Below are 57671 nucleotides of genomic sequence, written 5' to 3'. Positions count from 1 at the left end.
TGACGGTGTTTACCCGACGTTTGCAGTGCAATATGCGGTTGGAGCGAGTTGCAGTAAAATCATTGCAAGCAAGAAGAAAGGACTTTGCATGCAAGATTCAGAAGAAATGGGCGTGAGCAGCAGTGCGCCGGCACTGCCCCGGCTGGAGCGCCAGCGCCTGCATGACACCGTGGTCGAGCACCTGCGCAAGTTCATCGTGGAAGGCGTGCTGGCGCCGGGCATGCGCCTGAACGAGCGCGAACTGTGCGAGACGCTGGGCATCTCGCGTACGCCACTGCGCGAGGCATTCAAGGTGCTGGCGGCCGAGGGGCTGCTCGTGCTGTCGCCCAACCGCGGCGCGAGCGTCTACCGCATGAGCGAATCGGAGATCCGCGAGACATTTGAATTGATGTCGGGGCTGGAGGCGTTTTCCGGTGAGCTGGCCTGCGAGCGCATCACCCCCGTGGAGCTGGCCGAGATCAAGGCGCTGCACTACGCCATGCTGGCCTGCCGCGCGCAGAACGACCTGCCGGGCTACTACAGCCGCAACCAGGAAATCCACAACCGCATCAACGAGGCGGCGCGCAACTCGGCGCTGCGCAACACGTATGACGCGATCAACCGCCGCATCATGTCGATGCGCTTTCGCTCCAACCAGCACGTCGATAAGTGGGACCGCGCCGTGCACGATCACGAAGAGATGATCAAGGCGCTGGAAGCGCGCGACGGCAAGGCACTGGCGGGCATCCTGCGCCGCCACCTGCTGGAAAAGCGCGATGCCGTGCTGCAGATGTATCTGGAAGCGGAGCACGCACAAGGCGCGCGCAAGCTGGCATAGCCCGCAAGCCACAAACGGCCGGCACATGAATGCCGGCCGTCTTCACGCTGAACTGCTGATCAGGTACCGGTCTTCTGCACGACCTGCGCAACCTTGGCGCCGATCACCGTCCAGCGGCCATAGCGCTGCACCGCCGCCTCGTCAAAGTTGAAGCCGAGCCCTGCGCCGGTATGCAGCATGACGCGGCCCTGCTTGTGCTCCAGTTGCCGATCCACCAGGCGGCGGAAATTCAGTACCTGGTCATCCCAGAAGAATTCGACATAGCGCGCGTTGGGCGTGGCCGCCACCAGCGGTGCGTGCACATCGTGAAACCAATGCGGGCACATGACCACGCCGTAGCTGGCCGCCGTGGCCGCAATGCGTCGCCATTCGGTAATGCCGCCGCACACCACCGCATCGGTCTGCAGGATGGCTGCACCGCCCTTGTCCAGCAGCTCCTTGTGATACCAGCGGCCGTAGCCGATCTCTCCGGTGGCCACCGGCACGCGCGTCAGCTTGGCCAGGCGCGCGTGGTTGTCAATGTCGTCGGGCGAGAACGGCTCTTCCACAAAGTACGGGTCGTATTGCTCGATGCGGCGCAGGTGCTGCAGCGCCTGCGTGGTGTCTTGCCAGCCGTTGTTGATGTCGAGCATCAGCTCAACGTCCGGGCCGATGGCTTCACGCGCGGCTCGCACGCGCTTCTCTTCTTCCACGGGGCTCAGGCGGCCGGCCTTCATCTTCACGGCCTTGAAGCCCATGGCCACGTACGAGGCCATTTCCTCGCCCAGCATTTCAGGCGTCTTGCCATCCAGGTAGTAGCCGCCGCTGGCGTAGGCCGGCACGCTCTCCAGCTCGACCGCGCCCAGGTATTTGTGCAGCGGCACGCCGTGCGAGCGCGCGTTGAGATCCCACAGCGCGGTGTCCAGAATACTGAGCGCGCGCATAACGCAGCCGGCGCGGCCGTGCAGCAGCGCCTCCTGATACATCGTCTGCCACAAACCCTCGACGGCGTAGCTGTCCTTGCCGATCAGCACCGGCGCCAGCAGTTGCTCGACCGCCGCGCGCAGCACATCGCCACCCGCGTGGCCGACATAGCAAAAACCGATGCCTTCCACGCCGTCGGTCGACCTGACCTTGACCAGGCCGTACTGACGCTGCGCCACCGTGCGCGTGGCAAACGACGTCACACGATCCAACGGCACGCTGGCTACGCAGACCGAAACGGACTCAATTGTTGGCATTGCACTCTCCTCCAGTTAGCCGGCCACGACTGCAGCCGATGCGGGAAAGTGTGGAGTTTCAAGTCCGTCAGAAACAGTATCCTTTGCCTTCTTGAAACGATAGAAATTTTATCGATGGACTCCCGATACCTGCAGAGCTTTGTCCACGTGATTGAACTCGGGTCCATTGCGGAGGCGGCCCGGCGGCTCGACCTGACACCGGCTGCCGTGTCCCAGCGCATCAAGATGCTGGAGGACGAACTAGGCGTGCCGCTCGTGCGCCGCTCGGGCCGCACCGTTGCCGCCACGGAGGCGGGCGAACGCATTCTGGAGCGCGCGCGCGGCGTGCTACGCGGCATCCGGGATCTGCAATCCGATCTGTCCGATGCAACGGCGCTGACCGGGCAACTGCGGCTGGGCGGCACGCCCACCATGATGACGAGCCTGATCCCCGATGTGCTGGCCAAGCTGCTGGCCGCGCATCCGCAGATCGACCTCTACCTGGAGCCCGGCAACTCCAATGATCTCTACCGCAAAGTCGTCGACGGCGACCTCGATGCCGCGCTGCTGGTGCAGCCGCTATTTGATCTGCCCAAGAGTTGTGGATGGCAGACCTTGCGTGAGGAACCGCTGGTGCTGCTGACCACCGCCGCCATGCACGTCGATGATCCGCACACCGTGCTGCAAACCCAACCCTTCATCCGCTATGACCGCAGTGCTGTCGGCGGGCAGCTTGCCGATGGCTATCTGCGCCAGCACGGCATCAAGCCGCATCAGCGGTGCGAGCTGGACGGGCTCGATTCCATTGCCGTGCTGGTGGACCGCGGGCTGGGTGTGTCGCTCGTGCCCGATTGGCTGATGACGCGGTTTGCGGGGCTGTCGCTGGCTAGGTGGCCCATGCCTCATCCGTTCCCGAAGCGGGTGGTCGGCATGCTGTGGGGGCGCACGTCGGTGCGCATCCGCCTGGTGCAGGCCTTCCTGCAGACCGCGCTGACGCTGCCCCACTAGCGCCCAACCCGCGCCCGCCGAACATCAAAATTTCTACTGTCTGAAGCAAGGAGACCGTGCTTCTTCATGGCGTTTGGGCACGCAATACTGCCCAAAACCCAAGCGGCCATCGGCGTTCATCAGCAACGACCAGCCGCTGCCTGAAGGAGACATCACGATGACTGTGCCCTCCGCCGCGCTGCGCGGCGTGCTCTCGCCTGTGCTAACGCCGTTCCTGGCGGACGGCTCACCCTCCCTTGAACACCTGGTCCGACATTGCCGCTGGTTGCTGGCGCGCGATGTGGGGTTGGCGCTGTTCGGTACGAACTCTGAGGCGAATTCCCTCTCATGCGCAGAGAAGCGCGACCTGCTGGATGGGCTGATCGACGCCGGCCTGCCGCCCGCCCGCATGCTGCCCGGCACGGGCGCATGTGCCCTGCCCGACGCCATCGCCCTGACCCGCCACGCCGTGACGCGCGGATGCGCCGGCGTGCTGATGCTGCCGCCGTTCTTCTACAAAGGCGTGAGCGATGAAGGCCTGTTCCGCGGCTTCGCGCAGGTGATCGAAGCCGTGGCCGATGCGCGACTGCGCGTGGTTCTGTATCACATCCCCCTGGTGGCGCAGGTCGGCATCAGCATGGCGCTGATTGAGCGGTTGCTCAACGCTTTTCCCGGCACGATTGCAGGCATCAAGGACAGCGGCGGTGATTGGGATCACACCGCACGCTTGATCGAGACATTCCAGTCCGATGCGTTCTCCGTATTCGCGGGCAATGAAACCGTGCTGCTGCGCACGCTGCAGCACGGCGGCGCGGGTTGCATCACGGCCACCGGCAACATCAACCCCGACGCGATCATGCGGCTCGTGCGCGAATGGCAACTGCCCGATGCGCAGGCCCAGCAGCACGCGCTCAATGCCACGCGGGCAATCTTCCAGCAGTACCCGATCATCCCAGCGATGAAGGCAGCCATGGCGTGGCAATCCGCCGACGAGACCTGGACACGCGTGCGCCCGCCGCTGGTTGAACTGGACACGCGGCAACGCCTGGATCTGGAGGACCACCTGGCGCGCGCCGGCTTCGTCATCCCCGACGCGCATGCACTGGCCTGCGAGCCGGCATGCGCTGACAGTCAATAAGCAACAAGCACCACACACAACAAACGACTCGCGCAGCGGAACCGACTGCGCGGGCACATCAGGAGACCACCATGTTCATGCGCACTTCCATGCCGCCGCTGGCCATTGCCAGCCCGGCCGACACCGCCTTCCGGCGTGTGGCATTCCGCCTCATGCCGCTGCTATTCCTCGGGTATGTCGTTGCCTACCTCGACCGCGTCAACGTGGGCTTTGCCAAGCTGCAGATGCTCAGCAGCCTGCACCTGAGCGAAGCCGCCTACGGGCTGGGCGCAGGGCTGTTCTTCCTGGGCTACTTCTTCTTCGAGGTGCCGAGCAACCTGATGCTGCACCGCGTGGGCGCACGCCGCTGGATCGCGCGGATCATGGTCACCTGGGGCGTGCTGTCGCTCATGACCGCATGGGTGCAGACGCCCACACAGTTCTATGTGCTGCGCTTCCTGCTGGGCGTGGCCGAAGCCGGGTTCTTTCCGGGAATGATTCTGTACCTCACGTACTGGTTTCCGTCGCACCGGCGCGGGCGCATGACGGCGCTGCTGATGGCGGGCAACCCCGTCGCAGGGCTGGTTGGCGGGCCGGTATCGGGCAGCATCATGTCGGCCATGCATGACGTGTCGGGCATGGCCGGCTGGCAGTGGCTGTTCATCCTGGAGGCACTGCCCTCCATCGTGCTGGGCGCGGTCATCTTCTTCCTGCTGGATGACCGCGTGGCCGATGCACGCTGGCTGAGCGCCGACGAGAAGCAACTGGTGCAAGCCGAAATCGATGCAGACGGCCCCACGCGCACGCACGGCACGGTGCGCGCCGTGTTCCTCTCGGGCCGTGTATGGCTGCTGTGCCTGATCCTGTTCGGCATCGTCATGGGCTCCTACGCCATCGGCTTCTGGCAGCCGAGCGTGATCCGCAGCAGTGGTGTCGACGAGCCCTGGGTAATCGGCCTGCTGACGATGATTCCGTACTCGGCCGCCGTGCTCGCCATGATCGTCACCAGCCGCCATGCGGATCGCACACGTGAACGCCGCTGGCATGTGGCCTGCCCGGCGTGGATCGCCAGCGTGGGGTTCCTGGTTTGTGCCACCAACGGCAACGATGCGGTGTTGTCGATGGTCGGGCTCACGCTGGCGGCGGTGGGCGTCATCACTGCACTGCCGATGTTCTGGGCGCTGCCCACATCCTTCCTGGGCGGTGCCGGTGCGGCGGCGGGCATTGCGCTCATCAACTGCGTCGGCAACCTCGCGGGCTTCGTCAGCCCGGTGGTGATCGGCTGGCTGAAGACCGTAACGCACACGCTGTCTTCGGGGCTGCTGATCGTGGCGGCTACGCTGGCGTTGTCCGGGCTGCTGGTGGTGCTGTGCGTGCCAGCCCGCGTGGTCAATCGCTAGTCAGGCGTCAGTCATGGCGCGAGCGGTGGAGCGAGCCTCAACGCTGCGCGCCCGCCCAGGCGCCTTCCTTGCTGAACCACTCCGTCAGAAAGTCAATGAACGCGCTCACCTTGGCCGACAGATTGGCGCGCTCCGGGTACACCGCAAAGATGTCGGCCACGGGCAGTGCCCAGTCGGCCAGCACCGGGACCAGGCGTCCTGCGCGCACGTGCTCGTGGATGTCCCACTCCGAGCGCATCAGGATTCCATAGCCGGCCAGTGCCCACAGCACGCCGGTCTCGCCGTCGTTGGTGCTCAGTACGCCGCGCACCTTGATGGTCTCCTGCTTGGTGGCGCGCGTGAGGTACCACGTGCCGTAGGCGGCATCGCTTTCGCGCAGCACGATGCACTGGTGCGATTGCAGATCACGTGGCACCTGCGGCACGCCCGCGCGCTTCAAATACTCGGGCGACGCGCACAGCAGCCGGCGGTTGCTGACGATCTTGCGCGCCACCATGCGTGAATCCGGCACCGTGCCGAACCAGATGCCGATGTCGAACGCCTTGTCGGCCAGGTTGACGGAGCGGTCGGTCAGCTCAAGCTGCAGCTCCACCTCGGGATAGCGCCGCGCAAACGCCACCACGGCCGGCGCGATATGCCGGCGCCCGAAGCCGAACGTCGCATTCACCCGCAGCAGCCCTTTGGGCGTGCCCCGGCTGCTGGAGACGGTCTGCTCCAGCTCCTGCAGCTCTTCGAGCAGCCGCGCGCCAGTGGCCAGATAGATCTCCCCTTCATGGGTGACGCTCAGCCGACGTGTGGTGCGGTTGAGCAATCGCACCCCCAAGCGCTTCTCAAGCTGCGCCAACCGCGCGGTGATGGCAGGCGGCGTCACGCCGAGCTCGCGCGCCAGCGCCGCCAGCGAGCCTTGCTTGACCAGTTGGGTGAAAAACTCCAGATCCGATACGCGATCCATTATTCAATTTATATGAAGAATAGATAAATTTATCGGCTAATTATAAAACCGTTCTGCATGTCTACACTCCAGTTCGCCAGTGGTCCCGGCTCAATACCAATAGGCCCGGCTGACCACCCGAATTGGAGGAAGCATGGCAAAGACGCTGTATCAAAAGCTGGTGGAGTCACACACCGTTGCCCAGCTCGATGCGCAGAACGTGCTGCTCTACGCAGACCTGCACATCATGAACGAGTACACCAGCCCGCAAGCCTTTGCTGGGCTGGAGGAGGCAGGCCGGCCCGTGGCCGTGCCGGGCCAGCAGATGGCCGTGGTCGACCACATCATCCCCACGCACCCGGTGCGTGTGCGCGTCATCCAGGACCCGGCCTCTGCGCTGCAGGCGTCCAACCTGGCGAAGAACTGCAGCGAGCACGGCATCGTCCTGTTCGACACGAACGACGCGCTGCAAGGCATCGAGCACGTGATCGCGCCGGAGTTGGGCATGATCCGCCCCGGCATGGTGGTGCTCTGCGGAGACAGCCACACCACCACCTACGGCGCATTCGGCGCGCTGGGGTTCGGGATCGGCACGTCGGAGGTCGAGCACGTGCTGGCCACGCAAACGCTGGTCTACCGGCTGGCGCAGGACATGCGCATCCACGTGGATGGCGAATTGCACAACGGCGCCACTGCCAAAGATCTGATCCTGCACATCATCAGCCGCATCGGTGCGCAGGGTGCGCGCGGTTACGTGGTCGAGTTCACGGGCAGCGCCATTGCCGCGCTCTCCATGGAAGCCCGCATGACCCTGTGCAACATGGCCGTGGAAGCCGGTGCGCGCGGGGCGCTCATTGCACCCGATGCCAAGGCCACGCGCTACGTGCTGGAACATGCGCGCGACGTGGCCAACACGCATGTAAGCGCAGCGCTTGCCGACTGGCGCCAATTGTTCAGTGATGCCGACGCGCACTTCGATGCCGAACACCGCTTCGACGCCCGCGACGTTGCGCCGTACGTGACTTGGGGCACCAGCCCCGATCAGGCCATTCCCGTGACGGGCACGATCCCGCAGCCAGACGCGGCATCCGCCCAGGCCCTGCGCTACACGGGCCTGCAGGCCGGTACGGCCATCGAAGGTGTGCCCGTGCAACGCGTGTTTATCGGATCGTGTACGAACGCGCGCATCGAAGACCTGCGTGCCGTCGCGGCCATCGTGCGCGGCCGCCACGTGGCGCCAGGCGTGCGTGCGATGGTCGTGCCTGGCTCGGGCGCGGTGCGCCGCCAGGCTGAGCAGGAAGGGATTGCCGATGTGCTGAAAGCCAGCGGCTTTGAATGGCGCCAGCCGGGCTGCTCAATGTGCCTGGCCATGAACGATGACTTTCTCGCCCCCGGCGAGCGCTGCGCCTCCACCACCAACCGCAACTTTGAAGGGCGCCAGGGGCGCGGCGGCATCACGCACCTGATGAGCCCCGCCATGGCGGCCGCCGCGGCCATCACCGGCCGTATCACCGACGTCCGCCAACTGCAGGCACAGCAAGCCGAGGCCGCCCATGTCTGACACCCAACGCATCGAAGGCATCGCCGCGCCGCTGCCCACACCCAACCTCGACACCGATCAGATCATGCCCAAGCAGTTCCTGCGCGGCATCGACAAGGCCGGTCTAGACAAGGGCCTGCTCTACGACCTGCGCTACGACGCCGATCACCAGCCGCGCAGCACGTTCGTCCTCAACCAGCCGGCCTATCAAGGGGCCTCCATGCTGGTGGGCGGCAGCAATTTCGGTTGCGGCTCCAGCCGCGAGCACGCCGTGTGGGGCCTGCAGCAGTTCGGCATCCGGGCCGTCATCGCCCCGAGCTTTGGCGAGATCTTCTACAGCAACGCGATGAACAACCGCCTGCTGCTGGTGATGCTCGATGCGGCAGTGGTCGAACGCATCCTGGCCGACGTATCCAACCCCGCCACCAGCCACATCGCCATTGATGTGGAAACGATGACCGTGCGCAGCCACAGCGTCGAGGCAACGTTCTCATTGTCCGACCGCCATCGCCACATGTTCCTGCATGGCCTGGACATGATCGGCGCCACGCTGGCCCGCTGGGCCGAGATCGACGCCTTCCAGCAGACGCACTGGAAAACGCGCCCCTGGCTGCGCGACGTTGCGGCCACCACGCGCGCACGCCTCGCGGCAATGGCACCGGGCAGCAGCCTCTGAGGCTGGCCCAGCCCGTTCTCAACACGCACCGACAGCACCGGCGCTTCACCACCTCGCTCAAGACGAGGCGCGCCGTGCGTCAAACCAGGAGACAACCATGCAAGTATCCATCCAGGCACAAGACACGCGTGCCGGCCTGTGGCGCGCGTTGATCGACTACAGGATCGGCCCGCTGCCGCTGCCCGTGTACGTGACGATCGCTGTCATCACCGTACTGGCGGCACTCAACAAGAAGCTGCCCAATGACATGATCGGCGGCTTTGCCGTGCTGATGCTGCTCGGCTTCCTGCTGGGCGAAATCGGTGCGCGGCTGCCGGTGTTCAAGCACATTGGCGGCGCGGCCATCCTGTGCCTGTTCGTGCCGTCCGCGCTGGTCGGCTACAAGGTGATCGACCCGGAGATGATGAAGGCGCTGACCACCACCATGAAGACGGCCAACCTGCAGTATCTGTACATCGCGTGCCTGGTGGCCGGCAGCATCCTGGGCATGAGCCACCGCGTGCTGGTGCAGGGGTTCATGCGCATGTTCATCCCACTGCTGGTGGGTACGCTGGCGGGCATCGTGGCGGGCATCACCGTCGGATTGTTCTTCGGTTATGACCCGAAGCACACGTTCTTCTTCATTGTTGTCCCCATCGTTGGAGGCGGCATTGGTGAAGGCATCCTGCCGCTGTCGATCGGTTACGCAGAGATCCTGGGCCGGCCGCAGGCGGAACTGATTGCCATGCTGGTGCCGGCTGCATTGCTCGGCAACGTGGTCGCCATCCTATCCAGCGGTGTGCTCAAAACCCTGGGCGAGAAGCGGCCACACCTCAGCGGCAACGGCGATCTGGTCAAGTCCGGCAAAGACGCCGACCTGCTCACCAACAGCCACACCGATGTGCCCATCAACCTGAGCCTCATGGGCGCCGGCCTGATGATCAGTTGCGCGTTCTTCATCTTCGGCGCGCTGCTCGCAAAGTTCACGGGCATTCCGGGGCCGATCCTGATGATCATCAGCGCGGCGCTGCTGAAGGTGTCGAAGGTGCTGCCGCAGAAGATGGAGCTGGGCGCTTACCAGATGTACCGATTCGTCTCGACCAACCTGACGTTCGCCATCCTGGTCGGCCTGGGCGCGCTGTTTGTCTCGTGGAAGGAGCTGGTGGCCGCCTTCACACCGGGCTACTTCGCGATCTGCGCGGCGACGGTGCTGGCGCTGGTGGGCTCGGGCTTCTTCGTCGGCAAATGGTTGGGGTTGTATCCGGTGGAATCGGGCATCGTCACCGCGTGCCACAGCGGGCTGGGCGGCACCGGGGATGTTGCGATCCTCTCCGCCTCGAACCGCATGGGCTTGATGCCGTTTGCGCAGATCTCGACGCGCATTGGCGGGGCCGCCATGGTGGTGTGTGCAACGATTCTGCTCAAGTTCTTTCACTAAGCAACATGGCCAGCCCACCAGGACTGGCCAATCGCGAATCAATGGAGCCTGAGATCACCCCAGATCCAGCGGCACGAAAATCTTCGTATCATCCCGCTGCACCAGCAGCGCGACGTGTTTGCCGGCGCGGTCTACCAGCGTGCGCAGCTCCTGCGCCGACGACACCGGCGTACCGTTGAGCGACAGGATCACGTCCCCCGGCTGAATGCCGACCTTGGCAGCGGGGCCTGTCGCATCCATCACCACCAGCCCACCGGGCAGACCGCTCTGCCGCTTCTCTTCCGGTTGCAGCGGCCGCACGGCCAAACCCAGGCGCCCCTGATCCGGCGCGGCTTTCTCATTGGCAGCCACCTTCGTATCCTTGGCGGCGCCCACTGTTACCGACAACGTGGTCGGCTTGCCCTGGCGGATGATCTGCATCGGCACCGTGGTGCCCGGCTTGATCTCGGCCACCTGTTCTGGCAGGTCGCCCGAGTGGTCAATGCGGGCACCGTTGATCTGCAGGATCACGTCGCCAGCCTGCAGGCCAGCCTTGGCAGCGGGGCCATCGGCCTCCACCGAGTTGACAAGCGCGCCTTCAGGCTTGGGCAGCTTGAAGGAATCGGCCAGCGACTGGTCGACTTCCTGCACCGCAATGCCAAGGCGGCCGCGCGTGACCTTGCCGGTGGACACGAGCTGCTGCTCCACCTTCATCGCCACATCGATCGGGATGGCAAACGACAAGCCCTGGTAGCCGCCGGTCTGGCTGTAGATCTGCGAGTTGATGCCGATCACCTCACCACGCACGTTGAACAGCGGGCCACCCGAGTTGCCGGGGTTCACGGCCACATCGGTCTGGATGAAAGGCACATACGTGTCGTCTGGCAATGAACGCGACTTGGCGCTCACGATGCCCGCGGTGACCGTGTTATCAAAACCATACGGCGAGCCGATGGCCGCCACCGGCTCACCCACCTTGGTATTGGCCGGGTTGCCGATCTGCACGACAGGCAGGTTGCTGGCCGAGATGCGTAGCACGGCCACGTCGGATTGTTTGTCGACGCCCAGCACCTTGGCCTTGAACTCGCGGCGGTCAGTCAGCTTGACGTTGACCTCCTGCGCGCCATCCACCACGTGCGCGTTGGTCAGGATCAGCCCATCGGCCGAGACGATGAAGCCCGAGCCCAGCCCGCGCACGATCTGGTCGCCACGCTGCTGCGGCATCTGCGGCATGAAGCGCTTGAAGAATTCGGCAAACGGATCGTCCGGGCTCATGCCGGGCGGCAGGCCTTGCATGCTGGTGCGTTGCGCATGCGCGGTGGTGCTGATGTTGACCACTGCCGGGCCATAGCGCTCAACGATGCCGGAGAAGTCCATCGGCGCGGCCACGGCCATCGGGGCACCCACCTCAGCCGGCGCAGCCACCGGCGCCAGCGGTGCTGCCACCGCGTGCGAGATCATGTCCTTCTGCAGATAGGCGTAACCGCCTGCAACGGCCATCACAGCGGCCAGCGCAGCCGCGCTGCGTGTCAGGGTTTGACGCGTCATTGTCGTGTCCTCTCGTGCTGGGTACGCGGGCCACGACTGACAAGGTCGCCTGTCGTGCCCATCGATTGCCAACATCGTAGGCACGCAAACTTAATCGAGACTTAAATGCTCGGGCGTCACATGCAACAAAGTATTTCTGCGGAGTGACGGCTATGCGTCTGCCCTGAATGGAAAGCGCAGCACCACGCGCAAACCCCCGCCCTCTCGTTCCTCAAGTGCCAACGTGGCATCGTGCCCCTGTGCAATCTCGCGCACGATCGCCAGGCCCAGGCCGCTGCCGCCAGTAGGCGCCTGTGCGGGGCGGTAGAAGCGGTCGAGCACGCGCTCGCGCTCTTCAGCCGGAATGCCGGGGCCGTTGTCTTCCACCACCAATTGCACGCCACCGCCAGGCGTATGCCCCGTTGATACATCCACACGCGCGCCGCGCGGGCAATAGTTGAGTGCGTTGTCGACCAGGTTGACCAGCAGCACGCGCAGCGCATCGCCGTTGCCCGTCACAGAAGCGGGCTGGGACTCCATGGCAATGCCCAGGTCGATACCCTTGTGCATGGCCGCCGGTGACAGCTCGGCCACCACGTCGGCCGCCACTGCATCGAGTGCAACCGGCGTGCGCCGTGTATCTGCCGCGCCCGGCTCCTGCCGTGCGAGCGTCAGCAACTGGCCGACAAGGCGGATCATCCGTTCCACACCGCGATGCAGATCAGCGTGCGCAGCGCGGCGTTCGTCTTCGCTCTGCGCGCGGTCGGCCACCTGCAACTGCAGCTTGAGCGCGGCCAGCGGGGTACGCAGTGCATGCGCCGCATCGGCAACGAAGGCACGCTGATGCGCGAGTGCCGCACCCAGACGGGCTAGCAGATCATTCAGCGCGCTGGTAAGCGGGCGAATCTCATCCGGCAAACCTTGCGTGGGCAGCGGCGACAGCGCAGCGGCATCACGCGCCTGCACTTGCCTGGCGACCGAGCCCAGCGGCGCCAGCCCGCGCCCCACCGCCAGCCACACAATCCACCCCAGCAACGGCAGCAGAATCAACAACGGCGCCACCGTGCGCAGCGCCATGCGGGCGGCCACTTCGTGCCGTGCACTGTACGGCTGGGCGATCTGCACGACCGCCGGTCCATAGGCCACGCTGTAGACGCGCCATGGGCCCTCGGGCGTGCGCACATCCGAGAAGCCGAGTGCGGCGCGCTCGGGCAGGTCTGGGCGCGCGTGCGAAAGGTAGAGGCTACGGCCAGTGTCGTCCCAGATGCGGATCACCACGTCGTCATCCCCCGCAATGGCGGCCAGCGCGGGCGGCGGCGGATCGATCCACTGGCTCGGCAGCGCGGCGGCCACCTGCTGCATCTGGTAATCGAACAGCGCATTGGCTTCCTGGCGCGCCTGCGCGTAGATCAGGCCGGTCGCCACAACGATGGCCGCCAGCAGACCGCCGGCCAGCCACCACCGCAGGGTTTTTCGAATCGATTGCATCGCTATTGGTGGTCTTTGCTGCCGGCAGGTTCCGCAGGCGACGCAAGCGTCTCGCGCGGAATCACATACCCCACGCCACGGATGTTCTGGATGAAGTGGCTGCCGAGTTTCTTGCGCAACGCGTGGATGTAGACCTCCACCGTGTTGCTGCCAACCTCTTCATCCCAGCCATAGAGGTTGTCCTGCAACTGCGCGATCGACCACACCTTGCCCGGCCGCGCGAGCAGCGCATGCAGCACCGCAAATTCGCGCCCCGACAGCTTGACCGGCACGCCCGCGCGCAGCACCTCGCGCGTGACGGGGTTGAGCAGCACGTCGCCGTGGCGCATAAGGGGATCGGCGCGGCCGCCCTGACGGCGCAGCAGCGCATGCATGCGTGCGGCCAGCTCCTGCAGGTCGAACGGTTTGACGAGGTAGTCATCCGCTCCCGCATTGAGGCCAGCCACGCGGTCGGCCACCGCATCGCGCGCGGTCAGGATCAGGATGGGGATAGCGATGCCGCGTTGACGCACCTCGCGCACCACCTCCAGCCCGTCGCGCTTGGGCAGGCCGAGGTCAAGCAGCATCAGATCGAACATGGAGGTGCCGGGGTCAGCGCCGGCGGCGCTGGGGGCGCCGGGCGTGATCACGGCCTGCACGGCGGCTTCGCCGTCGCGCACCCAATCGATGGCGAAACCGTCGTGGCGCAAACCCTTGCGCACGCTGTCGCCAATCATGTCGTCGTCTTCTACGAGCAGTACGCGCATGACGAAAAAAATGAGCCGGGGAAGGCTCATTGTAGAACTGCTACGCGGGCAGCTCACGCATTGCGCAAAACTGCCCGCGATCTTAGCGTCGCATCAGAACCCGCCCGACTGGATAAGCTGGTTCAGCGCACCGATGTTCAGGCTGCCCCAGCCCGTGGGGTAATCCCAGCCCTGGGCTGCGTTGTAGCCGTAGCCCTGGTAGCCGTTGTTGCCCGACACCACGTCGTAACGCAGTAGCGAAGCATTGGCCGGAATGGCGCTGTACAGCCGCGCTGCGGGGAAGCCGAGGTTGCCGTTGGCCGCGATCAACCGCGCCCAGAAACCAACGAAGATCGGCGACGACAGGCTGGTGCCGCCAATCTGCTGCAGCTGCCCGTAGTTGTAGATATAGGCGCCGGTACTTTGTGCAGCATCGAACGACACGTCGGGCAGCAGGCGGGCATTGCCGCCCTGCCAGCTCGGCGCCGGCAGGATCTGGCTGACCCCACCACCGGTGGCCCACAGCTTACCGTTGCCGTCCAAGCCTTCGTTCCACACGGTTTCGCTGGCGAAGCTCGAACCGCTGGTGTAGAGCGTCGTACCGCCAATGGCCAGCACGTGCGGCGACGATGCCGGCCACGACACGCTGTAGTTGCCGCCATCCGGATAGCCGCGGTTGTTGCACTCGTACACGCCCTCGTCACCGGAAGACACGGAAAAGGTCTGACCCTGCGCGGCGGCCGTGGTGAAGATGGCCTCTTCGGCGTTGAGCGTGCCGTCGGCGTTGGCGTCGTTCTCGCACCAGCCGAGCGATACGTTGATGATCTTGGCCGTGTTGTCCGACACCGCCTTGTTGAAGGCCTTGGTCAGGCCCGTGTTGCCCGGCGCGTTGAGGTCAGCCATGTAGAAGGCCAGCTTGCCGACCGCGCCACCAGCCGCCCCCACGATGGATTGGCTGTCGAGGTTCCACTCGCCCTGGCCGTCCTGGTCATCGGCGTAGTTGCCGCTGGTGCCGTTGGTCTTGATGGTTTGCGTGGAAACGGTGGCATAGCCATTGTTGCTGGTGAAGGTGCGCAGGTCACGCAGCGTTTGCGACACACCGCCAATGGTGATGATGCCGATGGTGGTGCCGCTGGCCGTCGGCACGCCGGTAGCGCCGTACAAGGCCGGGAATTCCTTCGGATAGTGGCCAGTGGCGGTGCCCGCAGCCAGCGTGCGCGCCTCCGCCACCTCACCCACGCGCAGCAGCGGGCGGGCTCGGGTCACGTTCTGCAGGCCCAGCACGGAGCCCACGATGCCGCCCAGCGCGCGCGGCACCTGGGCGCGGCCGCTGTTGGCAAAGCCGCTGCGGCCGGCAAACTGGTAGTGCACCAGCGGCGTATTGAACGCGGCCTTGACCGTGCCTGCGGTACCGCGTGCCGACACCAGCAGCCGGTTGGGCGCGACATCAATGTCGATAAAGCCGTTCTGGCGCAGATAGCTCACCACGGCATCGACCTGCGCCTGGGTGGGCGCATGATCGGCCAGGAACTGCGCGCTCGTGAGGTACTGGCGATAGTGCGCGCTGCGCGGGTCGTTCACGTCATGCGCGAGCGCCTTGAGCTTGGCTTCGTTGCGCGGTGTGAGGCTGATCAGCACATCGGTGGTCTGGCCAGGTGCGACCTCATTGGCGGCGCCGCGCGCCATGAGCTGGGGACCCGTGACAAAGGCCTTGGTGTGAGTGTCGACCCAATCCGTGGCGGCATGCACGGAACCCGCCGCCAGCACCAGCGGCCATGCGCTGGCCAGGTGACGGCATAGGGAGGAAAGATGCTGCATGGAGGTGGCAGTACGGTTCATCGGATGTCCCTTTTAGGAGTACGACGTTGTGGAGCCACCGCGCTTGTGGCGCCCGTGGCGTCGTTCACCGTATTCACCACCTCGCCCCCGCAACAGTGCAAAAACATACAGTTGCAGGCGGAGCCATCCGCACCTAAGCAGGCGGTTGCACAAGGCAACGCAAGCCTTTATCGTGACGCGATCAACCACCCGAGACCCGCGCGCAGATGAGCGCCTTGCCAGCCACTCCCCCCGCTCCCGCCAACGCGTCGACCGACCTGCGCGAGCGCATCCGCACCGCGCGTGCATCACTGTCGCCAGCGGAGCGCCAAGTGGCCGATTGGGTGCTGCGCCAGCCGGGCACGGTGCTGAGCCTGCCCGTGGCGGCCATTGCGCGTGAGGCTGGTGTCAGTCAGCCAACCGTGATCCGCTTCTGCCGCTCGATGGGCTGTCACGGCCTGTCGGATTTCAAGCTGCGGTTGGCGCAGGGCAATGTGGTGCACGACGGCGCACGCGATGCCGCGCCTGAACGCGCCGCACCGCCGCCGGGCACACGCGTGCTGCAGAACACCATCGACGCACTCGCCGCGTTGCAGGATCGGCTTGACCCGCGCGCGCTGGAAGCCGCCGTCGCACTGGTCGACGCCGCACATCGCATCGACCTGTACGGCTTCGGCAGCTCCGGCGTGGTGGCGGCCGATGCGCAGACCAAGTTCTTCCGCTACGGCATTCCCGCCAATGCGTACAGCGACCCGTACCTCGTGTCGATGTCGTTGAACGTGTTGCAGGCAGGCGATGTGGTGATCGCCATTTCCAAATCGGGCGCACTTCCCGAATTGCAGACGGCCGTGGAGCGTGTGCGTGAACTGGGCGTGCGTGTGATTGCCGTGACGGCACCCGACAGCGCACTGGCCGCGCTGGCCGATGTGGTGCTACCCGCCGACATGGATGCCAACGTGGCCGACCGCTCCATGGTGGCGCGGCTGCTGCACCTGGCGCTGCTCGATGCGCTGGTGCTGGAAGTGGCGCTGCGCAAGGGCAGTGCCATCCCGCAGGACCGTCAGTTGCCCGAGTAGATCGGGCTGCGCTCAATCAACACGTAGACCTGCGCACCGCCGGGCATGGCGGGCAACAGTTCGCTGAGCGCCACCGTTGTATTGTCAGCGCGCGGCGTGAAATTCCATGCGCCGATACGCGTGCCGCTGCTGAACGCCACCGTCTCCCCCGATGACACACGCACGACATTCTGGCCGCGCAGTTCGATCGTGCGCGTGGCCGTCTTCGCATCGGCAGGCGTGCCGAACAGGTGGGAATAGGCGCTCGGCCGGGCAGCCTCCTGCACGGTCATCTGCGTGACAGCCAACGCCGGACTGGCACTGAAAAACGCCGCAAGCGAGAATGCCGCAGGCAATACATAGGAAGCAGAGAAGGTCATCGCAAACTCCTGTCGTCGTAGAAGAGACAGGGTCAGCGTAGAAGGTGGCCCCCAACGCGAACGTGGCGCGCGGATGACAAACGCATTATCTGCCGCATCCACATACGGGCGCGATCAATGCCCTTGTGCGACCGCGTGGTCCATCGCAGCACACAGGCCGATGAGCGCGGGGTACGGCGAGTGAATCACATACACCGGCATCGATGCCACATAGGCCGAAAAGCGGCCCTTGTCTTCAAAACGCCGGCGGAAGGGCGAGTTGGCAAAGATCGGCCCCAAGCGCGGCACAATGCCGCCGCCGATGTACACGCCACCCCGTGCACCGAGCGTGACCGCCAGATTGGCCGCGATGGTACCCAGGAACGCGCAAAACGTGTCAACTGCATAACGGCAGCGTGCGTGGTCACCCAGGTTGTCTTCCATCTCGCCAAGGGCAATGGCGGTGATGTCTGCGGCGCGGCGCACGGCGGGGCCTTGCTGCCACAGGTCAAAGCGGGCACCCAGCGCTTCGTAGATCAGCTCCAGCCCCATGCCTGAAATCAACCGCTCGGCCGACACGTGACCAAAGCGGTCGCGAGCGAAACTCCAGATCGCGACTTCCTCGTCGTTCATCGGCGGAAAGGCGACATGGCCGCCCTCACCCGCCACGGCGATGAAGCGGCCGTCCGGCGTGGGCAGCAATGACGCCACGCCCAGGCCCGTGCCCGCGCCAAGCAGCGCGCGCGGCGCATCGGTCAGGCTGCCGCCACCGCCCACCTGCTCCAGCTCATCGGCAGGCAAGTACGGCAGCGCATGCGCCAGCGCGGCAAAGTCATTGAGCACGACAAAGGTGTCGAAACCCAGTGACTGCCGCATCGCCTCAATGGAAAACGCCCAGTCGCGATTGGTCATGCGAATCTGGTCGCCCAGCACCGGGTTGGCGATGCCGATAGCAGCGTGTCGTACACCGGCGGCCGCAATCTCGCGCGGCAGCGCTGCAAGGTACGCGCGCATGGCCGCCTCAAGGGAGGGGTAGTCATCACCGGCCAACACGCCGATGTGAGCGAGGCGCATGGGCGCCATCTCCAGCGCGAAGCGCACGTTGGTGCCACCCACGTCAGCCACCAGGCGCGGGTAGGCCGACACGTCGGCCGCGGTGCCCGTGCTCACCTCATGCAGTCCAATAGACATCGAGCGGTACCTCCCGCTGATGAATGATGTAGCTCACCGGCAGCGCGCGCTGCGCCACGCCCTGCGCAGCCTCGTCGAATACCGTGCGCTTGACCGGCCCCGTAATCGACAGGAACAACTGGCGCGCCGCGCACAGCGCCGACAGGTTCAGGCTGATCCGCCGATGCGGCGCCACACCTGGGCGCACCGGCAAATACGCGGGCGCATGCTTGCGGTCAATGCCGTCGTCCAGTTCTGCCGCATCGGGAAACAGCGATGCCGTATGCCCGTCGTCCCCCATGCCGAGGATCACTACGTCGGGTTGTTGAAACGGATCGTTGGCGGTGGCCACACACGCATCCACATCCACGGAATCACCATGCACGTGTGCGGGCAGCACCAGCGGAAAGAAACGCGCGGCAGCAGCACCGTCCTGCAGTAGATGCTCGCGCACAAGGCGCGCGTTGCTGTCGGCATGCTCGGGCGGCACGGCGCGCTCGTCGACCAGCGTGATCGACACCTCCGCCCAGCGCAACGGCAGAACGCGCAGCGCGGCAAACAAGGCGATGGGCGAGCGCCCGCCCGACACAGCCAGGCACGCGCTGCCCTGTTCATCGATCTGACGCGTGAGCGCGCCGGCAATGGCATCCGCCAAGGCTGCCGTTTGCGCTGACGTGTCAGACAGGGCGTGCCACTGCATCGTCATCACATTTCCTCGTGCCAGGCCGCAGCATCGCGCGAGAGCAGCGCACTCGATGCAGCCGGGCCCCAGCTACCGGCCGTGTAGCCCTTGGGCGGCGTGCGCGCTTCATTCCACGCCTCGATGATCGGCTCGACCCAGCGCCAGGCCTCGGCTTGCTCATCGCGGCGCACGAACAGGCCCAGCTTGCCGTTGACGGCATCCATCAACAGACGCTCATACGCGCCGGCATGGCGTACACCTCCGTGATTGGTGAAGTCCAGGTCCAGCGTGGAAGGCTGCAGGCCCAGCGCCGCACCCGGCGTCTTGGTCAGGAATTGCAGGCGGATGCTTTCCTCCGGCTGCAAGCGAATGACGAGCCGGTTCTCGGGAAACTGGATGAGCGGCTTGGGAAACAACGCATGCGGTACGTCGTGAAAGCGCACCACGATCTCCGCCAGCCGCTGCGGCATGCGCTTGCCGGTGCGCAGATAGAACGGCACGCCGGCCCAGCGCCAGTTGGCAATCTCGGCCTTGATGGCGACAAACGTTTCGGTGCGGCTGTCGGGCGGAATGCCCTGCTCGTGCAGATAGCCCTGCACCGGCTGCCCGGCAATGGCGCCTTCCAGATACTGGCCGCGCACGGTCTTCTCGGGCACCTCCTGCAGCGGAATCGGCTTGAGCGCCTTGAGAATCTTGAGCTTCTCGTCGCGGATGGCATCTTGCGACAGGCTCGACGGCGGCTCCATGGCAACGATACACAGCAGTTGCAGCAAGTGGTTCTGCACCATGTCGCGCAGCGCGCCGACGCCGTCGTAGAAATCGCCGCGCTTTTCCACGCCAAGCTGCTCGGCAATGGTGATCTGCACGTCCTTGATCCACTCGCGGCGCCACAGCGGCTCGAACAGCGCGTTGCCAAAGCGGATGGCCATCAGGTTCTGGACAGACTCCTTCCCGAGGTAGTGGTCGATGCGGTAGATCTGCTCTTCCGCAAAGAACTCGGCCACGGCGGAGTTGATGCGCTCGTTGGACGCGAGATCGGTGCCCAGCGGCTTCTCCAGCACGAGCCGCACGTTGGGCGTATTCAGGCCAACGCGGGCGAGCTGCGCGCAGATGTCGATGAAAATGCCGGGCGCAGTGGCCAGGTAGCACACGGTCACCGGTGCACGGTCCTCACCCAGCGCAGCGGCCAGCCCATCGAAATGCTCCGGTTTGCGGGCATCGACCTGCTGATAAACGATGCGCTTGGCAAACGACTCCCAGGCGTCGTCCGACACGGGTGCGCCGGAGTAGAGGCGCATGGTCGGCCGCGTTTCGCGCTCCAGCAAGGCCAGGTAGCCCGCGGTTTCCAGCGGCTGCGTGCCGATGGCGAAGATCCGCCCGCGCGCGTGCAGCTCGCCGCCCTGATGCGCATCGAACAAGGCCGGAATCAGCTTGCGGCGAGCCAGATCGCCCGTACCGCCAAACAACACCATGTCGAATGCGGGCACCGACATCGTCATCTCCTGTGTGTGAGCCTTCGATTAGGCTAGCCTAGAAAACCTGCACCAATCGCGCAGGAACCGCGCCAAATCATTGTGAGCGCGTTTTGTGGCGGCTAGCGATACAACGTGCTTTTCTCGCCCATTCTGTAGTATTACTACATCACAGGCAAGGCGTTGTTGCGGCCGCCCAGGCAATGTTTTCCGATCGACCGGGCTATGCTGAAAATGCCGCACAGCGAGAACGTTGGCGCCTCTTCTGGCACGCAATTCGCGTGCTCAGCCGTTAGAACACAACCGGCACCTGTGGAAAACCCTGCACCACGAGCGGCCCGTTTGTAGGAAAATTACAGCATTCCGTCCCACCCCGGACCCCCACCAGGAGAACCCGTATGGCCCTGCACCGCCTGCACAACGTTGTGGCCGACGTCACCCAGCGCATCATCGACCGCAGCCGCGGCCCCCGTCAGGCCTATCTGGATGTCACGCGCAAGAACATCGGCCGCAAGGTCGAGCGCTCGCTACTGTCTTGCACGAACCTCGCCCACGGTTTTGCGGCCATGCCGGGCGAGGCGAAGATCCGCCTGAAAGCGCTGGAGCGGCCCAACATCGGCATCGTCTCGGCGTACAACGACATGCTGTCAGCACACCAGCCGCTGGAGGCGTTTCCGGCGTGGATCAAGGAAACCGCACTGGAAGCGGGTGGCACCGCGCAGTACGCCGGCGGCGTGCCGGCCATGTGTGATGGCGTGACGCAGGGGCAGGACGGCATGGAGCTGTCGCTCTTCTCGCGCGACACGATTGCGCTGTCGACCGCTGTGGCGCTGTCGCATCAGATGTTCGACGCGGCGCTGTACTTGGGTGTGTGCGACAAGATCGTGCCCGGGCTGGTGATCGGCGCGCTGTCGTTCGGCCATCTGCCAGCCATCTTTGTGCCGGCCGGCCCGATGACCACCGGTATGAGCAACGACGAGAAGGCCCGCACGCGCCAGCTCTATGCCGAGGGCAAGCTCTCGCGCGCCGATCTGTTGGAAGCCGAATCCAAGTCGTACCACGGTGCCGGCACGTGCACGTTCTACGGCACGGCCAACTCCAACCAGATGCTGATGGAGGTCATGGGCCTGCACCTGCCGGGCACCGCCTTCATCAACCCGGGCACGCCGATGCGCGAAGCGCTCACGCGCGAATCCGCCCGCCAGGTGCTCAAGCTCGTGTACGGCGGCGACCAGTTCACGCCGATTGCCGATGTACTGGATGAGCGTGCCTTCGTCAACGGCATCGTCGGCCTTCTGGCGACGGGCGGCTCGACCAACCACACGCTGCACCTGATTGCCATGGCACGCGCGGCAGGCATTCTGCTCACATGGGACGACTTCGACGATCTGTCGGGCGTGATTCCGCTGCTGGCGCGCGTGTACCCGAACGGCAAGGCCGATGTGAACGAATTCCAGGCGGCCGGCGGTTTGTCGATCGTGATTCGCGAGCTGATCGACGCCGGCCTGCTGCACGACGACGTGACCACCGTCATGGGCAAGGGTCTGCGCCGTCATGCGCAAGAGCCCTTCCTGGAAGGCAGCACGCTGGTGTGGCGCGATGGTGCGGCAGCCTCGCTCGACACCAACATCGTGCGCGGCGTGGCCGAGCCGTTCTCGGCAGATGGCGGCCTGCGTGTGCTGGACGGCAACCTCGGGCGCTCGGTCATCAAGGTGTCGGCAGTCAAGCCGGAGCACCGCTTTGTGGAAGCCCCGGCACGCGTCTTCCACGCGCAGGATGACCTGATCCACGCCTTCAAGGCCGGCGAGCTGGAGCGTGATTTCGTGGCCGTGCTGCCGTACCAGGGCCCGGCCGCCAACGGCATGCCCGAGCTGCACAAGCTCACGCCCACGCTGTCGGTGCTGCAGGAGCGCGGCTTCAAGGTGGCGCTGGTCACGGACGGCCGCATGTCGGGCGCATCGGGCAAGGTGCCGGCCGCCATCCATATCACGCCGGAAGCGCTCAACGGTGGCCCGCTGGCGCGCGTGCGCGACGGTGATGTCGTCGTGCTGGATGCCGAAGCCGGCACGCTGTCGGTGCGTGTGCCGGAGGCGGAATGGAATGCCCGCCAGGTAACGACGCCGAGCCTGGCGCACTACCACGCGGGCGTTGGGCGGGACCTGTTCTCGGGCTTCCGCCGCAATGTGTCGGCGGCGGAAGAAGGGGCGTGCACGTTGTTTGTGTCGGCAGGCGCGTGAGTTGATGACAATGTGTGCGGGCGCGATGCCCGGGCCTGCACATAGCCAGCTACATCGCGCGGTCGAACAGAAATTCCCGGATGATCGCCACCACCTCATCGCCCTGTTCGAGAAAGACCGCATGGCCGCTGTCGACTTCCACGTCCTGACTGTTGTTGATCAGCGTGCGTAGCAGCGCAGTTTGATAGGGCGGGATCAAATAGTCGTGTGATCCGCGAATGATCAGCGTCGGCGCTGTAATCGTACGCAGCGCGTCGCGTATGTCGATGCGCGAACCCAGGTCAATGCGCCGTCCTGTCTCCGACGGAGCGGGTTGGCGGCTCAACGCTGCAATCGTGGCCTCGCCGAGCGCGGTGAGGAACGCGGGCTTCACAGCCAGTGCCATGCCATAGCGGCTCGCGAGTTCGGCATCGCTCGCCTCCAGGCGCGCCCAGGTATCGAACACCATCTTGTGCCGCGCATCGCCGCTGTCAGCCCACCCTGCTACCAGCACCAGCTTGCGCACCAACGCCGGATAGCGCGCTGCCGTCGCGGCCGCAACCACAGCGCCAAGCGAGTCGCCAACCAAATCGACCGGGGCTGTCGCCGCATGGCGAATCGTTCCGGCAATCTGCTCCACCAGAGTGTCCAGCACCAGACTCCCATCGGGGATCGTCGAATTACCGGCCCCGCCGTAGTTGGGGCAGATCACCCGCCGTTGGTCGGCAAAGCGGTCGACCACGTGGCCGAAATTGCCCTGCGCATCAACGCTTGTTCCGTGCACGAACACCAGGCCCAGGCCCGCACCCGTTGCCGAATAGTTCACGCTCGTACCTGCGACGTTAATCGTCGTCATCTCGTGCATCCTCTATTGCCGGTATTGACCTGTGGTCGTCACAGCCTGATGCGATCCGCATTCGGGACCCATCACTCAGCCGCTTCTGGACAGGATCGATTGAGTCCATGCCTCAGCGCGGAACCGCATTGCGTGAGGGTGGGCCAATACTATCTGAGAATGACAAATAATGTCGACCAAGGATCACATTGACCGAGCTTGACCGGCGGTGCTTACAGCGTCGACGTGTCAATCGAGATGCCCAACTCCCCGGCCATCTGTTCGACGAGCGCTTGAAGCCGGGCCACTTGGTCGGCCAAGCGCTTCTGCTCCGCTTTGAGCGCTTCGAACTCGGAAGGCGCGACGGTCTCGTCGCCAGCGCTGCTCTGCGCCATGTCGGTCTGCGTGACTTCACCGCACAGCAGATGCATCCAACGGCTTTCACGCTCGCCCGGCGTGCGCGCCAACTTCACAGCGGTCGGCGGATCGCTTTCGGCCATCTCTTCCAGAAACGCTTCGACAGACGAAATGTCGGCAAAGGCGTGGAGCCTTGCCGCGTTCAGGCGCAATTCGGCGGCGGTCTGTGGGCCGCGCAGCAACAGCACGGTCAGCAACGCAATGGATTGATCTGGTATGCCAAGCACGCGCTTCATGATGTGTTCGAAGCGCGGCACGCGGCTGCTGCTGCCTTCCATGACCAGGCTCAGCGATTTCAGTCCGTCGATGGCGGTAAGGATCTCGGCTTCGGTAACGGTCATTACCGGGGCACGCGCGGTCTTCTGATTGCAGCCGGCCGCTAGCGCGTTGAGCGTCAGCGGGTAGGTGTCGGGCACCGTCTTCTGCTTTTCGACCAGGACGCCGAGCACGCGTCCTTCAAGTGCAGTGAGGGTGCGAATGGCACGGCGCGCGGGCGCATCGGGATTGACGTTCATCATGGGATAGCGACGGATGTGTTGGGAGCGAGGCCGGTCGTGCGCCGGTTAGGCAGCGGCCTGTGATCCCAACATGATATCCGGCATAAGCGGAGGCACCCGTCGCCATCGGGCCGGTGTTGCTTCAGCCCTTGGCAGGCCCGCGCACCAGCAGTACCGGCGTGGTGGCCTGGCGGATGAACTTCTCGGCCACGCTGCCCAGCATGGCGTGCGCCAGACCACGGCGGCCGTGCGTGCCGATCACGACCACATCAGCGCCGCTCTGTGCGGCTTCGCGCTGCAGGGCGCCCGCCACGTCTTCGCCCACGCTTTCGGTTTCCACCAGCGTGGTCTCGTACGTCAGGCCTTCCTTGGTGAGCGCGGAGCCAACATCCGCCAGCAGCGCCGTGCCAGCCTGGACGAACGATTTGCGCAGCTCGGTCGGGTCGTAGTAGCCGACGTCGAACAGCATGGCCGGGCTGTCGACGATATACACGGCGCGCACGGTGCTCTGGAAAGCCTTGGCCAGGCGCACGGCTTCGGCCAGGGCCAGTTTGCTGGTTTCGCTGCCGTCCACGGCGACCAGGATCTTCTTGTACATGTTCAAGCCTCGCAGGAGAGGGGTTGGGATGATTGCGATGGCACGGCTTTGCCGGCACATGCGTATTCTGTGACATCCGCAGCCCTTTTGCGTTGCGCCAAATCAGATGGACGTGCCCAAGTGACACAACAATGCACCGTCATCCCCCCGCCCTCACACCTGAACTGATCGCCGCGTACCGCAGCGCACGATATCGCGTCGCATCGCCGCAAGGCGATGTGCTGCTGCCCATCGACGCCGCCAGCCCGCGTGTGGCCGCGCTGCTCGCACAGGCTGAAGCACCATGGGCTGCCTTCGTGACGGCGTATCAACCGTTCTCCCACCCGGTCTCTGCAGAAGAGAACGCCGCACGCCAGGCCGAGCTGCTTGCCTGGGCCATCGCGCGCGGCATGTCGTGGCTCACGGGCGACGGCGGCCCACCTGAAAACACACCCGCGGGCACATCCAATACGTGGGCACCGGAGCCCAGCCTGCTGCTCTTCATCGACGACCCGACGATCGCCAACACCCTGATGCTGACCTTCGAGCAGAACGCCGTGGTGCTGTGTGATGCGCAGGGTTTTTGTACCTTGCGTTGGCACCCGTATCTGCCAGACTGAGTTACGCAAGATCGCACTGAAGCGAGTGGCGCTCGAGAGCACAGCAAGTGGCGCTCCCGATGCTTAAGTGCTGACGCGGATACATCAGCAGGAGGTTCGTATGGAACTGCATATGCAATCCCATCATTGGGAGCGCCGCATGCCCGACTGGCTGGCTGCGGGCGTGGCAGGCATTGTGGGTGGCGCGCTGGTCATCGTGCTGGAGTTCTTCTGGTCGACCATGGTGCTCAATGAAAGCCCCTGGCGCCCGACGCACAAGATCGCGGCCATGATCATGGGCCAGGGGGCGCTTGAGCAGATGTCGCTGTTCAGCTTCGGCATCGTGGCGACGGCGCTGGTGCTGCACTTCGTGCTGGGCGCCATCATGGGGATGATTCTCGGGGCCATCATCGCGCCGTTCCATTTCGATTCGAGCATGGGCATGCTCGCTGCCATCGGGCTGGCCTTCGGGATCGTGGCCTACGTCGTCAACTTCTACGGCATGACGGCAGTGTTTCCGTGGTTTGCATCGGAACGCGGCTCCGGGCCATTGCTGGCGAACCTGCTGTTTGGCGCAGTGACCGCCGTCACGTACGGCATGCTGGAGCGGCGCGCCCAGGAAACGATGCACTGACGCGCCGTTTTTTTCCTGCGGCGCCGCAAGATATCCGGCGCCATCAGGAGACGGCCGCCTGCGGCAACACATGCCGCAGGCGGCCGTTTTGCATTGCATCGCAGCACCGCAGTGCAGCACGTCGGGCATGTGTTCGCGCAATCCGCATGCCGGGCGCGCGTCCTCCTTTCGTTGCCTTGCACGATACGAGTACGCGACCTAGCCTGTCTTTAGCGTGTTGAGGAAGATCCTCGGCGGGAGGTGCCCATGGCCCTTGCGATTGCGCTTGTGCTGATCGTCGTGCTGGCGGTGGGGTTTCACTTTGTCAGCCCGTGGTGGATCACGCCGATCGCATCCAACTGGGTGCGCATGGACGACACGCTCACGATCACCATCATCATCACCGGCGCACTGTTCATCGCCATCAACCTCTTCGTTGTGGTGGCGCTGGTGCGCTACCGGCATCGCGATGGCCATCGCGCCAGCTACGAACCGCACAACCGCCGCCTGGAATGGTGGCTGATCGGCATCACCTCCGTGGGTGTGGCGGCGCTGCTGGCGCCGGGCCTGTTCGTCTATGCCGATTACGTGCGCCCACCTGCCAACGCGTTGCAGATGGAGGTGCTCGGCCAACAGTGGCAATGGCGTTTCCGCTTTGCCGGCGCGGGCGGCAAGCTCGGCACAACCGACGTGAAGTACATCAGCGACGACAACCCATTTGGCCTGAATCCGGCTGACCCGAACGGGCGCGACAACCACCTGATCGACGCGCCCGAAGTGCACCTGCCGCTGAACCGCCCCATCCAGGTGCTGACACGCTCGCGCGACGTGCTGCACGACTTTTATGTGCCGCCGTTCCGGGCGCGGATGAACATGGTGCCGGGCATGATCACCACGTTCTGGTTCACGCCCACCAAGGCAGGCCGATACGACATCCTGTGTGCGCAGCTTTGCGGCATCGGTCACTCCAACATGCGCGGCGTGGTGGTGGTGGAAGACGAAGCCGCGTTCGCGCGCTGGCTGGCGCAACAACCTACGCTTGAGCAACGCCAGCAAGCCAAGGCGCAGGCCGCGTCGGCAGGACAAGCATCGGCAGGTGGCAACACCCAGGCGTTGGCCGACCAGGGCAAGACGCTTGCGCAGGCCAAGGGCTGCGTCGCCTGCCACACGGTCAACGGCAGCCCCGGCGTGGGCCCCACGTGGAAGGGCCTGTACGGCTCCACCCAGACCATGGCCGATGGCTCGACCGCAACCGCCGACGAGGCCTACCTGCGTGCCTTTATCCGAGACCCAAAGGCGCGCGTGGTGAAAGGCTTCGCGCCGATCATGCCGAACTTCGATCTGAGTGAGCAGGAACTGTCAGCGCTGGTGGCGTACATCAAGGCGCAAGGTGGCGACGCTGCATCGACCGCCGCCAAACCGTAGCGAGGAGACTCCATGTCCTACGCCCACACCGACCATGACGGCCAGGGTCACGAACCCTCGAGTTTCTGGACACGCTATATCTGGAGCCAGGACCACAAGGTCATCGCGGTGCAGTACTCGCTCACGGCCATCGCCATCGGGCTGGTGGGGCTCGTGCTGTCGAACCTGATGCGGCTGCAGTTGGGCTTTCCTGGCAAGTTCGCCTTCATTGATGCCACCCACTACTACCAGTTCGTCACCATGCACGGAATGATCATGGTGATCTACCTGCTGACGGCGTTGTTCCTCGGCGGCTTTGGCAACTACCTGATCCCGTTGATGCTGGGCGCGCGCGACATGGTGTTCCCGTTCCTCAACATGCTGAGCTACTGGGTGTACCTGCTGGCCGTGCTGGTGCTGGTGGCGAGTTTTTTCGTGCCGGGCGGGCCGACGGGCGCGGGCTGGACGCTGTATCCACCGCAGGCCATCCTGCCGGGCACGCCGGGCACTGAGTGGGGCATCGTGCTGATGCTGGTGTCGCTGGCCATCTTCATCGTCGCGGCGACCATGGGCGGGCTGAACTACGTCACCACCACGCTACAGGCGCGCACACGCGGCATGACACTGATGCGCATGCCGCTCACGGTGTGGGGCATTTTCACGGCGACCGTGCTGGCGCTGCTGGCGTTTCCAGCGCTGTTCGTGTCGGCCATCATGATGCTGCTCGACAAGACGCTGGGCACGAGCTTCTTCGTGCCGGCCGTGGTGTCGATGGGGCAGCATCTACCGCATGCCGGTGGCAGCCCGCTGCTGTTTCAACACCTGTTCTGGTTCTTCGGGCATCCGGAGGTGTACATCGTCGCGCTGCCCGCGTTTGGCATCGTGTCGGATCTCATCAGCACGCACGCGCGCAAGAACATCTTCGGCTACCGGATGATGGTGTGGGCCATCGTCATCATCGGCGCACTGAGCTTTGTCGTGTGGGCGCACCACATGTTCGTGGCAGGCATGAACCCGTACTTTGGTTTCTTCTTTGCCACCACCACGCTCATCATCGCCATCCCCACCGCGCTCAAGGTCTACAACTGGGTGCTCACGCTGTGGCGCGGGGACATCCACCTGACCGTGCCCATGCTGTTTGCCATCGGCTTCATCAGCACGTTCGTGATCGGCGGGCTCACGGGGCTCTTCCTCGGCAACGTGAGCGTGGACATTCCGCTCTCCAACACGTACTTCGTGGTTGCGCACTTCCACATGGTGATGGGCGTGTCGCCGATCCTGGTGGTGTTTGGTGGGCTGTATCACTGGTATCCGAAGGTGACGGGGCGCATGCTGAATGACACGCTGGGGCGCGCGCATTTCTGGATCACCTTCATCGGCACCTACCTGATCTACTTTCCGATGCATTACCTGGGCGTGCTCGGCATGCCACGCCGGTATTACGCCTATGAAGGCTACAGCTTCATCCCGCCATCAGCGCAGACGCTGAATACGTTCATCAGCATCATTGCGTTCATCGTCGGGGCGGCGCAGTTGCTGTTCCTCTTCAACCTCGCGTGGAGCCTGGTACGCGGCAAGCAGGCCGGTGGCAACCCATGGCGCGCCACCACGCTCGAATGGCAGACCCCGCAAACGCCGCCCGCGCACGGCAATTGGGGGCCGACGCTACCGGTGGTCTACCGCTGGGCATATGAGTACAGCCCGCCCAATCGCGCAGAAGACTTCGTACCGCAAAACGAGCCGCCGTCCAGTGCACCAGGCGCGCCCGAGACAGAAGCCGACATCCTCCACGCTGGCGGGGTGCGAGCATGACGACCCTGCCCCGCCACTTCGTTCCAGATGCATCGCCCGTTCTACCAAGCGCCGGGCGTATCGGTTTGCGCGTCTTCATGGGCGTCGTGACGGCCTTGTTCTCGCTACTGATCCTCGCTTATGCAATGCGCATGCGCGAAGCGGATTGGATGCCCGTGCCGCACCCAGTGCTGCTGTGGTGGAACACCGGTGCGCTCGCGCTGGCAAGCGCCGCGATGGAGCTTGCACGGCGCACAGCGTCGCGCCGCACGGTCTGGCTGCTGGCAGGCGGCGCGCTCGCGGCGCTGTTCGTCTTCGGCCAGTGGACCGCCTGGCAACAGCTGTCAGCCAGCGGGCAAGGTGTAGCGGCCAACCCCTCCAACAGCTTCCTCTATGTCTTCACCGGTCTGCATGCAACGCACGTGATCGGCGGGCTCATCGTCCTGGCTGTGACGATTGCACGCCTGCGCGACAACGTTGATCGCACCCAGCGTGCCATCACCCTCTGCACAACGTACTGGCATTTCCTGCTGACCGTGTGGCTCGTGTTGCTGGCGGCAATGTGGTGGATCACCCCGGCGTTCGTTTCCGCCATCTGTGGGCCATTGACCGGAGCCACGCCATGAGCACTCCCACGCTCCCGAGCAATTCCACACAAGCCTTGCAGGATAGACTCCCCCAGGGCTGGCCCGGCATCGTCAACGACTGGTCAGGCGACCGCGAAACCTTCAAGGTGCCGTGGGGCAAGGCCATGATGTGGATCTTCCTGCTGTCGGACACCTTCGTCTTCAGCAGCTTCCTGATCGGCTATATGACGGTGCGCATGTCGACCACCGTGCCATGGCCCGATCCATCCAAGGTGTTCGGGCTGTCGGTGGGTGGCGTCGAGGTGCCCTTGCTGCTGATCGCCATCATGACCTTCGTGCTCATCAGCAGCAGCGGCACGATGGCAATGGCGGTCAACTTCGGCTACCGGCGCGACGCCAAGCGGGCCGCGTTGTTGATGTTGGCCACGGCCCTGCTGGGCGCAACCTTCGTCTCGATGCAGGCGTTCGAATGGACCAAGCTGATCGTGCACGAAGGCATCCGCCCATGGGGCAACCCATTAGGGGCGGCACAGTTTGGCGCGTGCTTCTTCATGATTACCGGGTTCCACGGCTTTCACGTGACCTGCGGCGTGATCTACCTGCTACTGACCGCGCGCAAGATCCTGCAGCCGGGCTTTGCCGAACACGGCAACTTCCAGATTGTTGAGATTGCCGGCCTGTACTGGCACTTCGTCGATCTCGTCTGGGTATTCATCTTTGCACTGTTCTATTTGTGGTGAGGCAGACCATGGACCACACCGACGCAGCTCACACCCATGACGCTTCCCCCGCTTCACATGGCCAGCAGCACCCCATCGGCATCTATTTGAAAATCTGGGGGCTGCTGTTTGTGCTGAGCACCCTGTCGTACCTGGTGGACTACTTTCGCGTGGAAGGGCTAACACGCTGGACGCTGATCATCGTGTTGATGATTGCCAAGGCGGGGCTGATCGTATCGGTGTTCATGCACATGGTGTGGGAGCGGCTGGCACTGGTGTATGCCATCCTCATGCCGCCGCTGGCACTGCTGGTATTGATGGTGCTGATGGCGGCGGAAGCGCATCACACATTTGGCATGCGTACGTTCTTCTTTCACTAAACGAAAAAGCCCGCTGCACCTGAGCGGCACAGCGGGAAAACCACGTCGCGATCGAGATCGATCAGTCTTGCAGCTTGGCGGCCAGCGCTTGCACGCGTGCCGGGTCGGCCTTCACAGCTTGGGCGAGGGCGAGGCCGTAGTTGGCGTCCGCCTTCTGGAAGTACGACAGCATGGTGTACTTCACGTTCTCGTCCTTCACTTGCCCCAGATCGCCTGCCAGGTTGCTCACCAGATTGGCTTGCTCCTGTACCGACAGCGAACGGTAGAAGTCACCCGCTTGCTTAAAGTTTTGCGTGCGGGCAATGCGTTGCTGCTGTGTCGTGCCCGACAGCGGCAGGCGGCTGTACTTGGCGGCCGCATCGGCGGCCAGGTCGGCGCGTTCGCTGGGCTCGTAGTTCACGTTGCCCTGCTTGGCACCGGGATTCATGCTGCCGTCTTGGTTGTAGTTGACGACCGATGTGCGCGGACGGTTGATCGGCAGTTGCAAGCCGTTGGTGCCCACGCGGTGGAGCTGCGTATCGGCATACGAGAAGATGCGGCCCTGCAGCAGGCGGTCTTCCGATGGCTCAATGCCCGGTACCAGGTTGGACGGCGCCAACGCAGCCTGCTCCGTCTCCAGGAAGACGTTGCTCGGGTTCTTGTTCAGCGTCATGGTACCGATCTTCACTTCGGGCACGTCGGGCCAGATCTTGGTGGCGTCCAGCGGATCAAAGTCGAACTTGGCGAGTTGCTCAGGCTTGAGCACCTGAATGTACAGATCCCACTTCGGATAGTCGCCCTTGTTGATGGCGCCAATCAGATCCTTCGTCATGTGGTTGAAGTCTTTACCCTGCACCGCCTCGGCTTGGGCTGCGGTAAGCGTCTTCTGGCCTTGCAGGCTCTTCCAGTGGAACTTGACGTAGTGAATCTCGCCCTTAGCGTTGACGAACTTATAGGCGTGCACGCTGTTGCCGTCCATCTCGCGGTAGCTGGTGGGCGTGCCGTAGTCGCTGTACACGCGCGTCAGCATGTGCGTGGCTTCTGGCTGGTGCGAGAAGAAATCAAAGAGGCGATTCGGGTCTTGAATGTTGGTGTCAGGCGCTGGCTTGAGCGAGTGCACCATGTCCGGAAACTTGATCGCGTCACGGATGAAGAACACCGGCAGGTTGTTGCCGACCAGATCCCAGTTGCCTTCGCGCGTGTAGAACTTGGTCCCGAAGCCGCGTGGGTCACGCAGCGTTTCGGGCGAGTGGTTGCCGTGGATGACGCTGGAGAAGCGCACGAACACCGGCGTCTCTTCGCCCGGCGTAAACACCTTGGCACGGGTCAGATCGGAGATGTCCTTGCTGGCGACAAACACGCCGTAGGCACCGGTACCGCGCGCATGCACAACACGCTCAGGAATACGCTCGCGGTCAAAGCGCTGCAGCTTCTGGATGAGCTGCACGTCTTGCAGCAGCACGGGGCCGTTGGGGCCGGCGGTTTGCGAATTCTGGTTGTCGCCCACAGGCGCACCATTGTCGCGCGTGAGCGTGGCAGCGCCAGCTTGGAAGGCGGTCAGTGCTGCTAGCGCAACAAGAGAAAACCGCAGAGAGCGGATTCGGGACATGTCGAGGTCTCCTAAGGTGAAACGAGTCGCTACCTTAGTGACCCCGACATCGCAGGGGAATTTGATTGTTTAAATTCCCGCGATAGACGCGCTTAATTCGCGTTAAGAATTGTTATTTAGATCAATTTCAAGCTGCGCTTGTTGCATCCAATGCCTGCGTGAAATCCGTCAGCAAATCGGCTTCGTCTTCAATGCCGACCGACACGCGCACGAGCGAATCGGCAATGCCCATCGACGCACGACGCTCTGCGCCCATTTCCCAGTAGATGGTTGGCGCGACGGGAATCACCAGCGTACGCGTGTCACCCAGGTGGGTGGCGCGCACAGCAAAACGCAGGTGGTTAAGCATCTCCACGTAGTCGGCGCCTTCCACCAGCTCGAAGCTCAGCAGGCCGCCGTAGTGGCGGAACAGCTCGGTGGCGCGGGCGTGCTCGGGGTGTTCCGGCAGGCCGGGGTAGTACACGCGTGCCACCTTCGGGTGCGCGGCCAGCGTGCGCGCCAGCGCCAGCGCATTGCTGCAAGTGCGGTCCACCCGCAGAGTCATGGTTTCCGCGCCCACGGCAATGCGGTGGGCGGCATCGGCAATGAGCGTCGCGCCCTGATCGCGCAGGCCTTTCTTGCGGATCTGCTGGATGCCCTGCATTTCCGGTTTGGCCTTGCGATAGGCCGGGAAGATGTTCGGATACGTCGTCCAGTCGAACAGCCCGGTGTCGACCACCGCGCCGCCCAACGCATTGCCGTGCCCGCCGATGTACTTGGACAGCGAATGCACCACCAGGCTGGCCTGCGCATCACGACCACGGAACAGCCATGGCGAGGTCATCGTGCTGTCGATCACATACAGCAGGCCGCGTTCCTTGCAGAGGGCACCGATGCCCTTCAAGTCCGCCACCTGCGTGCGCGGGTTGGCGATCGTTTCCACAAAGACGAGGCGTGTGTTCGGTTGAACGGCATCCGCCACGGCTTGTGCCGACGTGGCATCGACAAATGTCACTTCCACGCCCATGTGGCGCAGCGTCTCAAACACGCTGTTGGTGTTGCCGAACAGGAAAGCGCTGGAGACCACGTGATCGCCCGCGCGCAGCATGGTCGAAAACACGGCCACGATGGCGGCCATGCCGGTAGCGAAGCACGCGGTGGCCAGGCCCGCTTCCATCATGGTGATCTTCGCTTCCAGCGCCGCCGTGGTCGGGTTGCCCTGGCGCGCGTAGGTGTAGCCGGGCTTGCCCTGGAACACGTCGATCAGCTCGCGCGTGTCCGAATATCCATACGTGGTGGACGTATGCAGGGGCTTGTGGACAGCGTAATGCTCGACGCCGGCTTCGCGGTCGGCGTGCAGGAGGGCGGTAGTGAGTCCGGTCATGGCGGGCGGGCACGAAAGAATGCGGGGAAAGCTTGGCATTATCGCGCGATTTGAGGCGCACCCGCGGCGACACCGGGTGTGATATTGCACATAGCGTCCGAAGCCGCGCGGCACCCGCGGCTTGCCGCGTCTGTCTGCCAAGGCCCTTCAGTTGCCCCGGCAGTTGCCGTTATGCACTGTAATAATGTCTGATCATCAAAACATTCTGATCGAACAGTCCCGGCGCTAAAATGGTTGGCCGCCGCCCGCTCGGGTGGCTCCCGCCCCCGTCATCAACGCTTCGCGGTTCTGAAACGCTTCCATGTGGATTGTCCAACTCGCGCTGCGAAGGCCGCTGACGTTCATCGTCCTCGCGCTGCTGATCCTGCTGGCGACGCCGTTTACGCTCATGCGTACGCCAACGGACATTTTTCCGGAAATCGATATTCCGGTTGTCAGCATCATCTGGAACTACAACGGCCTGCCTGCCAAGGAGATGGCCGACCGCATCGTCTCGGTGACGGAGCGCAGCCTGACGACCACCGTTAACGACATCGAGCACATCGAATCGCAGTCGCTGAACGGTATCTCGATCATCAAGGTCTTCTTCCAGCCCAACGCCAACATCCAGACGGCGCTGGCGCAGATCGTGGCGAGCACGCAAGCGCAGGTGCGCCAACTGCCGCCGGGCACAACGCCGCCCCTGGTCATCAAGTATTCGGCGTCGAGCATCCCGATCCTGCAGTTGGGGCTGTCTTCCAACACGCTGTCTGAGCAGGAACTCAATGACACCGCACTGAACTTCCTGCGCCCGCGCCTGATTACCGTGCCTGGCATCGCCGTGCCATATCCGTACGGCGGCAAGAGCCGGCAGATCACGGTGGACCTCGATACGCAAAAGCTGCTGGCGCAGGGCCTGACGCCGGTGGACATCGTCAATGCGGTGGGCGCGCAGAACCTGATCCTGCCTGCCGGCACGCAAAAGATCGACGCCACCGAATACGGCGTCACGCTTAACGGCACGCCAGGCAGCATCGCCGCACTCAATGCCATTCCGGTCAAGACCAGCAACGGCGCCACGCTCTACCTGGGCGACGTGGCCAACGTGCGCGACGGCTTCTCGCCGCAAACCAACGTGGTGCGCCAGGATGGTCAGCGCGGCGTGCTGCTGTCGGTCCTCAAGAACGGCGGCGCGTCCACGCTGGATATCGTCAACAACATCTACAAGCTGCTGCCCGCGGCAGAGGCGGCCCTGCCGCAAGACCTCAAGATCACGCCGCTGTTCGACCAGTCGCTGTTTGTGAAGGCCGCCATTGAGGGCGTGATTCGCGAGGCGCTGATCGCTGCGTGCCTGACGGCGGCCATGATCCTGCTGTTCCTCGGCAACTGGCGCAGCACCGTCATCATCGCGATATCGATTCCCTTGTCGATCCTGACATCGATCCTCGTGCTGCACCTGATTGGCGAGACCATCAACCTGATGACGCTGGGCGGCCTGGCGCTGGCGGTGGGGATTCTGGTGGATGACGCCACCGTCACCATCGAGAACATCGAGCGCCATCTGCACGAGGGCAAGGACCCGATCACCGCCATTCTGGATGGTGCAGCCGAGATTGCCGTACCGGCCTTCGTGTCGACGATCTGTATCTGTATCGTGTTCGTGCCGATGTTCTTCCTCACGGGCGTGGCGCGTTACCTGTTCGTGCCGATGGCCGAAGCGGTGATCTTTGCGATGCTGGCGTCCTACGTGCTCTCCCGCACGCTGGTGCCGACGCTGGTGATGATGCTCATGGCCGGCCACACGCAAGACGCCAAGAAGCCCGGCACCGGGTTGACCACCTTTGGCCGCATCTACGAGGGCTTCAACCGTCAGTTCGAGCACATGCGCGGCAACTACGCGGCCATCCTCGGCGGGCTGCTGGAGCGCCGCCGCGCGTTTGCGCTGTCGTTCCTGGGCTTTTGCGTGGCGTCGTGCGCGCTGTACCTGGTGCTAGGGCGTGACTTCTTCCCCGATGTGGATGCGGGCCAGATCCGCCTGCACATGCGTGCGCCGTCTGGCCTGCGCATTGAAGAAACCGCACGCCTGGCCGACGAGGTAGAAGCCACCATCCGAGAGATCATTCCCAAGAACGAGCTGACCACCATCCTCGACAACCTGGGCGTGCCGAACTCGGGTATCAACCTGTCGTACAGCAACGCCGGCACGATCGGCACGCTGGACGGCGAAATCCTCATCGCCCTGCAAGAAGGTGAGCGCAAGCCCAGCGCCGTCTACATCAGCCGCCTGCGTGAAGAGCTGCCCAAGCGTTTTCCGGGCGTGGAGTTTGCCTTCCAGCCGGCGGATATCGTCAGCCAGATCCTGAACTTCGGTTTGCCCTCGGCGATTGACGTGCAGTTTTCGGGCGCGGATGTCGCCACCAACCAGCAGCTCGCGGGCATTCTCGCCAACCGCATCAAGCAGATTCCGGGCGCGGTGGATACGCACGTGCACCAGCGCTTTGACCAACCGACGCTGGCTCTGAACATGGACCGCACCCGCATCCAACAGGTCGGACTGGAGGGGCGTGATGTGGCGCAGAACCTGCTCGTGTCGCTCAGTTCCAGCTTCCAGACCTCGCCCACGTTCTGGTTGAACCCGATCAACGGCGTGGTGTACCAGGTGGCGGTCACGAGCCCGCAGTACCGCGTGGATTCGCTCGATGCGCTGCTGCGCACGCCGGTGGCGGGTGCGCGCGGTGGTGCCACACAAGCGGGCGGGCCGCAATTGCTGGGCAACCTGGTACAGGTCACCCCATCTGTACAGCCGCAGGTGGTTTCGCACTACGACATCACGCCCGTGGTGGACGTGTACGCCGCCGTGCAGGGACGCGACTTGGGCGCCGTCGCCAAGGAAGTGCAGAAGGCGGTGGACGATATCCGCCCCAAGCTGCCGCGCGGCGCGCAGGTGACCATCCGGGGTCAGGTGCAGACGATGGAGTCGTCGTTCCTGGGCCTGGGCGTGGGCCTGGTGATGGCCATCGTGCTGGTGTACCTGCTGATCGTGGTGAACTTCCAGTCGTGGATCGACCCGCTCATCATCGTGACGGCACTGCCGGCGGCGCTGGCAGGCATTGCGTGGATGCTGTTCGTGACGGGCACAACGCTGTCGGTGCCATCACTGACCGGCGCAATCATGACAATGGGCGTGGCAACGGCCAACTCCATCTTGCTGATCTCGTTTGCACGCGAGCGGTTGGCGGAAGGCATTGCACCGGTGCAGGCCGCGCTGGAAGCTGGCGCCACACGCCTGCGCCCGGTGCTGATGACGGCATTGGCGATGATTATCGGCATGGTGCCCATGGCACTGGGCCTGGGCGAAGGCGCAGAGCAGAACGCGCCACTGGGCCGTGCGGTGATCGGCGGACTGCTGTTTGCCACCGTATCGACCCTCTTCTTTGTTCCGGTGGTGTTTGCCAGCGTGCACGGCAGATTGCAGCGGCATAACACACGAAATGCCCGGCCTGGTAACGGTACTGAATTGCGGGGAAGCGAAGGACATGTCTGAGCAAACATCTGGCGCCCATGCTGGCCAACATTCGGGGCACCATTCCAGCCACCAAGCGGTGCTCCCACCGCATCACGTGGTCACCGTTGATCCGATCGAACAGGTGGACCGCAGCCACGCCATGCGACGCGCACGCTGGGTCATGATTGCCGTGGCGATCGTGCTGGCGCTGGGAGCCATCCGCACCCTGGTCAGCCGCCATTACAACGCGCACGCGCTGGAACGGCAGGTGAGCGTGCAGACCAGCCGCTACGTCAACACCACCACGCCCAAACCCGCCAACGCCAGCCGCGATCTGACGCTGCCCGGCACGCTACAGGGCTTTGTGGAGTCGCCCATCTATGCACGCACCAACGGCTACGTGCTGCGCTGGTTCAAGGACATCGGCGCGCATGTCGAAAAGGGCGAGGCGCTGGCCCTGCTCGACACGCCGGAAGTGGACCAGGAACTGAACCAGGCCCAGGCCGCACGCAACCAGGCGGCTGCGCGTCTGGCACTCGCACAGACGTCGCTCACGCGCTGGCAGAACCTGCGCCAGAAAGACGCCGTCTCGCAACAGGAGCTGGATGAGCGCACCAGCGCCGCCAACCAGGCGCACGCCGACCTGGCGGCGGCCGATGCCAACGTGCGCCGCCTGCAGGAGTTGCAAGGCTTCCGCCGCGTGGTGGCACCGTTTGCCGGCGTCGTCACCAAGCGCAATGTCGACGTGGGTACCCTGGTCAACGCAGGCAACGCGGGCGCCAACCGCGAGCTGTTCACGCTGGCGCAGACGGACCCGCTGCGCATTTACCTGTACGTGCCGCAGGCGTATTCACAGCAGGTGAAGGTTGGGCAGGATGTGGCCGTCACGGTGGCGGAAATACCCGGCCAAACCTTCCACGGCACCATCGCGCGCGCATCCGGCGCCATTGATACGGCCACGCGCACCATGCAGGTCGAGGTGCAGTTGCCGAACAAGGACGGCCGTCTGCTGCCGGGTGCCTATGTACAGGTCGCCATTGCCGGCAAGGCAGCAGCAACCGCCAACACAGCCGCGTCGCTCATCGTGCCGACCAACGCGCTGCTCTTCCGCAAGGAAGGCCCGCGCATTGCCGTGGCCGAAAACGGTCGTGTAGACCTGCGCGCCGTCAACATTGGTCGCGACTTCGGCCGCACGGTGGAGATCCTTTCCGGCCTGAAACCGGACGACGCGCTGATCCTCAACCCGGCCGACTCCATCGAACAGGGCGAGGCGGTAACCATCGTGAAGCCGGCCCCCGCTGCGTCGCCGGCCTCCTCGCCTGCGGCTGCCGCACCGCGCGCATCATGACCGGGCTGTCCAGGTTCCATGCGACTGCGCTGGCGGCAGCGCTTGCCACCGTGCTGACGGGCTGCTCCCTCGCGCCGCACTACGAGCGCCCGGCCATGGACGTGCCCGCGCACTGGCAGACCGAGGCACCCTGGCGCGCCGCGCAACCCGCCGACGCTGCCCCCAAGGGCCCGTGGTGGCAACGCTTCAATGATCCGCAGCTCGACAAGCTGATCGAACAGGCGCTGCGCGAGAACCAGTCGCTCAAGGTGGCACTGACCAATCTGGAGCAGGCCCAGGCGCTCACACGTGTGGCACGCGCCGGCCTGCTGCCGACGGTCACGGCCAGCAGCAACGACTCGCGCACGCGCACATCGGCCTACCGGCCGCTCGCGTCATATAGCAGCCCGACCATGTCGACGGTGCAGAACGACCTCGTCCTGCGCGCCGACGTGAGCTACGAAGCCGACCTGTTCGGCCGCGTGCGCAACACCGTTGCCAACGCCGCCGCCAGTGAGGAACAGGCCGCAGCCAATCTGGAGAACTTCCGCCTCTTGCTGGCCGCGCAGGTGGCCACCACCTGGTACAACCTGCGCGAGACCGATGCAGAAATCGCTGTCGTGCAGGAGGGTCTGACCCTGCAGCGCAAAGCGCTTGATTTTGTTACCTCGCGGCATCAGGACGGCGTGGCCTCGGGGCTGGATCTGGCACAGCAGCAGGCGCTGGTCGACAGCACCGCCACGCAGGCTGAACTGCTGACCAAACAGCGTGCGCAATACGAACACGCGCTGGCCACGTTGGTCGGCACGCCCGCCCCCGCCTTCCACATCGACCCCGCGCCGCTGGCAGGGACGCCGCCCACGATTCCGGTGGCGCTGCCCTCCGACGTGATCGAACGCCGCCCCGACGTGGCTGCCGCCGAGCGCGGTGCCGCAGCCGCCAATGCACAGGTGGGCGTGGCACGCGCTGCATTCTTCCCCAGCGTCATGCTAGGCGGTGGCGCGGGCTGGGAAAGCCGTGATGTCGCGCTGCTGTTCAGTGCTCCCACGTTGCTGTGGTCGTTCGGCACGCAGATCGCGCAGACGGTGTTCGACGCCGGCCGCACGCGGGCGCGCGTGGATTTTGCCAATGCGGGCTATCAAGGCGCCATTGCCAACTACCGGCAGACGGTGCTGGGTGCGCTGCAGGAAGTGGAAGATGGATTGGCCGGATTGCAATCGCTCGACCGCGCTGCGACGCAAGCGCGCGCGGCCGTCGCCAGCGCCCGCAAGGTCTACGACATTGCCAGCGTGCGTTACGAGGGCGGCCTGGCGACGTCGCTGGACGTGATCACTGCGCAGCAGTCGCTGCTGAACAACCAGCGTACGGCGGTGCAGATCCTGGGGCAGCAACTGACGACGAGCGTGTTCCTGGTGAAGGCCGTGGGCGGCGACTGGAACCACCCTGCCACGCCGCCGACCGCCAAACAGTAGTGCTGGATCAGGCCATGCGCTGCAGGAAGCGGGCGCCGGCAAACAGGCCAGCCAACTCAGCGTCAGTGCCATGGTGACCAGGGCTTCGAGAAGCTCGGTGGCGTCGCCGGGCACGCGCAGCGCCATCGCAATCACCCCCGCCATCAACAAACCCGCCGCGACGAGGCTGATCAGCAGCGCCCCCACGCCCGACGCAAGCGTGCGCAGCAGCGGCGGATGCTCATGTGCCGGCGGACACAGCACCGCCATGCGCGCACGCACGTAGGCGGTGGTGCGCAGGCTATCGGTGGCATCGGCGTGATGGCGCATCACCTGCATCCAGGTTTGCGTATCCAGCACGCCGGAGCTCAGTTCTTGCGTCACGCGACGCAACGCCGCACGCTCTCGCGCATGGTCAGTGGCATCGCTGGGGGTTTCGCTCGGGTTGGGCTTGTCGAATACCGCCGGGGCCGCAGCGGGATCGCTCGCACGCACCTCATGCCGGTAGGTCACGCGCACACGGCGTGAACGGACGAGATACGCCAGCGTGCCGATCGGCACCAGCACCTCCGCTGCCAGCAACAGGATCATCGGCAACCCTGCCGCTGCCGCACCCGATGCCTGCGCTGCCCATGCCTTGATCCCGCCGCGCATGGCCAGCGTGGCCAGCAATTGCAGCAGGCAATACCCGAGCCAGACCAGCGGAAACCAGCGCACGCGCAAGAACGCTACGACCACCAACCCCAGCGGAAAGACCAGCCCCACGAGTGCCGGCACGAGCCGGAAGGAACCACCACCCGCCTCGCCGAGCATCAGGATCATGCTCATCGTCAGCACGATCGCCAGCGCGGGCAGCGTATTCAGCCACAACAACGTCACCAACCAACCCCGCACGCCATACAACCGATGCGCCCGCGCCCGCGCTGCGGAGATTGCAATCCAACTTCCCTGCATGAAGTTCCCCCGTCCGGATCCGCCATACCTCACATGTTGACGGAGCATGGGTTTTGAATTTTGGCGATTGTGGCATTGGGGCAAAACGGACGCCCCCCTCTAGAGTGGGGACTTGTTTGCAATGTCGTCAATATGTTCTCAAAGCCAGTATTGACAAGGGATTGCGGGAAAATTAGCGGCTCTTAATTCTGATATTCATAACGCTGACTGTTGTATCCGCGTATTTCAAGCGCGACGCCATCAAGGCCATGCCTATAATCCGCGCCGCCCTCTTCTTCACATTGTGAAGGTAGGGGCAAGCCACATCTCAGCCATTACAACTCCGTTTACAACGCACGCGCCCGAACGATGCTGCCATCGCTTGGTCGGTAGCGCTCGGCCGGACAAAAAGAACATGCAAGTTTGGGGAATCAGGGGAAAAGGCGTCAGCCTTGGATGGCCTGCGCGCATTGCTACGGGGTCGCGTCGCCATCATGCTGCTTACGTGACGATTGGCCTATTGGCTGCATGGCCAATGGCCGTGATCGCACAGGTGGCAGTTGAACCGGCACGGACAACGCCGCTGGACACACAGCTCCAGCGAGAGCGCGCCATTGAAGATGCCAACGAACGTGCCCGCCTGCAGGCCGCACCCAACGTGTCACTCGAACCCGGTGCAAATACTGACCTGAAGACCACAGCACTGCCGGCGGAAGCACCTTGCTTCAAGATCGACCGCGTATCTGTGTCCGTGCCGCAGGCGTTGCCGGAGGCCATGCGTGCCCTCGGCGCAAGTCAGTTGCCGCAGGACGGCTTTCGCTTCCTGCAAGACATGCTGGACCAGTACGCCGGCCGCTGCATCGGGCCCAAGGGGCTAAACCTGATTGTGCACCGCGCGTCCGGTCTGCTGCTCGAGCGTGGCTATACAACGACTCGCGTTGCAGTACCAGAGCAGGATCTGTCGAGCGGCATGCTCAAGATAGCCCTCTTTCCTGGCGTCATCCGCCGCATCCGATTTGCCGACGAGTCCATGTGGGGTACGTGGCGCAGTGCTTTCCCCACGGGTGCGGGTCAGTTGCTCAACCTGCGCGACCTCGAGCAAGGTCTGGAGCAAATGAAGCGAGTGACCTCGCAGGATGTCGATATGCAGATCGTTCCGGGCGACTTGCCCGGCGAATCCGATGTGGTCATCACCGTCACCCGCACGCGACTGTGGAAGGTGATCGCGTCAGTGGACGACAGTGGCTCGAAGAGCTCAGGCAAGCTGCAGGGCAACCTGAGTGCTGCGCTCGACAACCCGCTCGGCTTGAACGACTTGCTCAACGTCGGCGTAGTGCATGACTTGAACGTCAACGAACGCGATCGCGGCACCAAGGGGGCCAATGCCTATTACTCGATCCCCTTGGGGTACTGGACGCTTTCGGTTGCTGCCGGCGCGTACGACTATTTCCAGCAGATTGCCGGCGTCAACCAATCCTTCGTATCGTCGGGCAACTCCAAGAATCTGGAAGTGCGCGCGCAATACCTGTTCCAGCGAGATCGTGTGCAGAAGAACTCGTTGCAGTTCCGCCTGGTGCGCCGCTGGAACCATGCCTACATCGACGACACGTCGATCGGCGTGCAGCAACGCGCCACCACCTTCGGTGAGATCGGTTGGCTGCATAAGCACTACTTCGGCGCCGCCCAGCTCGACCTCAACGCCGCGTGGCGATTCGGCGTGCCATGGATGGGCGGGCAGTCCGAGCTGAACCGCTTCGACCCGACCGCTCCGGCCGAGCGCGACAAGTTTCTCTATCGCATTACGACGCTCGATGCGGTGCTGACAGTGCCTTTTACGCTGCCAGTGCCCACTTCGATTGCCAAAGATGGTCTGCCGTTGCGCTACACGGCCACAGTGCGCGGGCAATTCTCAAAGGGAGCGCTATTCGCTGCGGATTTCCTCTCCATTGGCAACCGCTGGACGGTGCGCGGCTTCGACGGTGAACTCACCCTTGCTGCCGAGCGCGGCGCTTACTGGCGTAACGAACTCGAAGCCCCGATCGGCAACTCCGGCCACAGCGTGTACGTGGGCCTCGACGCTGGTACGGTCTCCGGACCCAGCGCCACAACCCTTGCCGGCAAAACGCTGGTGGGCACCGCCGTTGGTCTGCGTGGCAGCCCCTTCAAGGGCCTCTTCTACGACGTATTCCTCGGCTGGGCATTGCACAAGCCCGAGGGTTTTACCACGCGTGCGCAGGCCGCCGGCTTCTCGCTCACCTATCAATACTGACGCGGTTTCCCATGAACAAGCATCTTCATCGCATCGTTTTCAATCGTGTGCGCGGTACGTTGATGGCCGTGGCGGAAACCGTGTCGTCCACGCAGCGGGGCAACAACCGCAGCGGAGAGCGCGGCGTCACCGGTACGTTCCGACTGCGCCCTGGTGCCGTTAGTGTGGCGGCTGTACTTGGCGCGTTCCATCTGACGCCATACGCACAAATCGTAGCCGACCCGAATGCCGGGGCGCATCGGCCAACGGTTGACCAGGCGGCCAACGGTACGCCAGTCGTGCAAATCACGGCACCCTCTGCTGCGGGCGTATCTCGCAACCAGTATCAGCAGTTCAACACCGGCCCCGGCGGCGCGATTCTCAACAACGCACAGACACTCACACAAACACAGCTTGCAGGCTATATCGCAGGTAATCCGAACCTGACCGGTGCCCAGGCGCGCGTCATCCTGAACGAGGTCACCGGCAACCAAGCCTCAAGCCTGCGCGGATACCTTGAGGTGGCCGGACAGCGTGCACAGGTCGTGATTGCAAACCCAAATGGTCTGGTATGCGACGGCTGCGGCGTCATCAACAGCGACCGCTTTACACTGACCACGGGCACCCCGATGCTGGGTGTGGGTGGCAGCCTGGACGGCTTCCGTGTAACTGGCGGTTCGATCCAGGTGCAAGGCAACGGCCTGAATGCAACCAACCTCGATCAGGTAGACCTGATTGCACGCTCAGTACAGGTCAACGGCAAACTGTGGGCAAACAACGTCACCGTCATCGCAGGCAGCAACACCGTCAACTATGCGGACTTGGGCGTCCAGGTCATCACCAGCGATGCCAACCGCCCTACCGTCGCCATCGACGTGGGTAACCTGGGTGGGCTGTATGCAGGCAAGATCCGGCTGATCGGTACGGAAGCCGGCGTGGGCGTCAACAGCGCCGGCACTATCGCCGCGCAATCGGGTGACCTGAACATCGACAGTGCCGGCCGTGTCACGCTGGCCGGTACGACCAACGCGGCCGGTGCGCTACGTGTGAGCAGTGCGCAAGATGTGACGAACACGGGCACGCTGTATGGCCAGCAGAACGTTGACATGCGTGCGGTAGGCTCGGCCACCAATACCGGCACGCTGGCTGCGCTTGGCAATGTCTCGGTGACGGGGCAGCAGGTGCAGTCTTCGGGCACGCTGGCTGCTGGCGTAGATGCGAGCGGTACCGCAGCCAATGCGGGCAAGACACTCAGTACAACAGCCACCGGTTCCGCCAGTCTGAACGGCCGCAACCTTGCCACCGGCGACATCAATGTATCCGGCGCCAATGTAAGTCTGGCCGGTGCGCAAACCAACACGAGCGGGAACGTCACCGCAACGGCCACACAAGGTGACATCGATCACAGCCACGGCAACCTCCAGGCGGGCTCAGCGGCCACCTTCAACGCCACCGGCTCCGTGCGCAACGACGCGGGCACCGTCACCACCACCTTGCTGACGGTGACCGGCGGCGCGCTATCTAACCGTGGCGGTACGCTGTCGCAAAGCGGTAGCAGTACCACCAACGTAAGCGTGACGGGTATGTTCGACAATACCGGTGGCAAGCTGGAAACCGCAGCGCTCAATACCTCCGTGAGCGCCGCATCGACGACCAATGACGAGGGCACCCTGGGACATTCCGGCAACGGCACGCTCAGCTTAAAGACCGGTGCGTTGTCAAACAGAAACGGCAAGCTGCAGACCAACGGCGCACTGGACCTGCACGCGACCACGCTTGGCAATCAAGGCGGGATCATCTCCTCGGTTGGAGCGGCTACGGTGCGCGCTGACTCGTCACTGGACAATACCGGTGGCACGTTGCATACCGACAGCGACCTCGATCTGCAAGCAGGCTCACTGACCAACCGAAACGGCAACGTTTCCGCGACGGGGCAAATCGATGTCAATGTAAAGGGTGCACTGGACAACGCAGTCGGCCGCATGGAGAGTGCCGGCACACATGCCACGATCAACTCCGGATCCCTGATCAACGATGGTGGCGCAGTGGCACACGCTGGCAACGGCACCTTGACCCTGCAGACGAGCGCATTGTCAAACACCGATGGCAAGCTGCAGACCAACAGTGCCCTCGATCTGCATGCCACATCCGCCACGAACCACGGCGGCATCATCTCCGCGGTCGGGCAAGCGACGATACGCGCCGACCAAGCATTGGACAATGGAAGCGGCACCATCCGGACCAATGCTTCTCTTGACCTGCACGCGGCATCGCTCGCCAACCAGCATGGCCTAGTCTCCGCAGCGGGGCAAAGTGCCGCCAACGTGATGGGCATGCTGGACAATACGTCGGGCCGCATGGAAAGCGGCGGCACAGACGCCACCATCAACGCCGGCTCACTCGTGAATGACGGTGGCGCAGTGGCTCACGTTGGCAATGGCATGTTGAGCGTACAGACAGGCGCCCTATCCAACGCAAGCGGCAAGCTGCAAACCAATGGCGCGCTCGACTTGCATGCGGTGTCTCTCACCAATCAGGCTGGTGTTGTTTCGGCTGTGGGTTCCGCCACCGCTCGCATAGACCAGGCGCTGCAAAACGACAGTGGCACGCTGCAGACCAACGCGGGGTTTGACCTGCGCGCGGGGTCAATCTCCAATCAGCGCGGCTTGGTGTCCGCCGCCGACCAAAGCGCCATCAATGTGGTCGGCGCACTGAACAACTCGTCGGGTCGTTTGGAAAGCGCTGGCGCAGACGCGAGCATCAGCGCGGCATCGTTGATCAACGATGGCGGCACGCTGGCCCATGTCGGCAACGGCACGTTGAGCGTCAATACCGGCGCATTGTCCAACGTGGGCGGTCACTTGCAGATCAATGGATCGCTCAGCGTGCAAGCGTCGACACTGGGTAACCAAACGGGTACGGTGTCGGCCAGCGGGCCAACGACAGTGAATGCAAGCCAGACACTGGACAACACAGATGGCACATTGCGAAGCGGCGGCGCGCTCGACCTGCGCGCGGCGGCAATCACCAATCGCAACGGCCTTGTGTCTGCAAATGGCGAAGCCACCGTCAATGTAAGTGGCACATTCGACAATTCGGCGGGGCGGCTACAAGCCGCCGGCACCAACGCCCGCATCCGCGCCGTTGCGTTGACGAACGACGGAGGTACGCTGGTCCACGCCGGCAACGGCACGTTTACAGTGCGGGCGGGCGCGTTCTCCAACACCAGTGGCAAACTGCAGACCAATGGCGCGCTAGACCTGCACGCAGCATCGCTTGCCAACCGTGACGGCCTTCTCAGTGCAATCGGACAGGCAACCATCGGTGCCGACGGCACACTGGACAATACCGGCGGGAAGTTGTCGGCGGATAGCGTTCAAGTGAGCGCTGGCGCTGCGCTCACCAACGACGGTGGGCTGATCGATGCCTCGCACGGCGCTACGGTTTCAGCAAATGCGCTGTCCAACACAGGCGGCACGATCCAGAACTTCGGCACAGAAGCGCTTACCGTCTCGGCCACGCAAACACTATCCAATACCGCCGCCGGGCGAATCACCGGCAATGGCCGCGTTGACATTGCGGCAGCGGCCGTGGACAACAATGGCGGCATCGCGTCGGCAGACAGCATTTTGAACGTGCAATCGGGGGGCATGCTGACCAACCACGGGGGCACGCTCTCTGCAAAGAATGCTATTCAGGCCCACGCGACCGGAGCGATCGACAATTCCGGTGGGCGCATCGAAGCCAACGGCGCAGTGGCCACACTGGATGTGACTGCAGCTTCCATCGATAACACCGCTGGCCGCATGGTCAACGCCGGTAAAGGCGTCACCACCATTGAGGGCGGCGCGCAGATCCTGAACAGCAACGCCGGTAACGCATCAGGCATGGGTACGCTGGGCGGCAACGGTGTCGTTTCCGTTACGGCGCGCACATTGGCCAACACGATGGGCGGGCAAGTGCTGGCCGGTCAATCCCTGGGCCTGAATGTCGACCAAAGCGTCAACAACACCGGCGGTAAGCTGGTCGGTACAACCGGGCTGACCCTGAACCAAACTGGGACCACACTCGACAACACTGACGGCACCATCAACGCGTCGGGCGATATCGTTCTGAACGTCGCGTCACTCGACAACACACGTGGGCAGATCGGCAACAGCATGCGCTCAGGTGGCAGCGTGCAAGCGAACATGGTTGGTGCGTTCACCAACGCTGGCGGCCGAATCGCGTCGGACAGCAACCTGTCGCTTGCGGCGCAGACAGTTCGCGGTACCGGGCGGATCGTTGCCGGCCAAGACGCCGCCATCTCATTGCAAGGCGACTACAACAACGCTGCCGGCAATGTGATCCAAGGCAACCGGGATCTGTCACTTACTACCACCGGCACGCTGACCAACCAAGGCGAATTGCTTGCGGTGCGGAACCTGAGCGCCAACGCAGCCAATATCAACAATACCGGACATATCAACGCTGACGGCACTTCGCTCAACGCGAGCGGCGCCGTCACCAACAGTGGGCGCCTCGAAGGCAATACCGTCACGACAGGCAGCGATACCTTTGCCAACACCGGCACGGTCATTGGCGGATCGGTCACGCTGTCGGCGCGCCAGATCAGCAATAGTGGAGCTGCGGCCATTGTGGCAGCCGCAGACACCTTGAATCTGTATGCCCGGCAGGGGGTGTTCAACACCAACGGCGCCACGCTCTATAGCCTGGGCAACATGACCATCGCAGCAGACGGTGCGCGTGACGCCAGTGGCCGACTGCTCAACAAGACGCAGAGCATCGTTAACGAGGGCTCCACCATCGAGGCCGACCAGAACCTCGAGGTTGCCGCATTGGATGTGCAGAACCGGCGCGCCGACGTGCAGTTCACGACGGACCCGGTCAGCAGCACAGAAGTGGTAAAGAAGAAGCGCGAACAATACTGGTTCTGCGCGAATGGTTACGGGTATGCGATGGCTCGTGGTTGCGGGGCGGCCTACCAGACCACCAGCCTGACCGTCTCCGACAGCGGGCCCACCACCATCACCACCAACATCCCAGGCTCGTTTGTACCGGATAGCGGCTGGCAGACACAGGATACGGTGTACGCGGCAGTGCGATCGGTTGACCCGGTCGCCAAGAAACTCACGTTTGCCGACGGTACGTCGATCTACTACGAGTCGATCTCGCAAGCTCCTGGCTCTGGCGGCGGAACACGTTACACCATCACGTACTACGACGGCGGCTACAACCCGAACGTCAACATCAACCCGCTGGATGAGCGCCCGCTCTACCGCCCATGGGGTGACCATGCGCACGTGGAATACGAGCGGCACACCACTACGACGGTCACGCAAGATCGGCTGCTTTCCGCCACGCCGGAAGCGCGCATGCTGGCGGGCAACAACATGCTGTTCGCCGACGGCATGCGCCTGTCCAACACCTACAGCACGGTGGCCGCTGGCAATGTGATGCAGTTCGGCACCGCCACGCAGACTGGCGGCGTTGGCGACGGCAGCACGATTGGCACCACCACCATCAGCAATGTCGGCCGTACATTCGCGCGTACGACCACGGTGTCGGAGTGGTCGCTCTACCGCCACGACGATGACTACAACGAAACGAGCCAGCTCGCGCAACCGACGCAGGTCAGCACCCAGATCAACGGGGAACTGCGCGGCACCGTCTCTGCGGGCACGCGCCTGACCGGCAACATTGGCAGCCTGACCAACACCAACGTGTCGGCCACAGATTCTTCGGTGGCCGGAGCAGGCAGTACGTTGGGAGTCAATGCAGGCACCAGTGGGCCGACCAGCGGCACGGGCGCAAGCGTTGGCATGGTTGGCGGTACGGGTGGCACTGTCGGCATGAGTGGCGGCACCGGTAATGCGGTCGGTATGAACGGTGGTTCCGCCGGCAACGTCAATGCGGGTGGCGTGCATTTCACCGTTGGCACGCCGGCCAACCCTCTACCCAACTTCACGCTGCCAACCAATGGTCTGTTCCACATCAATCCGGTGCCGGGCCCCGGCTACCTGATCGAGACCGACCCGCGCTTCACCAATCGCGGCATATTCATCTCCAGTGACTACATGCTGGGGCGTCTCGGCATCGACCCCGCACTTACGCAGAAGCGCCTGGGTGACGGTTTCTACGAACAGAAACTGGTGAACGACCAGATCACCCAGCTCACGGGGCGCCGCTATTTGCAGGGCTACGCCAGCGCTGAAGATGAATATCGCGCGCTGATGGAATCAGGCGCGAGCGTGGCGAAGTCATTCTCGCTCGTTCCCGGCATGGCATTGACGGATACGCAGATGGCCGCGCTTACGCAGGACATCGTGTGGATGGTTGAGCAAACGGTCACGCTACCCAACGGCGCAACAACCAAGGTCCTGGCGCCTGTGGTCTACCTGGCGCAGACGCGCGCTGATGACCTGAAGCCCTCCGGCGCACTCATCACCGCAGATGCCATCGATCTGCACACCGCCGGAGACCTGAACAACAGCGGTCGTATCGCGGGTGACACGCGCGTCAACCTGACGGCAGACAACGTCGTCAACCGTGGGGGAACGATCAACAGCAAGGGCGCCACCGTTATCTCGGCCACCATGGATGTCGTCAACGCCTCCGGCACCATTTCCGGAGACGCCGTGGGCGTAGCCGCCGGACGCGACATCCGCAACGTCACGTTGGTCGATGTGGATGGCGCACGCGCCCAAGCGGGGGCCAGCACTTCCACCAACAGCTTGATCGGACAAACCGGCACCATCGTCTCGCGCGGTGATTTGGCCATGTCAGCTGGGCGCGACGTGGTGGTTTCAGGCGCCACCCTGTCGGCCAAAGGCGATGCCAGCATTGCCGCAGGCCGCGACGTCACCATTGACACGGCCAAGGCATCCACCACCACCGGTTACTACTACGACGCGCAAACGCACAGCAACGCGCAAGACACCACCCACCTCACATCCTCCGTGGCGACGGGCGGCAACCTGTCGATCGGCAGTGGCCGCGACACCACCCTCACCGCCGCGCAAGTCAAGGCAGGCGGCGACATCACCGCCGTCTCACAAGGCAACCTGACCGTCCGCAATGCCACCGACACCTCGTCGATGGACTACACCAACACGCGTGAGAGCAACCACGTGCACACCGCCAACCGCCTCGACGAGGCAACGGTGGGCAGCAACGTAAGCGCGGGTGGCAACGTCACGCTGGCAGCGGTCAACGCAAAGGCCGGCGGCAGCGCACGCACCGATGGTGGCGGCAACGTGTCCATCGTCGGGTCGAGCATCACGGCGGGCACCGCGCGGCAGGACAGCGCGGAGAAATCGTCTCCCACCGCCTCGACCGCTCCGGGCCGGATGATCATTCAGCCAGTCGACCCTTCCAGCACTAGGACAAAGACCGCACCAGCCGGCGGCGTCACCATCGTGGCAGACCACGACGTGACGATTGCGGAAGCGCGTGAACAGCACAACGCTGCCAAGTTCGACTTTGATGCGAGCAAGGGATTGTTGTCGTCGAAGTCCACGCGTAGTGAATCCACGTTAAATGCCAACCTGGGTGTGAGCAGCACGGTTTCGGGTGAGACGGTGCGCGTGCAAGCGGGGAATGATCTGACGGTGCGGGGTAGTAATGTGGTGGGGACGGGCGACGTAAAACTGGCCGCCTCTCACGATGTAAAAATCACGACATCGCAAAACACGACTCAGTCGACCAGCAGCTCCGAGCAGAAGGAGTCTGGATTCCTGGGCAGTAACGGCATGTCTGTATCGGTCGGTACGCGCTCACAGTCCTCTGACCAGCAGTCAAGCCAGGTGACGAACAACGGCAGCATGGTCGGTTCTCTCAATGGCAACCTAACCATCGCGGCGGGGAACGACGCGCATGTCACCGGCAGCGTGATTCACGCCGGCAACGATCTGGCCATGGCGGGCAAAACCGTCACCATTGACTCGGCTTACGACACGACAGCAGACGCCGAGCGGCAACGCTTCCGACAAGCCGGCGTAACGGTGGGGATCACCAGCCCCGTGATCTCCGCCATCCAGACCGGCCGGCAGATGGCAGAGGCTGCAAAGCATGTAGACGGCGATCCACGCCTGATGGCGCTCGCAGCCGCCACAACAGGTCTCGCAGCCAAGAATGCTTACGATGCCGTAGGTGGCGACCCGGTTAAGGCAGCAACCAGCGTTGGCATCAACATCTCGCTTGGTGCGAGCAAGAGCGACAGCCAATCACAGATGCGGTCCAGCACAGCGATGGGCAGTACGGTTTCTGCAGGTGGTAACGTCACCATTGCCGCCTCGGGTGCGGGCAAGGACAGCAACATCAACGTTGTGGGCAGCACGATCTCATCGGGCAAGAACACGTTGTTGGCTGCAGACGGCGATGTCAATCTGCGGGCAGCACAGAGCACAAGCAGCCAGCACTCCACAAACAGCGGCGCGAGTGCCGGTGTGGGCGTATCTATCAGTGTCGGTTCGCAAAGCGGTATTGCCTTCACCGCGAACGCATCTGGCAGTAGAGGAAATGCCGATGGCGACTCAACGACGTGGACCAATTCCCACGTCACCGCCGGCGACACCTTGATGATCCGCTCGGGCGGTGACACGAATGTGCGTGGTGCTGTCGTCTACGGCCAGCAGGTTGTCGCAAGCATTGGTGGCAATCTCAACGTCGAAAGCCTGCAGGACACCAATCACTACGACTCCAAGCAACAGAGTGCGGGGGTAGGTGTTAGCGTGTGCGTGCCGCCGCTTTGCGTGGGCAAATCCAGCGTTTCCGGCAGCATCAGCCAGAACAAGCTGAACAGCGACTACGCGGCCGTAGGTGAGCAATCCGGCATACGCGCCGGCGACGGCGGCTTCCAGATCGACGTCAAGGGCAACACCGACCTCAAAGGCGGCGTGATTGCCAGCAGCGACAAAGCCGTGCTGGACGGACTCAACAACCTGACTACCGCTACGCTTACGCACAGCAACATCCAGAACGAAGCGCACTATAGCGGCTCGCAGATTGGGATCAGCGGTGGCTACTCCTTCGGGGGTGGAGGCGATACCGACAAGAGTGGTATCGGCAAGGACCAACGAGGCAAGGCCGACAACGTCAACCCTGTACCTGGCACAGAGCTGCCAAGCAGCCGCAGCGGTTTCACAGCAGCACCACCGATCGTACTGAGCGCATCAGGCGACGCCAGCTCAACAACCAGCAGCGCAATCAGCGGCGGCACGATCACGATCACCGACAGCGCCAAGCAACAGCAACTGACTGGCAAGACCGCTGCGGAAACCGTGGCAGGTATCAACCGTGACGCATCAAATACGGGGGGCGCGCTCGCGCCGATCTTTGATAAGGACAAGGTTCAGGCGGGCTTTGAGATTGCTGGCCAGTTCGTCAATCAAGCGGGGACGTTTGTTGGCCAGCGCATGCAGGAAGTCGACGCAGCCAAGGCCGCAGCCCAAAACCCGGCACTCTCACCCGAGCAACGTGCGCAAGCCCAGCAGCAAGCGGACAAGCTGGCGGCGGACTGGGGGCCAGCCGGCACCTATCGTCAAGTTCTAACAGCCCTGACTGTTGCCGCCGGCGGCAACGTCACAGGTGGGATGGGGCAGTTTGCGCAGAATGCCGCTGTCGCATATCTGCAGCAGCTCAGTACCAATCAGGTAAAGCAAATTGCCGATGGATTGGATAGCGAAAGCGCTCGCGCGGCTCTGCATGCAATCGTCGGATGTGCGGGTGCTGCCGCCAGCAGTCAGAACTGCGGTGCGGGCGCGCTGGGCGCTGTATCCAGTTCCCTTCTTGGCACGCTGCTTGGGCCAACCAAAGACATGTCCGCGTCGGATAGGCAGGCGCGAGAGAACATCGTGACAAGCTTGGTGGCAGGTATCGCGGCGATAGCTGGGACCAATGCCACAACGGCGACCAACGCCGGGCAGATTGAGGCTGAGAACAATCAAGTTGCGATGCAGGCTGGACCTGCACCCCACCCAATCCCCCCGACCCCTGGGGAACCGCGCAAGCCGTTTGAGCTCCCTGGCTTTAAAGGAGAGAGTGCAAAGAAGGGCGATGGCATTTTCGGCAACCCGATCACCGAGGTCGACCCGACGGCCAACTTGCACACGAATCCGATCAATACGGAGCAATCGTCCGGCCTGATCATCACACAGTTCGACGTAGTCAAGAAGGCGTTGCGCGACTACATTCTTATGATGGCGGGGGGCAACGATAACAACCGGATGCCGATTCCCGAGAAAGTAACTGCAAATAATGGACTTCAGGTTGAGTCCAATCCAAAACACACTCCAGGAATGCCTGGTAGTAACGTCAGAGCGGGAACGGAGCCACGAAATTCTTTGGAATTATTCAACAACTCTATCCCTGGTGATCGCAACAAGCGTTACGCCATTGATTCAGACGGAAACATCAATAGATTCTCCACCGACGGAAATGGCGTATACCATTGGAGCGGTTCGACGGGGGACACACGAAATCCTCTAGAGCTTAGCCCCATCCCGAAAGAAGTTAAGCGCGACCTTGGATTTAAGGGAAGATAAATGATATTCGGAACCCCTGATATTTTCGCAATTTGGTATGACTCCGTTGAACCTTGGTCAACCGAGAGATTCGACAACGGATGCTTCGGCTACATTGTCAATGGAAAGCTAATGTGGTCCATGAATTCCACCCTTAGCATCGATTTATATGACATGGAAAATTTATACTGCATGAACAATAGCGTCAGAAATGATACGTTCTTTCAACTCCCTGCAAAAAAATTAATTACAGAGCTTCAGAAGCTTTCCTTTCCGACTATGGATTCCAATGTGGAGAAAAGTGATTTTACCTATTTCTTATCACCACAGAGTCTCTCTGATGAAGGTCATGATTTCTTTATCGTGGAAAACGGTGACCTTGCGAGAATTATTTACTCCAACAAAGATGATGAATCCAGCATACTTGAGATCACCATGGATGTGGGGAAATTCCAATCAATCGCCCGCAACGCGATCGCAAGCTACCGAACCAGATAGTGAAGCACGAAGAAATGGCGGTCATCGCATTGCAGTTGGCCGGCCATGGGTGCGTACCTTAGTATGTATCGCGCGCGAACGGCGGGCGCCTAGATGCGCGTATGAATTCAATGGGGGCGCTCTACCAGTGGCGAAACGGTTGCATGGTAGCTAGACACAGAAAGCAGCCATGAACCAACCGCTGATCAACCAATTGGCTGGTCTCTATCACTTGAGTTCTGGCACCTCCTTAGAGGCCGTCATAAAATTCTACGGCATGCACTAAGATCACCTAGAAGTATTCGACAAAAACGGGAACTTCAAATTTGTAGTCAATCCAGATGTAACCATCAACGACGCAAAAACAGAGAGCGCAGAAAAACAAGGGCGAAAAATCAACGTTAGATAGTCATGAATTATAATTTAATTAAATCCATAATCACAGAAATTGCGCAAGATAACGGAATAAATCCGACACCCCCCCCGAGAAGAAATCAATCCAGATACCAATGCACCTTCATGGAGAATTGATTTTGACGAAGATCTTAATGAACCCCTGATCGACAACATGAATCGATTGCAATCCGCCATCATTCTTTACATCACCGCAAAATCAAAAGGCGATTTATTAATAGCAAAAGCAGGACTTATAAGAATCGGCATTTCACTGCAGAATATGGAAGGCTTCTTTTCCGTGTTGACCCATGATATAAAGAAAACCTATCTCGACCCTCGCTTTACCTTCCCAGAATTTCCCAGCGAAAACTGGAAAATACCGCCAGAATACAATTTTAAATAAATCAACCAACGCCAAAAATATCGAAAAAAATAATCAATTATTATGGGCGCCCCCCTTTTTGCTTTCCATCTGTTTTTCTCGATCTTCTTCATGATGCAAGGAGCAACACATGATCGCCTGATTCCCTCATCGAATGAACGAAATTATTTTATTCACGATATTTAAAATCAGGAAATCCACCTTGAAAAAGGCATCATAGGAAATACTATTCGACAGGTGATCACAGAATGTGAGAAAGGTACATCCGCTGGACGCGCGCAAGTAATGGCGAGTGCACGAGCACTGTACTTTCTGAACAGCGACTACGCGGCCGTAGGTGAGCAATCCGGCATACGTGCCGGCGACGGCGGCTTCCAGATCGACGTCAAGGGCAACACCGACCTCAAAGGCGGCGTGATTGCCAGCAGCGACAAAGCCGTGCTGGACGGACTCAACAACCTGACTACCGCTACGCTTACGCACAGCAACATCCAGAACGAAGCGCACTATAGCGGCTCGCAGATTGGGATCAGCGGTGGCTACTCCTTCGGGGGTGGAGGCGATACCGACAAGAGTGGTATCGGCAAGGACCAACGAGGCAAGGCCGACAACGTCAACCCTGTACCTGGCACAGAGCTGCCAAGCAGCCGCAGCGGTTTCACAGCAGCACCACCGATCGTACTGAGCGCATCAGGCGACGCCAGCTCAACAACCAGCAGCGCAATCAGCGGCGGCACGATCACGATCACCGACAGCGCCAAGCAACAGCAACTGACTGGCAAGACCGCTGCGGAAACCGTGGCAGGTATCAACCGTGACGCATCAAATACGGGGGGCGCGCTCGCGCCGATCTTTGATAAGGACAAGGTTCAGGCGGGCTTTGAGATTGCTGGCCAGTTCGTCAATCAAGCGGGGACGTTTGTTGGCCAGCGCATCCAAGAGGCGGATGCCAAGCGGCAAACCGCCGACAAGCTGGAGAAGCAAGCAGCAGACCCAAGCAGCAATTTGACGGATGGACAGCGTCAACAACTTTGGGAACAGGCTCAGCAAACGCGCGCGGAAGCTGTGGACACGGAAAGCAAGTGGGGGGCCGGTGGCACGTATCGTCAAATCGCCAATGCATTGACGGCGGCGGCCGGCGGCAATGTGAGCGGCAGTTACGCACAATTCATGCAAAGCGCCGTTGTCAACTATGTCCAGCAACAGGGGGCCGGATACATCGGCAAGCTCGTTGCGGACGGTGTTGTCAAAGAAGGCAGCCCCGAACACGCGAGCCTGCATGCGATCGTGGCTTGTGCAGGTGCGGCTGCCAGCAGCCAGAGTTGCGGCGCTGGGGCGCTTGGCGCAGCGGCCTCTAGCTTGCTGACCAATCTGTTCACCGACGATGCGAAAGAAACCAATGCCGACAAGGATGCGAAACGCAACCTTGTGACGTCTTTGGTGGCAGGGGTTGCTGCGGTTGTGTCGAGCAGCAATGCTGCCACCGCGACCACTGCCGCAACAGCAGCTGTTGATAACAACTGGCTAACACCTAAGCAGAAGATCGAGCGCGATCAGAAACTAGCGAACTGCACGACGGATGCCTGCCGCAAGGAGGTCCGAGACCAGTTTGCCAAGCTGTGGCAATCGAATCATGACCGTGCTGAAAACTGCAGTACTGTGCAGTCCTGTTTGGCCGTGGTCAACGAACTGCGTGGCGTGCAACAAGAAAGTGGTGAGCGTACAAACGAGTTGTGGGCTGCTGCCGGTTCAGTGGACACCGACCTAAGCTTCTCGAGCTTGCTCAAACTGTATCGGACTGACGTAGCCGAGCGTCGAATGCCTGCGCGTCGGATTGTAGAAGCGCTCGATGTAGTCGAACACGTCTGACCTAGCTTGCTCGCGACTGCGGTAAACACGACGCGCCGTTCGCTCGGTCTTCAGGCTGCTAAAGAAGCTTTCCATCGCCGAGTTGTCCCAGACCTCGCCGGCGCGGCTCATGCTACAGGTGATGCCCTGTTCCTTGAGCAACTGCTGGAAGTGCTCACTGGTGTATTGGCTGCCCTGGTCCGAGTGATGGAGCAACTGCACCGGTCGCCCACGTCGCCACACGGCCATCATCAGCGCATCGGCCACCAACTGCGAGGTCATGCTCGATTGCATTGACCAGCCCACCGCCCGGCGCGAGTACAGGTCCAGCACCACCGCCACGTACAGCCAGCCCTCAGCCGTCCAGATGTAGGTGAAGTCCGCCACCCACTTCTGGTTCGGTGCGTCAGCCTGGAATTGGCGGTCCAGCACGTTGGCCGCAATGGCGCAGCGCTCGCCATGGTCCTTGGGCAAGCCTCGCCGCCTGGGCCTGGCACGCAGGGCCTGCGCCCGCATCAATCGCTCGATACGGTGCAGGCCGCAACGCTCACCCAGCGCCAGCACGTCGTGCCAGACTCGGCGGGCACCGTAGGTGCGGTCACTGCCAACGAAGCTTTGCCGTACCTTCGCCGCCAGCGCTTCGTCTTCCAGGCTGCG

39 protein-coding genes and 2 pseudogenes are annotated in these 57671 nt (G+C 63.1%); 24 read left to right on the top strand and 17 right to left on the bottom strand.

All coding sequences use genetic code 11. The annotated features are described in order from the left end of the window. Positions 1-88 precede the first annotated feature (88 nt). On the top strand, positions 89-817 hold the full coding sequence (locus JHD73_RS02100; protein ID WP_199027222.1) for a GntR family transcriptional regulator: 729 nt from the start codon (positions 89-91) through the stop codon (positions 815-817). A 59-nt stretch (positions 818-876) separates the two neighbouring features. Here JHD73_RS02100 and JHD73_RS02095 read toward each other — a convergent pair whose 3' ends face one another. Next, a complete protein-coding gene (locus JHD73_RS02095; RefSeq protein WP_199027220.1) occupies positions 877-2037 on the bottom strand; it encodes a mandelate racemase/muconate lactonizing enzyme family protein in 1161 nt (386 codons plus the stop codon). A 114-nt stretch (positions 2038-2151) separates the two neighbouring features. Here JHD73_RS02095 and JHD73_RS02090 point away from each other — a divergent pair, with 114 nt between their 5' ends. The 3 genes from JHD73_RS02090 to JHD73_RS02080 all read left to right on the top strand — a co-directional run bounded on the left by JHD73_RS02090 (position 2152) and on the right by JHD73_RS02080 (position 5520). Beyond that, positions 2152-3024 carry a LysR family transcriptional regulator gene (locus tag JHD73_RS02090; protein ID WP_199027218.1) on the top strand — a complete coding sequence of 291 codons (873 nt, stop codon included), beginning with the start codon at positions 2152-2154 and terminating at the stop codon, positions 3022-3024. A 157-nt stretch (positions 3025-3181) separates the two neighbouring features. Then, on the top strand, positions 3182-4141 hold the full coding sequence (locus tag JHD73_RS02085) for a dihydrodipicolinate synthase family protein (RefSeq protein WP_199027216.1): 960 nt from the start codon (positions 3182-3184) through the stop codon (positions 4139-4141). A gap of 71 nt (positions 4142-4212) precedes the next feature. After that, positions 4213-5520 carry an MFS transporter gene (locus JHD73_RS02080; protein WP_199027214.1) on the top strand — a complete coding sequence of 436 codons (1308 nt, stop codon included), beginning with the start codon at positions 4213-4215 and terminating at the stop codon, positions 5518-5520. 37 nt (positions 5521-5557) lie between these two features. Here the strand turns inward: JHD73_RS02080 and JHD73_RS02075 are convergent, their stop codons facing one another. Beyond that, positions 5558-6472 (bottom strand): LysR family transcriptional regulator, encoded by a 915-nt coding sequence (locus JHD73_RS02075; RefSeq protein ID WP_199027212.1) that lies wholly within the window; start codon positions 6470-6472, stop codon positions 5558-5560. Between the two features lie 133 nt (positions 6473-6605). Here JHD73_RS02075 and leuC point away from each other — a divergent pair, with 133 nt between their 5' ends. The 3 genes from leuC to JHD73_RS02060 all read left to right on the top strand — a co-directional run bounded on the left by leuC (position 6606) and on the right by JHD73_RS02060 (position 10084). Then, complete coding sequence (gene leuC / locus JHD73_RS02070) at positions 6606-8012, top strand: 3-isopropylmalate dehydratase large subunit (RefSeq protein WP_199027210.1); 1407 nt, start codon at positions 6606-6608, stop codon at positions 8010-8012. Then, entirely contained in the window at positions 8005-8667 is a 663-nt protein-coding gene (leuD, locus tag JHD73_RS02065) for a 3-isopropylmalate dehydratase small subunit (RefSeq protein ID WP_199027208.1), read from the top strand. The genes leuC and leuD overlap by 8 nt, the downstream gene beginning before the upstream one ends. Positions 8668-8764: 97 nt before the next feature. Beyond that, complete coding sequence (locus tag JHD73_RS02060) at positions 8765-10084, top strand: 2-hydroxycarboxylate transporter family protein (RefSeq protein WP_199027206.1); 1320 nt, start codon at positions 8765-8767, stop codon at positions 10082-10084. A 54-nt stretch (positions 10085-10138) separates the two neighbouring features. Here the strand turns inward: JHD73_RS02060 and JHD73_RS02055 are convergent, their stop codons facing one another. The 4 genes from JHD73_RS02055 to JHD73_RS02040 all read right to left on the bottom strand — a co-directional run bounded on the left by JHD73_RS02055 (position 10139) and on the right by JHD73_RS02040 (position 15642). Next, a complete protein-coding gene (locus tag JHD73_RS02055) occupies positions 10139-11611 on the bottom strand; it encodes a DegQ family serine endoprotease (protein WP_199027204.1) in 1473 nt (490 codons plus the stop codon). 150 nt (positions 11612-11761) lie between these two features. Next, positions 11762-13078 (bottom strand): HAMP domain-containing sensor histidine kinase, encoded by a 1317-nt coding sequence (locus tag JHD73_RS02050; RefSeq protein WP_199027201.1) that lies wholly within the window; start codon positions 13076-13078, stop codon positions 11762-11764. A gap of 2 nt (positions 13079-13080) precedes the next feature. Continuing rightward, entirely contained in the window at positions 13081-13824 is a 744-nt protein-coding gene (locus JHD73_RS02045; protein ID WP_199027245.1) for a response regulator transcription factor, read from the bottom strand. Positions 13825-13917: 93 nt separating this feature from the next. Further along, a complete protein-coding gene (locus JHD73_RS02040; RefSeq protein WP_269848260.1) occupies positions 13918-15642 on the bottom strand; it encodes a S53 family serine peptidase in 1725 nt (574 codons plus the stop codon). A 206-nt stretch (positions 15643-15848) separates the two neighbouring features. Here JHD73_RS02040 and JHD73_RS02035 point away from each other — a divergent pair, with 206 nt between their 5' ends. Continuing rightward, entirely contained in the window at positions 15849-16697 is an 849-nt protein-coding gene (locus JHD73_RS02035; protein ID WP_199027199.1) for a MurR/RpiR family transcriptional regulator, read from the top strand. Here JHD73_RS02035 and JHD73_RS02030 read toward each other — a convergent pair. The 4 genes from JHD73_RS02030 to zwf form a co-directional block, all read right to left on the bottom strand. Further along, positions 16682-17056, bottom strand: a complete 375-nt coding sequence (locus tag JHD73_RS02030) for a CzcE family metal-binding protein (protein WP_199027197.1) — start codon at positions 17054-17056, stop codon at positions 16682-16684. The genes JHD73_RS02035 and JHD73_RS02030 overlap by 16 nt on opposite strands. A gap of 114 nt (positions 17057-17170) precedes the next feature. Next, complete coding sequence (locus JHD73_RS02025; RefSeq protein ID WP_199027189.1) at positions 17171-18226, bottom strand: glucokinase; 1056 nt, start codon at positions 18224-18226, stop codon at positions 17171-17173. After that, positions 18207-18911, bottom strand: coding sequence for a 6-phosphogluconolactonase (gene pgl / locus JHD73_RS02020; RefSeq protein ID WP_199027187.1), 705 nt, complete (start codon positions 18909-18911; stop codon positions 18207-18209). Before pgl ends, JHD73_RS02025 begins: the two co-directional genes overlap by 20 nt. Beyond that, on the bottom strand, positions 18911-20380 hold the full coding sequence (zwf, locus tag JHD73_RS02015) for a glucose-6-phosphate dehydrogenase (RefSeq protein ID WP_199027185.1): 1470 nt from the start codon (positions 20378-20380) through the stop codon (positions 18911-18913). Before zwf ends, pgl begins: the two co-directional genes overlap by 1 nt. Positions 20381-20757: 377 nt before the next feature. Here zwf and edd point away from each other — a divergent pair, with 377 nt between their 5' ends. Then, complete coding sequence (gene edd, locus JHD73_RS02010) at positions 20758-22596, top strand: phosphogluconate dehydratase (protein WP_199027183.1); 1839 nt, start codon at positions 20758-20760, stop codon at positions 22594-22596. Between the two features lie 49 nt (positions 22597-22645). On the opposite strand, the gene JHD73_RS02005 is transcribed toward edd, so the two are convergent. From JHD73_RS02005 to JHD73_RS01995, 3 genes are all read right to left on the bottom strand, one after another. Then, entirely contained in the window at positions 22646-23431 is a 786-nt protein-coding gene (locus tag JHD73_RS02005; protein WP_199027181.1) for an alpha/beta fold hydrolase, read from the bottom strand. Between the two features lie 212 nt (positions 23432-23643). Continuing rightward, the gene (locus tag JHD73_RS02000) at positions 23644-24342 is read right to left on the bottom strand and encodes a YceH family protein (protein ID WP_199027241.1); all 699 of its coding nucleotides are present in this window, start codon (positions 24340-24342) and stop codon (positions 23644-23646) included. Between the two features lie 124 nt (positions 24343-24466). Beyond that, positions 24467-24922: a universal stress protein gene (locus JHD73_RS01995; RefSeq protein WP_199027179.1), complete on the bottom strand. Its 456-nt coding sequence runs from the start codon at positions 24920-24922 to the stop codon at positions 24467-24469. 131 nt (positions 24923-25053) lie between these two features. On the opposite strand from JHD73_RS01995, the gene JHD73_RS01990 reads away from it, so the two are divergent. The 7 genes from JHD73_RS01990 to JHD73_RS01960 all read left to right on the top strand — a co-directional run bounded on the left by JHD73_RS01990 (position 25054) and on the right by JHD73_RS01960 (position 30994). Beyond that, positions 25054-25521, top strand: coding sequence for a DUF3293 domain-containing protein (locus JHD73_RS01990; protein ID WP_199027177.1), 468 nt, complete (start codon positions 25054-25056; stop codon positions 25519-25521). 100 nt (positions 25522-25621) lie between these two features. Continuing rightward, on the top strand, positions 25622-26134 hold the full coding sequence (locus JHD73_RS01985; protein ID WP_021193290.1) for a hypothetical protein: 513 nt from the start codon (positions 25622-25624) through the stop codon (positions 26132-26134). A gap of 246 nt (positions 26135-26380) precedes the next feature. Further along, a complete protein-coding gene (locus tag JHD73_RS01980; RefSeq protein ID WP_199027175.1) occupies positions 26381-27538 on the top strand; it encodes a c-type cytochrome in 1158 nt (385 codons plus the stop codon). Between the two features lie 12 nt (positions 27539-27550). Then, positions 27551-29329, top strand: a complete 1779-nt coding sequence (gene ctaD / locus JHD73_RS01975; protein WP_199027173.1) for a cytochrome c oxidase subunit I — start codon at positions 27551-27553, stop codon at positions 29327-29329. Next, on the top strand, positions 29326-29934 hold the full coding sequence (locus tag JHD73_RS01970; protein ID WP_199027171.1) for a cytochrome c oxidase subunit 3: 609 nt from the start codon (positions 29326-29328) through the stop codon (positions 29932-29934). Before ctaD ends, JHD73_RS01970 begins: the two co-directional genes overlap by 4 nt. Then, positions 29931-30635, top strand: coding sequence for a heme-copper oxidase subunit III family protein (locus tag JHD73_RS01965; protein ID WP_199027169.1), 705 nt, complete (start codon positions 29931-29933; stop codon positions 30633-30635). Before JHD73_RS01970 ends, JHD73_RS01965 begins: the two co-directional genes overlap by 4 nt. Before the next feature lie 8 nt (positions 30636-30643). After that, complete coding sequence (locus JHD73_RS01960) at positions 30644-30994, top strand: cytochrome C oxidase subunit IV family protein (protein ID WP_199027167.1); 351 nt, start codon at positions 30644-30646, stop codon at positions 30992-30994. A 61-nt stretch (positions 30995-31055) separates the two neighbouring features. Here the strand turns inward: JHD73_RS01960 and JHD73_RS01955 are convergent, their stop codons facing one another. Together JHD73_RS01955 and JHD73_RS01950 are read right to left on the bottom strand one after the other, a co-directional pair. Further along, on the bottom strand, positions 31056-32582 hold the full coding sequence (locus JHD73_RS01955) for a catalase (RefSeq protein ID WP_199027165.1): 1527 nt from the start codon (positions 32580-32582) through the stop codon (positions 31056-31058). Between the two features lie 127 nt (positions 32583-32709). Beyond that, positions 32710-33945, bottom strand: coding sequence for a cystathionine gamma-synthase family protein (locus tag JHD73_RS01950; protein ID WP_199027163.1), 1236 nt, complete (start codon positions 33943-33945; stop codon positions 32710-32712). Positions 33946-34246: 301 nt separating this feature from the next. Between JHD73_RS01950 and JHD73_RS01945 the strand changes: the two genes are divergently transcribed. Genes JHD73_RS01945 through JHD73_RS01935 form a run of 3 tightly spaced genes read left to right on the top strand, consistent with a single transcriptional unit; the run spans position 34247 to position 40228 of the window. Then, positions 34247-37468 (top strand): efflux RND transporter permease subunit, encoded by a 3222-nt coding sequence (locus tag JHD73_RS01945; protein WP_199027161.1) that lies wholly within the window; start codon positions 34247-34249, stop codon positions 37466-37468. Continuing rightward, the gene (locus JHD73_RS01940) at positions 37461-38777 is read left to right on the top strand and encodes an efflux RND transporter periplasmic adaptor subunit (RefSeq protein ID WP_199027158.1); all 1317 of its coding nucleotides are present in this window, start codon (positions 37461-37463) and stop codon (positions 38775-38777) included. Before JHD73_RS01945 ends, JHD73_RS01940 begins: the two co-directional genes overlap by 8 nt. Then, positions 38774-40228, top strand: coding sequence for an efflux transporter outer membrane subunit (locus tag JHD73_RS01935; protein ID WP_199027157.1), 1455 nt, complete (start codon positions 38774-38776; stop codon positions 40226-40228). Before JHD73_RS01940 ends, JHD73_RS01935 begins: the two co-directional genes overlap by 4 nt. A 7-nt stretch (positions 40229-40235) precedes the next feature. On the opposite strand, the pseudogene JHD73_RS29030 reads toward JHD73_RS01935, so the two are convergent. Beyond that, a pseudogene (locus JHD73_RS29030) lies at positions 40236-41161 on the bottom strand (hypothetical protein). 484 nt (positions 41162-41645) lie between these two features. Here JHD73_RS29030 and JHD73_RS01920 point away from each other — a divergent pair. From JHD73_RS01920 to JHD73_RS01900, 5 genes and pseudogenes are all read left to right on the top strand, one after another. After that, complete coding sequence (locus JHD73_RS01920) at positions 41646-43409, top strand: ShlB/FhaC/HecB family hemolysin secretion/activation protein (protein ID WP_368735489.1); 1764 nt, start codon at positions 41646-41648, stop codon at positions 43407-43409. Positions 43410-43420: 11 nt separating this feature from the next. Beyond that, complete coding sequence (locus JHD73_RS01915; protein WP_199027150.1) at positions 43421-53932, top strand: hemagglutinin repeat-containing protein; 10512 nt, start codon at positions 43421-43423, stop codon at positions 53930-53932. Next, complete coding sequence (locus JHD73_RS01910) at positions 53933-54409, top strand: Imm42 family immunity protein (RefSeq protein ID WP_199027148.1); 477 nt, start codon at positions 53933-53935, stop codon at positions 54407-54409. A 547-nt stretch (positions 54410-54956) separates the two neighbouring features. Continuing rightward, positions 54957-55187, top strand: coding sequence for a hypothetical protein (locus JHD73_RS01905; RefSeq protein WP_199027146.1), 231 nt, complete (start codon positions 54957-54959; stop codon positions 55185-55187). 291 nt (positions 55188-55478) lie between these two features. Further along, positions 55479-56699, top strand: a pseudogene (locus tag JHD73_RS01900) (filamentous hemagglutinin); the annotation flags it as partial. 231 nt (positions 56700-56930) lie between these two features. On the opposite strand, the gene JHD73_RS01895 reads toward JHD73_RS01900, so the two are convergent. Then, on the bottom strand, positions 56931-57671 hold a 741-nt coding region (locus JHD73_RS01895), incomplete at its 5' end, for an IS3 family transposase (RefSeq protein WP_199027142.1).

Source organism: Ralstonia sp. ASV6 (genome assembly GCF_016429285.1).
GTDB classification, from domain to species: domain Bacteria; phylum Pseudomonadota; class Gammaproteobacteria; order Burkholderiales; family Burkholderiaceae; genus Ralstonia; species Ralstonia flaminis.
Note: the sequence above shows the minus strand (reverse complement) of the source record. Positions and strands in the feature narration are given on the sequence as shown.

Excerpts from the sequence above, each read along its gene's own strand:
- JHD73_RS02100 (WP_199027222.1), top strand. The coding sequence starts at position 89 with ATGCAAGATTCAGAAGAAATGGGCGTGAGCAGCAGTGCGCCGGCACTG.
- JHD73_RS02095 (WP_199027220.1), bottom strand. The coding sequence starts at position 2,037 with ATGCCAACAATTGAGTCCGTTTCGGTCTGCGTAGCCAGCGTGCCGTTG.
- JHD73_RS02090 (WP_199027218.1), top strand. The coding sequence starts at position 2,152 with ATGGACTCCCGATACCTGCAGAGCTTTGTCCACGTGATTGAACTCGGG.
- JHD73_RS02085 (WP_199027216.1), top strand. The coding sequence starts at position 3,182 with ATGACTGTGCCCTCCGCCGCGCTGCGCGGCGTGCTCTCGCCTGTGCTA.
- JHD73_RS02080 (WP_199027214.1), top strand. The coding sequence starts at position 4,213 with ATGTTCATGCGCACTTCCATGCCGCCGCTGGCCATTGCCAGCCCGGCC.
- JHD73_RS02075 (WP_199027212.1), bottom strand. The coding sequence starts at position 6,472 with ATGGATCGCGTATCGGATCTGGAGTTTTTCACCCAACTGGTCAAGCAA.
- leuC (WP_199027210.1), top strand. The coding sequence starts at position 6,606 with ATGGCAAAGACGCTGTATCAAAAGCTGGTGGAGTCACACACCGTTGCC.
- leuD (WP_199027208.1), top strand. The coding sequence starts at position 8,005 with ATGTCTGACACCCAACGCATCGAAGGCATCGCCGCGCCGCTGCCCACA.
- JHD73_RS02060 (WP_199027206.1), top strand. The coding sequence starts at position 8,765 with ATGCAAGTATCCATCCAGGCACAAGACACGCGTGCCGGCCTGTGGCGC.
- JHD73_RS02055 (WP_199027204.1), bottom strand. The coding sequence starts at position 11,611 with ATGACGCGTCAAACCCTGACACGCAGCGCGGCTGCGCTGGCCGCTGTG.
- JHD73_RS02050 (WP_199027201.1), bottom strand. The coding sequence starts at position 13,078 with ATGCAATCGATTCGAAAAACCCTGCGGTGGTGGCTGGCCGGCGGTCTG.
- JHD73_RS02045 (WP_199027245.1), bottom strand. The coding sequence starts at position 13,824 with ATGCGCGTACTGCTCGTAGAAGACGACGACATGATTGGCGACAGCGTG.
- JHD73_RS02040 (WP_269848260.1), bottom strand. The coding sequence starts at position 15,642 with ATGAACCGTACTGCCACCTCCATGCAGCATCTTTCCTCCCTATGCCGT.
- JHD73_RS02035 (WP_199027199.1), top strand. The coding sequence starts at position 15,849 with ATGAGCGCCTTGCCAGCCACTCCCCCCGCTCCCGCCAACGCGTCGACC.
- JHD73_RS02030 (WP_199027197.1), bottom strand. The coding sequence starts at position 17,056 with ATGACCTTCTCTGCTTCCTATGTATTGCCTGCGGCATTCTCGCTTGCG.
- JHD73_RS02025 (WP_199027189.1), bottom strand. The coding sequence starts at position 18,226 with ATGTCTATTGGACTGCATGAGGTGAGCACGGGCACCGCGGCCGACGTG.
- pgl (WP_199027187.1), bottom strand. The coding sequence starts at position 18,911 with ATGACGATGCAGTGGCACGCCCTGTCTGACACGTCAGCGCAAACGGCA.
- zwf (WP_199027185.1), bottom strand. The coding sequence starts at position 20,380 with ATGTCGGTGCCCGCATTCGACATGGTGTTGTTTGGCGGTACGGGCGAT.
- edd (WP_199027183.1), top strand. The coding sequence starts at position 20,758 with ATGGCCCTGCACCGCCTGCACAACGTTGTGGCCGACGTCACCCAGCGC.
- JHD73_RS02005 (WP_199027181.1), bottom strand. The coding sequence starts at position 23,431 with ATGACGACGATTAACGTCGCAGGTACGAGCGTGAACTATTCGGCAACG.
- JHD73_RS02000 (WP_199027241.1), bottom strand. The coding sequence starts at position 24,342 with ATGAACGTCAATCCCGATGCGCCCGCGCGCCGTGCCATTCGCACCCTC.
- JHD73_RS01995 (WP_199027179.1), bottom strand. The coding sequence starts at position 24,922 with ATGTACAAGAAGATCCTGGTCGCCGTGGACGGCAGCGAAACCAGCAAA.
- JHD73_RS01990 (WP_199027177.1), top strand. The coding sequence starts at position 25,054 with ATGCACCGTCATCCCCCCGCCCTCACACCTGAACTGATCGCCGCGTAC.
- JHD73_RS01985 (WP_021193290.1), top strand. The coding sequence starts at position 25,622 with ATGGAACTGCATATGCAATCCCATCATTGGGAGCGCCGCATGCCCGAC.
- JHD73_RS01980 (WP_199027175.1), top strand. The coding sequence starts at position 26,381 with ATGGCCCTTGCGATTGCGCTTGTGCTGATCGTCGTGCTGGCGGTGGGG.
- ctaD (WP_199027173.1), top strand. The coding sequence starts at position 27,551 with ATGTCCTACGCCCACACCGACCATGACGGCCAGGGTCACGAACCCTCG.
- JHD73_RS01970 (WP_199027171.1), top strand. The coding sequence starts at position 29,326 with ATGACGACCCTGCCCCGCCACTTCGTTCCAGATGCATCGCCCGTTCTA.
- JHD73_RS01965 (WP_199027169.1), top strand. The coding sequence starts at position 29,931 with ATGAGCACTCCCACGCTCCCGAGCAATTCCACACAAGCCTTGCAGGAT.
- JHD73_RS01960 (WP_199027167.1), top strand. The coding sequence starts at position 30,644 with ATGGACCACACCGACGCAGCTCACACCCATGACGCTTCCCCCGCTTCA.
- JHD73_RS01955 (WP_199027165.1), bottom strand. The coding sequence starts at position 32,582 with ATGTCCCGAATCCGCTCTCTGCGGTTTTCTCTTGTTGCGCTAGCAGCA.
- JHD73_RS01950 (WP_199027163.1), bottom strand. The coding sequence starts at position 33,945 with ATGACCGGACTCACTACCGCCCTCCTGCACGCCGACCGCGAAGCCGGC.
- JHD73_RS01945 (WP_199027161.1), top strand. The coding sequence starts at position 34,247 with ATGTGGATTGTCCAACTCGCGCTGCGAAGGCCGCTGACGTTCATCGTC.
- JHD73_RS01940 (WP_199027158.1), top strand. The coding sequence starts at position 37,461 with ATGTCTGAGCAAACATCTGGCGCCCATGCTGGCCAACATTCGGGGCAC.
- JHD73_RS01935 (WP_199027157.1), top strand. The coding sequence starts at position 38,774 with ATGACCGGGCTGTCCAGGTTCCATGCGACTGCGCTGGCGGCAGCGCTT.
- JHD73_RS01915 (WP_199027150.1), top strand. The coding sequence starts at position 43,421 with ATGAACAAGCATCTTCATCGCATCGTTTTCAATCGTGTGCGCGGTACG.
- JHD73_RS01910 (WP_199027148.1), top strand. The coding sequence starts at position 53,933 with ATGATATTCGGAACCCCTGATATTTTCGCAATTTGGTATGACTCCGTT.
- JHD73_RS01905 (WP_199027146.1), top strand. The coding sequence starts at position 54,957 with ATGAATCGATTGCAATCCGCCATCATTCTTTACATCACCGCAAAATCA.